Here is a 46,836-nt window from a genome sequence, read left to right as displayed (position 1 = left end):
GGTTTAACACAAGCTTTGGATTCTTATCGGCAAAATTTCTTTTCGCNTNAATGCCGTCCACATCCACCTCCTCCATCTGTTCGGCCAGATAGGTTTCGCCGGGCAGGGTCAACACCTGAGCCAACAGCGCCGGATCGGCCCCAGACTCCAGCGCTTGGCCAAAAGCGGCGCCGAACGATTCGGGCAACGTCCAGTTCCGCCCTTGGCGGCGATCCTCGACCAGGGCCAGGATGGTGCGCACCGCCAGCGTTTGGCCAGCATCCCAGCGGTTGAAATCATCGCTATCGCGGGCCAAGCGGAACCGCAGGTCCGCGTCGCTCTCGGCGCTGTTCAACCGGACCGGGGCGGAAAAACCGCGCAACAATGAGGGTACGGGCCGCGCCGGGACATTTTCGAACCGGAAGGTGTGCTCGGATTGGCGCAGTTCCAGCACTCGGGTCGTCCCGCGTGGCTCGTTCTCTCCCTCCAGTTGCAGCGGCAGATCGTGACCCGCCGCGTCCAGCAACCCCAGCGCCAGCGGAATGTGAAACGGTTCCTTGCTAGGTTGGCCCGGCGTCGGCGGGCAGGACTGGCGCACGGTCAGCGTATAAGTGCATGTCGTCGCGTCATGGCTATCGCTGACGGTCAGTTCCGGGGTACCGGCCTGATGGTACCAGCGCTTGAATTGGCTCAGATCGGCAGCGTTGGCATCGGCCATCGCCGCCACGAAATCGTCGCAGGTCACCGCCTGACCATCGTGGCGCTGGAAATAAAGATCCATGCCACGCCGGAACCCGTCCCGACCGAGCAAGGTCTCGATCATCCGAATCACCTCGGCACCCTTGTTGTAGATGGTGACGGTGTAGAAGTTGTTGATCTCGATATAGGAATCCGGTCGCACCGGATGCGCCATCGGCCCAGCGTCCTGTGGGAACTGGCTGGTGCGCAGCATCCGCACATCTTCGATGCGTTTGACCCCGCGCGAACCGAGATCGGAAGAAAACTCCTGATCGCGGAACACGGTCAGCCCTTCCTTGAGGCTGAGTTGGAACCAGTCGCGGCAGGTGACCCGATTACCGGTCCAGTTGTGGAAGTATTCGTGACCGATAACACCTAGGATGCCCTGATAGTCGGCGTCGGTGGCGATTTCCGGCTTGGCCAGCACATATTTGGTGTTGAAGATGTTGAGGCCCTTGTTCTCCATCGCCCCCATGTTGAAATCGCCGACCGCCACGATCTGATACAGATCCAGATCGTATTCCAGCCCGAAGCGCTGCTCGTCCCAAGCCATGGCGGCCTTGAGCGCATACATCGCATGCTCGCATTGATCGAGATTGTCCGGCTCGACGTAGATACGCAGCCTTACCTCGCGCCCGGAACGGGTGTTAAAGGTATCTTCGAGATGGCGGAGATGACCGGCAACCAGGGCAAACAGATAACAGGGCTTGGGAAAGGGATCATGCCAAGTGGCCCAGTGCCGGCCATCGTCCAACTCGCCTCCGTCCACCGGATTACCGTTGGACAGTAGCACCGGATAGCGCGTCTTGTCCGCCACCAGGGTGGTGGTAAAGACCGCCATTGCATCCGGCCGGTCGAGGAAGTAGGTGATCTTGCGGAACCCTTCCGCTTCGCACTGGGTACAGAAATTACCGCTGGATTGATACAAGCCTTCCAGCGAGATGTTGTCTTGCGGCCGGATGCGCGTCACCACCGTCAGCTCGAACGATGCCGGCGGGGCCAACAACGTCAGCCGCTCCTCCTCGACCCGATACCGGTCGGCCGCCAGTGGCACGCCGTCCAATTCCAGCGCGACCAGTTCCAACTGTTGACCGTCCAGCACCAATGGCGTGCCGGCCGAAGTGGCGTCGATGCGTTCGACCCGCAGGTGGGAACGTACCGTGGTGAAATCCTCGCCCAGTTCGAAACGCAGATCGATCATCGGCAGGCGATAGGCGGGTGGAGCGTAATCCTTGAGATAGGTAGTCTTGGGCGTCTTGGTCAGCATTGGCGAGCCGCTTCGTTAAGGTAGGAGGTTTAAGGTGGAAGCAGGAACCAAACCGTGCTCCCCCTTGGATGGGCTAGAACCGAACCGGCCGCTTGGCCAGCTTACGCTGCAAGGTGCGACGATGCATGCCCAACTGCCGGGCGGTGGCGGAGATGTTGCCATCATTATCGCGTAGAACTCGTTGAATGTGTTCCCATTCCAGACGATTTACGCTCAAGGGGCGCACGTTGACCGGTGTGCTGGGATCGCCCTCCGTGGTAACGAACGCCGCCAGCACCTGATCCGCGTCGGCGGGTTTGGCCAGATAATTTAACGCACCCAGTTTGATGGCCTCCACCGCCGTGGCGATGCTGGCATAGCCGGTCAGCACCACGATGCGCGTGTCGGGGTCGAGCGCCAGCAGGCTGGGGATCAGACCCAATCCCGAATCGCCGGCCAAGTTGAGATCCACGATGGCGTATTCCGGTGGTTCGATTCGTGCCTGTTGCAAGGCCGCCGCGCCGCTGTGTGCCATGGCCACGGCAAAACCGCGCCGGTTCAACGCAAGTCCCAGCACCCGACAGAACGTGGGATCGTCATCCACCAGCAGCAGGCTGGAGCGTTCGGCGGAAACCGTCATGCGGCCTCAAGCCGGTTAGGCAAATCGATACGGGTACGAGTTCCTCCTCGCGGATCGCGCGACAAGCTCACCCGCCCTCCCAATCGCTCCAAGGCGGCATTCGCGAGCAACAACCCGATGCCCATGCCGCCATCCTTGGTGGACAAGAACGCTTCACCAACACGATTCACCACCTCCGACGGGGGACCCGGTCCCCGATCGCAAATCTCGATTACGACCCGCCGCCGATCCCAGCGCCCCGCCAGTTCCACACCCTCGGGACAGGCGTCGGCCGCGTTGTTGAGCAGACTGATCAAGGTTTGGCCGATGGTTTGCGGCGAGACCACGGCCGGTGGTGGCAGCGGTCCCGCACAGTTGACCCGCAGTGGTACCCAGGGACGAAGCAGTTGCCAGCGGTCGCGCGTGCGCTCCAACAACACGTCCAGCGTTTGCGCGGCATCGCGGTCGGCCAATAGATCGGCGCCGCGCAGCAAATCGCCAAGAATGGATTTGCACGCCTCCACCTGTTGACGCAAGGTTCGCAAATCGGCGCCCAGCGCCGAATCTTCACCGTATTCGCGTTCCAGTTCCTTGGCCAATATGGCGATGGTGGACAGGGGTGTGCCTAGCTCGTGGGCCGCGCCGGCCCCGAACATGCCCAGAACCAGAATCTGCTCGTCGCGCAACGCTTTTTCCCGCAGGCGGGCCACCTCACGATCCCGATTGCGCAATGTCGCCGCCAACCGTGCCACGAAACCGGCGATGAGCAAGGCGCTGATCACGAACACCAGCCACATTCCCCACAGATGGGCGTGAAAGCCGGGACCGTGACCACTGAGCATGCCGGGCAAGGGCAGGTAACGAAACATCAGCGCCGTGTACACCGCCACCGTCACGCCCGCCATTGCCCAGACATAGCCGGCCGGCAACAGCGCCGCGCTCACGATCATGGGCAACAGCAGCATGGAAATGAATGGGTTACTAGCCCCACCACCGAAATACAACAGCATCGCCAAGGCCAGCACATCAAGCTGCAAACAGGCGAACAACTCCCAGGCCGCCACCGGCTTCAAAAGCCGGGACCGCAGACGCAAGGCAACGAAAGCCAATGCCATCAGCCCCAGAAACGACACGATGGACCACGGCGGCAACGGTTGCGGCGGCGTCAGCCCAAAATACAACCAGAGCAGCATGACGCCGGGTCCCAGGATCACCAGCAAGCGGAGTAACAACAGGCGTCGCAAATCGTCCATCTCAGAAGCTGTACAAAAACACCAAACCGTAAATCAACAGGTTATGCGTAAAAGTCCGTTTACGCATGATATTGGTCGAATACTACCGGAAGTTAATATCATATAATCAATATGTTAGTTTTTATACAGTCTCTCAAAACCGTGGAAATCATGATCAAGCGTGGAATCCGCATACTGCTGGTGTGCGACGCCGATGACAACATCATCGGCCTACTCACCAGTCGCGACATCGCCGGCGACAAACCTCACCGCATTCTGGCCAAGGCCGGCGGAGTCCGAGAAGATTTGCGAGTTTCCGACGTCATGACGCTCAGACCGAAACTGGAGCTGTTGTCGATGGAAGACATACAGCGCGCCCGGGTCGGCGACCTCATCGCGACCTTACGACAGGTCGATCGCCAACACGCGCTGGTGCCGGATCGTGATCCAGAAACTGGCAAGTCGGCGGTGCGCGGTATCTTCTCACCGTCGCAGATTAGCTTGCGGTTGGGGTTGAACATTGACCCATCGCGGCAAGCGACTCTATACGCCGACTTCGAAAACGCCGGAGGCACCTTATAGCCGTCGCCTTCTCGACTTCACGCCAACGGCGCTTTTCGTACCTTCCTGGACAGTGCCGTTTCCCATCGCTCGCCTTTGGCGTCACGACGATTTCATTGTAGCGGCTCCCCCACTCCTGAGAGATGCGACAATTTGTCGCATTCCCGTCCCGTTCTCCAAGGATTTAGCATGAATGGATCCCACGCAGCGACATTCCTTTCGTGATCCTATCCCAAACTTGCTCGATTCAGGAGAATTCGAATAGCCCCTCCCCGCCACCTTACAAGCGCAGGCTTTTCACGTCTCACCCATGGGCACTGGTAATGGTGGACTACCAGGAAGGATAGGGCTGGCGGACCAAGGTTCTGGGCAAGCATGGCCGAAAGGCAATGACGGCTTTCACCCCAATAGGCCAGCAGGGCACGGTCCAGGCGGTTTTTCCCGGCAAACATGGTGCCCCGCCCTTACCACCGGCTCCCGACGGCGGGCAACCAGATACCCAACAATCTGACCTTATTCGAGTATTTTATACCCGATGGGATGGATCACCTTGGTATAAGGTTGAGAGACATTTTCGACATGCCACTTGGCCCAGATGCGCCCGCTCTCGTCCGGTTCCAACGCTAGCCAGTTGCGGGTGCCGATGTAGTACGTGCGGGTACCGGGAAACGGCGTCATTTCGGAGGTGATGTCGCGATCATCAACATATTGCTTGCCCATCACGTTTTCCAAGAAAAACAGCATGACCCCTGGCGGTGCCGGGTGAACGATACCAGACGAAGTCAGTTGCGAGATGACTTGGGCCGAGCGATCACTCGCGCCATCGCGGCTACTAGTCACAATGCCGACCGCACCGACATGCACGTCGCCAGAAAGCAGCGTCACGCGGTACTTTCGCGCCTGGCTCAAGGCGAGCAGCCGATGGATGAAGCGCAAGCGCTCCTGCTTATGGGCCGGGCTGTTCCAGTGATCGCGAAGATCGTCTTCCAGCTCTTGCTGGCCAGGAAAAACGGACAGTGTCCGCTCGATGAGGGAAAAATCGGGATGCACCACGGGGATACTGGATAAGATCAGCAGATGGCGAGACCGATCATCGTTGGGCAAGGCATCGAGCCAGTCGTAGACCGCTTGCCAGTTCTCCGGGCCGATCACTTGGGAATCGTTGCGGTCGTTGCGCATGTCGAGCGCCAAGATCACCATCGCGTGATCGCGCTCCAGCTCGATCGTGCAGCCATGGGCGAATGATGTGCTGGCGGGTATCGCGAGAGGATGTCTTTCGTCTTTCGCCAATTGCAACTGGTAGAGGGCAAAGTAGTCGCGGGCTGCATTGAAGATGCCCTGATGCACCGCGCACCGCTGGAGTTCCGGGGAATAGGAGCCCCAGCCGTCGAAGATGTCGTGATCATCCCACATCATCAGAGTCGGGATACGCGCCAGCATGCTCGCCGGCTCCTTCTGGCCCCAGTTTTGAATATAGAGTTCGCTGTAGAACCGATCGACCTTTCGCGCCATATCGGCGGTGAATGAACGCTTGATGGCCTGCTCGACCGGCAACCCCGCCCACTCGCTCAACTCGGGGACCACCTCCCAAATCGAATCCGCGTAGACCTGATCACCGCCCATCATCAGCAGATGGTAGTGCCGCTCGGCATGCTTGGCGGCGAGATCCACCCACAACCGCTGGGGAACCTTGCAACTGTTTTTCACCTTCACGCTGGAGAAACCATTGCAGGAAGCGTAAGCGATATTAGGCATTGAACCTTGAGCCGGCACCCAGAATTCCGCAGAGGTCCCGAGGACCTCGTAGCGGATCTGCTGCTCCACATCCGTTTGCCGCACCGCGAAATCCCAGCGCCAAGCTCGCAGGCTCGGCTTGCCTTCCGGCATGGCCTTGAGCAGGGTCGCCGCGACGGATGTTTCAACCCCGCCAGCCGGCGTGAAAGTCAGCCGGTGCCTATCGGTTTGCGCATCGGTGACCAGCAACACCGACACCCACCACTCACCTTGTCGCTGCCCGCGAAATCCTAAAATCGGTCCCATCTTGATCGCCATCAGGGTTTCCTTAAGAGTGACTTATGGAGTTTTCGCCTATTTAGAAGCTGTCACAAAGAATATATCTAAAGAATATATCTTCTGAGCATGATGGAGTTGGAAGCGATGTAAACCATCGCTTCGGAGGACTTGGGGGGAATATGCGAAGTCCTTGGAAAGTCTTCGGTGCCATGCAAGCCATGCGAAGGTACGCTCGATGATCCAGCGTTTGGGCAGGACGACAAACTGGGGAACATCGGGTCGTTTGACGACTTCAAGGCAGTAGGCCGAATAGGGCCTTGACCCAGTCAATGACGCCCTGCTGGTAGCCACCATCCACGAAGCGTTTAAGCAGGTGGGGCAGGAGGATAAACAGGCGGATGAGCACGAGATGGCTGCCGCGTGTGTCGGAGATGCCACAGGAATGCGCAACGACCGTCAGGAGTTCGGCAACATCCGCCATGGGCAGCCGCTGCGCTCCACGTACCGGATCGTGTTATACAGGCTTCGCATCCGATGTTTGCGGGGCCGCCCGATGTGCTCGGGTTCGAAAAAAACGTTCGATGCCGCTTACCAAGCGTAGAGAGTACCCAAGCCGTAGATCCATTGGTTCTTCGACCCCTCCAGCGCGACCAGTGGGCTGTCCGCAGCGTCGCCGACCAGGCGCGAGTACATGACGCCAACACCCAAATGCCAGTGCAGACTCAACGAGAGCACGGCCGCGCCCCATCCGCGCACGTCGCGCGCGCCGCCCCCGGGGACATAGACTGGGAGGCCGCTCGCGAGCGAATCCGCCGGGGTCACCCCGAAATACTCCTTCATGTAATTGCCGCTGCCATAGGTGAAGGCGGCACCGCCGGCGAGGGTGACCATCCGGGCGACGGGTTGTGTCGCGTAGGCGTTGATCCCCGCCGTCCAGCCGTTGTCGACACCGCTGACATCCCCCAAGGCCCAGGCACCGACACCAGCCAACCTGCGGATCTCATCCGGGTCGTGCCAGACGTAGCCGCCGAAGAGGCCGAGGTTGATGGCATCGTCGATCTCGTGGACCTTGTTGACGACCGGATTCTCCACATCCTCGCGGCTGAGGCGCCATAGCGCGGCTGGGCCAAACTGCCAATTAGGGTTATCGAGCAGGTTGATGCGCGCCTCGTTGCCGAGCAGGCGCACGAAGCGCTCGCCTCCGAGTGAGAAGCGCCCGAACGGAGCGGCGCCGACATCGTAGTCGGCCGAGCCGAGGTAGTCGGGATAAGCACCCACCCCGACCCCAATGAAGTTGAGCTGCGGCACCTCCAGTGGAATCACGAGCTCCTCGGCTCGCACGCCCTGGCCAACGCCGCCGAACGCGCCGATCAACAGGGTCAGTACCCGCAAGGCTTGCTTCGATTTGATCGAGATTCGCATTTCATTGCTCCGCACGGAGAACAGGAACAAATATCACTTCTGGTGCCTTGATCTTAGCCGCGCCCCTAGTTGATCGTCCATCAGTCGACGTCGATGAGATCGCCCGGCAGCTCGAATGGCTTGGGGGAGGCAGCGTGCTGCTGCGGCGCCGTGCCCGGCAGGATCTCGAAGTCCGGCGTAAACGGCACCAGAATCGAGCGCAACTGGTCGAAGCCCGTGCGGTCGCCGTCGAACTTCGCCTTGCCGGCCTTGATCAGGTCGTCGAACGACGTCTGTCCCATCATCACTCCATTGAGGTCGGCACGGTTCACCGTGATGGTGAGGTCCGGGTTCTTCGCCTGGAAGCCCTTGATGGTGGTGAGCGTCGCGTTGCTCATCTCGACGGCGTACTGCTCGCCGTTGTCCGGCGTCACGAGGTTGATCGTGAACTTGAGCTCCTCGGCCTTCTTCGGGTCCATGCTGATGCCGATGAAGTCGAGCCACTGCTCGGTCGACATCGCGCGGACCACATCCGGGCCGGTGGAGCGGGGCGGGACGCCGCCCGGCAGGCCGTTGCGCAGCTCGTAGGCACCCTGCAGGAAGCTGTTGCGCACACTGGTGCTCTCCGCCTGGTAGCCGAGCTGCTCGAAGGTGTCGGCGAGAAGCCGCCTTGCAGCCTGGTTTTTCGGCTCGGCAAACACCAGCTTGTTGAGGATCTCGGTGGCGTAGAGATAGGCCCCCTCGTCATAGAGCTGCTGGGCGCGTGGGATGATCTTCTCGGCGCCGCCCATCATCTCCACATAGAGCGGGGCCGAGTCGGCGGGCGACAGCGGGATCAGGTTGGTCGGGTTGCCGTCGTAGTGCCCGAGAAAACGGTTGATCACGCCGCGCACGTTGTTCTGCACATCGCCGTGGTAGCTGCGCGCGGCCCACTGCTGCCGCAGGCTCTTCGGGACTTCGTAGACGTTCTGGATCTCGTTGATCGTCACGCCCAGGTTCGCGTAGTGGAGCGTCTGGTTGTTGAGATTGGCGTAGGCGTCGCGTTGTGCCCGCATCACCTCCTGGATGCGATCGTTGCCCCAGCGAGGCCAACTGTGCGAGGCGAACATCACCTCTGCTTCCTGGCCGAACTTGTAGAGCGCTTCGTTGATCTCCTTCGACCAGTTGAGCGCGTTGCGTACCGACGCGCCGCGGAGTGTGTAGATGTTGTGGATCGTTCCGGTAATGATCTCGGAGCCCCAGAACGCCTTGAACTGCGGGAAGTAGGTGTTCATCTCGACCGGTGCCTCGGTGTCCGGCGCGTTCTGGAACACCATCTTCACGCCGTCGACCGTCATCTCTTCGATGTCCTTGCCGATGATATGGTTCGGCGCGATGAGCCCAGTGTTGCCGTTGGCGATGTTCTTGCCAATCGCCTGGTCAACGTGGCCGAACGGATTGCGCTCCAGCAGCATGGAGTACTGCCATTGCAGGCGCCGCGACATCGCGTTGCCCGCGAAAACGTTCTCGGATATCGCCGCCTCAAGGAAGTGCTCGGGCGCGATCACCAACACCTTGCCGCTGGTGACGTCGGCCTCGTCGACCACGCCGCGCACGCCGCCGAAGTGATCGCCATGTGAGTGGGAGTACACGACCGCGACGACTGGCCGCTTGCCGAGCTTCTCGTTGATGAATTCGAGCGCCGCCCGCGCCGTCTCCTTGGCGGTCAGCGGATCGAAGACGATCCAGCCGGTGTCGCCCTTGATGAAGCTGATGTTGGCAAGATCGTAGCCACGCACCTGGTAGATATGCCCCGGCACGACTTCATACAGGCCGTAGGCCATGTTGAGAACGGCCTGGCGCTGCAGCGACGGGTTGATGGAGTCGAAGTCTTGGTCCTTCAGCAGCCACTGGTAGCTGCCCATGTCCCAGGCCACATGGCCGGCATCGGCCATGATCTTCGTGTATGGTGGCTCGGCGATGAAGCCTTTCTTCGCTTCCTCGAAGTCGCGCCGGTCCTCGAACGGCAGCGTGGCCTTGAGGCCCTTGCGCAACTCGATCGTGAATGTGGAAGGCACCTTGCCTTGCGGATCGAAATGCCCGCTGGGAGACGCGTTCGCGGCAGCCCGCGGTGGTTGGGCCTCCGGCGCGGGCTCGGTCGCCATTGGCTTGCCCGCCACCAGCCCCACCGGCATCACGTAGGGGATCTCCGACCAGAGGCGAACGGCGGAATCCAGATTCACGGACTGGAGGTCCTTCCACACATAGCCGAACCGTTGCGCGAACCAGTCCCTGTTGGCGAACAGGATCTGCCTGACGCAATCGGGGACCGTGACGTTGATCCCAGCCTGACGGATCTGGGCGCAGAGGCCGGAGAGGTGTTCCCCGCGCTGCAGGGTGAAGCTTTGCGCCTGGGTGGTGCTGGCAGGGGATTCGGCCCCGGACGCAACACCCGCCACGCCGGTGACGACGAGGAAGCCGAACATGATGACGGGTAGTCTGGCCTTCATTAAGCTTTTCCTCTCAAGGTGTATGGGAAGGATGCATCCGAGCCGGACGTAGAGGGCAGGAGCGGGTGAAGGTTCGTGCGGCCCGCGCATCAGAACCGTACCGTGAAGCCGAGCAGCGGGCCGTTCAAGTCGATCTCGACGTCGCGCCCGTCGATCGTCTTCTCGATGGCGACATAGCGCCACCCGCCCTGGACCGACCAGCGCTCGTTAAACTGATAGCCGAAGCTCCCGAATATCTGCCAGGTCAAGTCGGAGCCGGTCCGGAAACCGCCGATGTCGGCGAAGAACGTCGCGAACCACCGGTCGGTGATGTCGAAGCGCGCCCGCCCGCCGATCAGTGGATCGACCCAGGTCTCGCTCATCCCAAAGCGTTGACCCGTGAGCAGGCCCGGCGCGAGGGATAAGTCGAGGTTTACGGAGTTGACCCGGAAGCCGGCCATCAAGTCGACGGCGACCTGGCCGCTCTCGAAGACCCGATAGCCGGCGTATCCGCTCAGAAGCTTCGCTTCGGTTTCGATCTCCGCTCGCGAAAAGAGTATGCCGAGCGGGGTCGAGCGACTTTGCGAGAGGTCGGCGTAGAACAGGTCGGCGATCAGGCTCCAGCGACCGTTGCGCGCTTCGAACGCGCCCATGAAGGCAATATCGAGATCGGAGAGTACGTCTCCGATGCTTTTGTCGACTTCAACCGTTCCCCACGCCGTTTCGGCCGAACTCGTGAGGCCCGGCGTCCAGGCGTAGGGCGAGAGCGCGAAGCTCCAGCCGGCGTCCTGCGCCGCAACCGGCACGGACAACAGCGCGGTCATACTCAATGCGAAGAGCTTGATTCTTGGCGTCACGGGCGTTGGCTCGACGATTTTCGGGAGAGCGATCGCTGCTCAATCACTTGAAATCAGGGGCACCTTCACCGCAGTCAAGCTGGCCGATGTCCCGGCCCGATCGAGCGGTCGAATTTTAAGAGGTTACACAAGCCGCACGCCCGGTAAAATTGCACTTTGGTTCAATGCCCGGCGCAGCCGCCGGGGGCCTGGAGAGAGGATGGGTTGGATCACGATTCTCTATGTCATCATCGGGACACTGTCGGCAACGATCGCCGGCCTCTATCTCGGGGCCTGGCTCGTTCAGCGGGAGGCCTGGTCCTACCTGATGCTTGCGGTGCTGGAGGTCAGCATCGTCGGGGTCGCGGGGACGGAGCTGTGGATGATGCACGCCCAAACGCCAATGGACTATGCAACGGCGTTGCGTTGGTTCCAGGTCCCGATCTGGTCCGGCTTCGTCGCTCTGGTGGGCCTCGTGTATCTCCGCCTGCGGCCGCGCTTTCTGGTGCTGGGTTGGCTCGCCGTTGCCCTGCGCACCCTGGCCCTGGCGGCGGCCTTCGGCTCCGGGCCGAATCTGAACTACGCCGCGCTGACCGGAATCGAGCGCGTCAGTCTGCTGGGAGAGCCGGTCGCCATAGCCATCGGGGTCCCCAATCCCTGGATGGCGGTCGGTCAGGCGAGCTTGGTGTTGGCGATGCTGTTCATCATCGACTGCGGCATCAGTGCCTGGCGACGCGGAGAGGGCGCACGCTCGCTGGCGCTGGCGAGCGCCCTGCTGGTTATCGTCTTGATCGGCACCGTGCAGGTCGTCTCGGTGTTCTGGGGCTTCGTTCGAATGCCGATCCTGATCACGCCCTTGTTCCTGCTGCTCGCCTTGGTCATCGGCGCCGAGCTGAGCCTGGGGCTGCCGCGGGCCGCACGGGCAGAGCGCGACCTGCGCCTCAAGGACGCCGCCCTGGGCCTCAGCGAGCAACGCCTGAGCCTGGCGGCGGAGGCCGCCGATGTCGGGTTCTGGAGCCTCGACGCCCGATCGAAGGCCGTTTCGGCCACGCCCAAGACCCGGGAACTCTTCGGGCTGGCCCCCGACGGCGAGCTGGCCCTGGCCGACTTCCTGAAGCAGGTGCATCCTCGAGACCGGGCATGCCTGGAGCAACTGGTGGAAGCGGCGCTGGGCACCAACGAACGATACCGTGCCGAGTTTCGGGTTCTCGACGCTGATGGCGGCACCCGCTGGCTTGCCTCCCTGGGGCGCGGTGTCGGCGAGAGCGACGGGACTTCGAGAACCCTGATGGGGGTGAGCGTCGACATCACGGCACGCATGGACCAGTTCGACAACATTTGCCGTCAACGGACACGGCTTGAGCGCCTGTCCAGGGCGGAAACCGCAGCCGAGCTTTCCGCCGCCCTCGCCCACGAACTGAACCAACCGCTGGGCACGATCCTGGCCAACGCCGAGGCGGCCCAGGCTCTCTTGAATGGAGACTCGCCGGACCTGGACGAGCTGCGGGAGATCCTGGCGGACATCGCGAGCGCGGATCACCGCGCGGCCGAGGTGATTCGCCACCTGCGCGCACTCGTCGATCGCGGCGAACCCCAACGTGAGCCACTGCGGCTCGACGACGCGATCGTGCGGGTACTCGAATTGCTCGGCAACGAGATCGACGACCTGGGGGTGCGGGTGGATTTGAGCTTGAGCCCGGGTCTGCCTCCGGTGCAGGCGGACCGTATCCTGATCGAGCAGGTCCTGGTCAATCTCGTCGACAACGCCTGCGCCGCGGTGGCCGAGAACCCCGCCGGCCAGCGTCGGATCTCGGTGACCGCCCGGGCGGATGCGCAAGGCATCACCGTCGCGATCGCGGACAATGGCTGCGGACTACCGGATCCGCAGCGCATCTTCGACGCGCTCTACACCACCAAACCCGGAGGGCTCGGCCTGGGTCTGGCCATCGTGCGCTCCATTCTGAGCAGCCATGGGGGACGGGTCTGGGCCGAGCCGACACCCCCGCGTGGAGCCACGATCGCCTTTTCGCTGCCGAGCGGCGGGGCCGCGTCGTGAGCGACGAACCGGTAGTCTACCTGCTCGACGACGAGCCGGAGATGCGCAAAGCCCTGACCCGACTGCTGCGTGCCCAGGGACTTGCGGTGCAGTCCTTTGCCAGCGCGCGGGAGCTGCTCGCCCAAGCGCCCCCCAAAGGTCCTGCCTGTCTCGTCCTGGATGTGGCGATGCCCGAGATGGATGGCCTACAGGTTCAGGAGCGGCTGCGCGAGCGGGGCGTCGATCTGCCCATCGTGTTCCTCAGCGGTCGCGGCGACATTCCGATGAGCGTGCGCGCACTCAAGGCCGGGGCCGAGGACTTTCTGACCAAGCCGGTCGATGGGGCGGACCTGCTGCGGGCGATCCGCGCCGCGCTACAGCGCGGCGCGGACCGGCGAGCGAAGAGCGATGACCTGGCGGACCTGCGCAAGCGCCTGGCATTACTGACACCACGGGAGCGCGAGGTGCTCGGCCACGTCATCGCCGGGAAGCTGAACAAGCAGATCGCCGCAGCGCTGGGCACCGGCGAGCAGAACGTCAAGGTCCACCGGGGGCGCCTGATGCGCAAGCTAGGTCTCAAGTCGGTGGCGGATCTGGTGCGGGCCGCCGAGCGGCTGGGCCTACCGCCCGAAGGCTGAGGCCCTCGCCTTCCTACCGCCGATCGCCAGATCCATGGCGGAATGAAATGAATTTGATCGTTGACCGCTCACCGGGGCGTTCGAACTCGAAACCGCCCTGCCCGCCATTGCAGTTGGCGCACATCGGCCGGCGAGCCCGTCGGTCCATAGCGTAGGGCGGCGTAAAGCCGACCGATCTCCCGCACCGAAGCGGCTAGTTCCGGTCGGCTGGCGGCCACTCGCTCGGTGAAATCCAGCGGCCCCTCGTGTGGGCCGCGCGCCAAGCCGCGCCGGGCCAACCGGGCGCAGAATCGCTGCCAAGCCCGCGCCACCGGGTCGCGGGTGCCGCGCCGGCGCCAGCGCCAGCCGATGACCAGCAGGCCGAACCCACCCAGGGTCACGGTCATCGCCACCGTCATCTCGGCCCAATCCACCGGCCCAAAACCGAGTCCCGACAAAAACTCCTTTTGTCGGTCGGGACCGTAGGCCAGCACCCATTCGTTCCAACTGTTGTTCAACGCATCCCAGCTCAGCGCCAGTTGCCGCAGCCACTCGTACTCACCCCCGCCCCCGCGCCGCGCCAGAAACGGCAACAGCCCCGGATCGGCCACCGCGGCGTACAATCCGTCCCGCACCCGGCTGGGCGCCACCGCCGCCGTCGGATCGACCCGCGCCCAACCGCGCTCCGCCAGCCAGACTTCGGCCCAGGCATGCGCGTCGGACTGGCGTACGATGAAATACCCGCCCAGATCGTTCGCTTCCCCGCCCTGATAACCGGTCACCACCCGCGCCGGCACCCCGGTCGCCCGCATGAGAAAGACAAAGGCGCTGGCGTAATGCTCGCAAAAGCCTGGCGGGTCCGAAACAGGAAATCGTCCACGCTGTCGGCGCCCAGCAGCGGTGGCGTCAGGGTGTAGTAAAACGCCTGTTCCCGAAACAACGCCAGTGCCGCGCCGACCCGGTCCTCGGGGCGGGTCATGCGCTCGCGCCACTGTACCGCCAGCGCCCTGGCGCGGGGATTGCCGCGCTCCGGCAGTTGCAAGCCACGAAACCGTTCCGCCGCCGTCAGTTCGCCGGTACGATAGTTCGGATAAGACCGCATCTCGTAACGGTACACCTCGTTGATCGGCTGATCGCGCAACAGTTGAAACGAGGCAGTCATACCGGTGCGCGGCGGCAAGCGGGCGGGCAGGTCCAGCGCAAACAGCCAGCGCCGATTGCTCGGTTCCAGAATGACCGAATAATCCACCGCCGCCCCTTCCGCCACGAAGGAGGTGGGAGTATTCGCGGGCAACTCCTCGTGGCGGGTCCAGCGGCGGCCATCGAAACGCCACAAGACCGGCCCGCGCCAGTAGCGCTGGTTCGGTGGCGGCGTGGCACCGGCGAACCGTGCCCGAAACGCCACCGTATCGGATCGAACCAGCTCGCTGACCGTGCCGGGCATCATCTCGTCGGACAGACCGGTGCGCCCCTTGTAGGCATCCTTGGGCAGACCCCATAGCGGGCCGGGGATGCGGGGAAACAAGATGAACAGAACCAACATGACCGGAATGGCTTGCAGCACCATCATGCCAGCCAGTCGCAACGGGGCCACTCCCCGTAAACCGGCGTGTGGGCGATGAATCAGGGTCTGCGCCGCCAGCATGACGAGCACCGCCGCGAACAGATAGGCCACCATCGGGATTTCCTGGCTGTAGAGCAGATTGCTCATCACCAGCAGGTAACCCAGGAACACCAGCACCACACCGTCCCGCAGCACACGCGTTTCCAATAGCTTGCAGGCAGTCATCGCGACCATCAACGCCACCCCGGCATCCCGGCCGAATAGGGTCCGGTAGTCGATCAGTACCCCGGCACCGGCCAGCAGCGCCAGCAGCAGCAGCAACCAGCGCGGCGGCAGCGATTTGCCGCGCAGCGCGATGAATCCGCGCCAGCCAACCACCGTGGCGAACAGGACGCTCAGCCAAATCGGCAGTTCGGAAGCATGTGGTGCCGCCGCCAGCACCAATGCCGCCAACAGCCAAGCCAGCGCCGACCGGGTCAGCGGCTCTTCCGGCAGTTTGGCCGCTTTCGCTCGTTCCGGCCGGTTTTTCCGCCAGCTCCAGGGCATGATCGACCTCTCTCTACCCATCGCCACCGACGAACAGCGCCAGGGCTTCCAAACAGCGGCGGCGCTGGATCTCGCCGGACGCGGGCGGAATTTCCCGGCCAGGCAGGCGCAAGCCGTACTCGCACCCTTCCCCTTCCGCCTTCAATACCCACTGACACAATTGCTCCAGACGCGGCTCGATCGGCTCCATCCCCAACAGCCGCCAATCCAACCACAGCTCCGGCCGGGCCTGATCGGTGAAGCGCTTGACCAGCAGGCGATCGGTGCGGGCCGCAGCCCGCCAGGCGATCCGGCGCGGCGAGTCGCCGGGCGAGTAAGGTCGGAAACCGGCGTAATCCTCGCTGCCTGTCCCCTGCTCGCCCATACCGCTGCCGGTGCCGCCCGCCATCGCCGCCGGCAGCGACCGCCCACCGCGAGGTTGGGGATAAACCAAACAATCCTGTTCGAACTCCACCCAACTCCATGCTTGCAACAAGCCGAGGGGAAACCGGGTCAGCACGCGCAACCGGCCCGGCCGCAACCGACCACGACGTTCGGCGGGAACAGCCAGAATCACGGTCGTCGAACCCCGTGCCGGCACATCCGCATAACGGGGCGATCGATCCCGCCATTGCAATGCGACACCATGGCGCGGCCCGGTATCGGGATTGTCCAGTCGGTAGCCGAACTGGGCGTCCTGCCCCGCGAACACCGGCTCGGCGCCACTCGGCTGAATCACCAGATCCAACAAATTATTGTGCGCCCGCCACATGCTGTTCAGCGCCACCGCCGACAACAGAAAGGTGAAGGCGAAACCCATGCTGTTGCTGTAGTTGATCGACCACAGAAACAGCAGCAGCAACAGCAGGGCGAATGCATAACCCTGGCGGGTCGGCAGAATGTAGATGCGGCGGCGATCCAGTCGAACCGGCTGACGAGCTGGCCGCTGGCCGCGCGTTACCCAAGCTTCGAAGCGTTGCCGCAACGCCCTGAACATGGCGGCCGAACCTCAGGCCGGCACCGCCACGGCATCCAGCAACTGCCCGACCAGAGCGGCGGGCGACTGCTCCAGATGATCGTCGCTGGGATGCAGGCGATGGCCCACCACCGCCGGCAGCACCGCTTGCACGTCTTCCGGCAGCACATGGCCGCGACGGTGCAGCAATGCCCAGGCCCGCGCCGCTCGCAACAACCCCAATCCGGCGCGCGGTGATAGTCCGCTGCGGAAACGACTGCTCTGGCGGGAAAACGCCAGTAATGCCTGCACGTAATCCAACAGCGGCGCCGCGATATGCACACCGGCCAACCGCCCCTGCAACTCGTGCAATTGCGCCGGTGTCATGCAAACCGGCAGCCGGGCCAGAATCTCGCGACGGTCCTCGCCTTCCAGCAACGCCCGTTCCGCCTGCACATCGGGATAGCCTAGCGCGATCCGCATCAGGAACCGGTCGAGCTGGGATTCCGGCAAGGGGAAGGTACCGATCTGGTAGGCGGGATTCTGGGTGGCGATCACGAAAAACGGTTCCGGCAACTGGCGGGTCTCGCCCTCGATGGTAACCTGCCCCTCCTCCATCGCCTCCAACAGGGCGCTTTGCGTTTTGGGGGTGGCGCGGTTGATCTCGTCGGCCAGGATCAGTTGCGCGAAAATCGGCCCAGGATGGAACACGAAGGTCTCGCGCTGGCGTTCGTACACCGCCGCGCCGAGGATGTCCGCCGGCAACAGGTCGCTGGTGAACTGGATGCGCTGGTATTGCAAACCCAGACAGCGCGCCAGCGCATGGGCCAGGGTGGTCTTGCCCATGCCGGGCAAGTCTTCGATCAGCAGGTGGCCACGCGCCAGCAGGCAACTCAGCGCCAAGCGGATGGCGCGCTCCTTGCCGAGAATGGTGGAACCAACTTGCTGGATCGCCAGATCCAAGCGATCTTCCAGAACGGCACTCACCTTAGTCCTGCCGGCGCAGGTCGCGCTGAAAGCGTTTGAAATTTTCCACGTAGCGGGTGGCGGACAAGCGCATGCCTTCGATTTCCCGGTCCGTCAGCATGCGCACGACCTTGCCCGGCGCACCCTTCACCAGCGAGCCGTCCGGGATGGTCTGACCCTCGGTGATCAGGCTGTTGGCGCCGATCAGGCAATTCTTGCCGATGACCGCCCGGTTCATGATCAGGCTCTTGATGCCGATCAAGCTGTTGTCGCCGACGATACAACCGTGCAGCATCGCCAGATGGCCGACGGTGACGTCGCGGCCGATGGTCAGCAAAATACCGGGGTCGGTATGGAGGATCGAGCCGTCCTGAACATTGGAGTTTTCGCCGATGGTGATGACATCGTTGTCGCCGCGCACCACGGCGTTGAACCAGATGCTGGCGTTCTGCTTGAGCACCACCGAACCGATGACGGTCGCATTATCGGCGATGAACCAGTCCTCGCCGTGAAATTCGACCCTGCGGTCGCCGAGGGAATAGATCACCGGATCCTCCTGATATTGTGAGGGGGACTTGAGATAGCCGGAGCAGTATAAACGAGATCGGCTGGCAGGCGGCGATACCGGTGAGAAAACCGCCACGGGGGACTCAGAGACCCTATAAAATCAATCCATTAATTATGCAGGCAAAATCAGCCAAAATGGATCGTGGGTCGGATTGCAGGTCGGGACACTCGAAGCGAAATCAAAAATGCCGAACCCCGGATGGAGTTCGGCTTGGGCAGGATAATAACAAACTTTCAATCCGGCATTAGGGCTTGTAATAACCCACGGCGCAGATCTGATCGCCTATCTTGGCGACGTAAGCCACTTTTTCGGAAGGTTTTTCCTCACCTGGGCGCGGCCACATGTAGGCCACTTCGACAATTTCGCCCTCTTTCGCTCCCTTGTAAATCTCTTCACCCAGCGGCTTGTTGGTCTTGTCTTTTAGGTCCTTCAAACTCTTGCCGACCAGCTTGGGATGAGCGGTAAAATTACCATCGGGACCGCCACAGAAGACGTATAAATCTTTCTCCTTAAATCCGCCTTCACCCTTGTTGAACATCTCCAGAGCCTTGGCCTCGTCCGCCTGTACCGCGGCGACCGCTTTTTCCAGCATCATCTTGGCTTCTTCGGGAGTGCCGAAGTCAGTACCGGCGGCCCAAACAGTGCTGGAGAGCCCCATGGCACAGGACGCGGCTAAACCCATCAGTAATTTCTTGTTCATCAATACAACCTCCTTTGTGTTTATGCATTATCGCTGTGATTTTCAGGCTTACATCGCGGCGTTCGGGGAACGCAACGCCCCTAGAATGTAGACGCTGGTTCCGGGAGTCACAAGACCACGGGACACAAAGTAATCACATTCCTTGCTGTTTTTATCTTGCTGGCAGGTCGACATGGCTGCGCGAATGCTGACGGGGTCATCGCTCGGACCGGTTTAAATTTCCGCCAGGTTGCCTTTTTCCTCCAGCCAGTTCTTGCGATCCCCAGCGCGCTTCTTGGCCAGCAGCATATCCATCAGCGCCAGGGTTTCATCGCCGGTCTCCAGGGTCAGTCGCACCAACCGACGGGTGGTGGGATCCATGGTGGTTTCCCGCAGTTGCAGCGGGTTCATCTCGCCCAAGCCCTTGAAGCGGGTGACGCTGACCTTGCCCTTCTTCTTCTCGGCGGCGATACGGTCGAGAAAACCCTGCTTTTCCGCCTCGTCCAGAGCATAGAACACCTCCTTGCCGACATCGATCCGAAACAATGGCGGCATGGCGACATGGACGTGGCCGGCTTCCACCAGTGGGCGGAAATGTCGCACGAACAACGCGCACAGCAAGGTCGCGATGTGCAGACCGTCGGAATCGGCATCGGCGAGAATGCAGATCTTGCCGTAGCGCAAACCTTTCAGATCCCCGGAACCGGGGTCCACGCCGATCGCCACGGCGATGTCGTGCACCTCCTGCGACGCCATCACTTCGGCGGAGTCCACCTCCCAAGTATTGAGAATCTTGCCACGTAGCGGCATCACCGCCTGAAACTCGCGGCTACGAGCCTGTTTGGTGGAACCGCCGGCGGAGTCGCCCTCGACCAGAAACAGCTCGGTGCGCCCCAAATCCTGGGCGGTGCAATCGGCCAGCTTGCCGGGCAGCGCCGGACCGCTGGTGACCTGCTTGCGCACCACCTTGCGGCTGGCGCGCAAGCGTTTGTGCGCGTTGGCCAATGCCAGTTGGGCGATGCGTTCGCCGGTTTCGGGATGCTGGTTCAGCCACAAGCTCAGCGCATCCTTGACCACTCCGGCCACGAACACCGCGCATTCGCGCGAGGACAAGCGTTCCTTGGTCTGGCCGGAAAACTGCGGGTCCCGCAGCTTGACCGACAACACGTAACAGCAACCTTCCCAGATGTCTTCCGGGGCAATCCGCAGCCCGCGCGGCACCAGGTTGCGAAACTCGCAGAACTCGCGCATCGCATCGGTCAATCCGGCGCGCAAACCGTTGACGTGGGTACCGCCTTGCGCGGTCGGGATCAAGTTGACGTAGCTTTCCGCCACCGGCTCGCCGCCATCCGGCAGCCAGGTCAAGGCCCAGTCGGCGGCCTCGCGCTCGCTACCGACACGGCCGACGAACGGCGGATCGGGCAACGGTACCGCCGTCCCCAACGCCTCCCGGAGATAGTCGGTCAGACCGTCCTGATAGCACCAGACCAGTTGTTCGCCGGCGGCCTCGTCGGTAAAGCCCACCTTCAGACCGGAACACAGCACCGCCTTGGCGCGCAGTACGTGCTTGAGCCGAGGCACGGAGAATTTAGGTGAATCGAAATAGCGCGGGTCCGGCCAGAACCGCACGGTGGTGCCTGTATTTCGCCGAGGAACCGTGCCGACCTCCTCCAGCTCGGACATCTTGTCGCCGCCGGCGAAGGCCATGTTGTATTCCCGGCCGTTGCGTTTGACCCAGACTTCGAGATGACTGGACAACGCGTTCACCACTGAAACGCCGACGCCGTGTAACCCGCCGGAGAAATGGTAGTTACGGTCGGAAAATTTACCGCCAGCGTGCAGGCGAGTCAGAATCAGCTCGACGCCGGGAATGCCTTCCTCCGGATGAATGTCCACCGGCATACCGCGCCCGTCGTCTTCAATCGACAACGAACCGTCGGCATGTAGTGTCACCATTACCGTACTGGCATGGCCGGCGATAGCCTCGTCCACGCTGTTGTCGATGACTTCCTGCGCCAGATGGTTGGGCCGGGTGGTATCGGTGTACATGCCCGGCCGTTTGCGGACCGGATCCAAACCGCTGAGGACCTCTATCGCGGCGGCATCATAACTGGTTGCGTTCATTAGCAAAAAAACTTCCGGCTTGGCTTGATGGCTCTTTTGGGAATCTGGATTAATCCGCAAAAGCGGGTGACGCGCGGCAACCCGGCGGTGACCGGTTAAAGTAGCGGTAACGGAATCCACCGGTTTTGGGCATAAGGTAACATGGCAACCATGCCCCAAATAGCATGCGCCAACGCAAAATCGTGCTATCCGCCCACATGCGATACCTACCAGCCGATACCCGAAATAAAGCGATGGGCAATCGAGCGGGGAAAGTTGAGAATTGACTCAGCATAAGCCCCATGTAAAACTGCCAACTTGTACTTGGCATGTCTGATGTTTTGTCTGTTGTTTTTTGGTGAAACTTATTGAGGAGTCTTTCAATTGGGCAAGAAGTTATATGTTGGAAATTTGAGCTATAGCATCGGTAACAGTGAGCTGGAGCGCCTGTTCGAGGCACACGGCGCGGTGCGTTCGGCTCAAGTCATCACGGATCGCGATACCGGACGATCCAAGGGGTTCGGCTTTGTGGAGATGGGTAGCGACCAGGAAGCGCAAACGGCTATTGCCGCCCTCAATGGCAAGGAGGTCGAAGGCCGCGCTCTGACCGTCAACGAGGCACGCCCGCAACAAAGCAGTGGCGGTGGCGGTTACGGCGGTGGCGGCTACGGCGGCGGAAAACGTGGCGGTGGCGGTGGCGGCTACGGCGGTGGTGGCGGCGGTCGTCGGTACTAACGGTCGATCCCATACGTCCCAATTGGAAGCTTCCTCATCATGCGGGCCACCGCGACCAAATAGTGCATTCAACAGGACGCATCGGAACATCAGCGGCTTGCAAACCGTTTCCTAAGTTTTTGATTTGATAGTTCGCGCCGGTTTTTCCCCACCGGCGCTGCTTTGTAAGACCCATCATCAAGTTCCTCGCCGCAACGAAAAACGGGCGAATAAACAACCGCCCGTTTTCCTTAAAAAAACCTTCGAGCTTCAGTCGTTCGCCCGCGACTCCAACATGGCGACGGCGGGTAGCACCTTGCCTTCCAGGAATTCCAGGAACGCACCGCCAGCGGTGGAGATATAAGACACCTTGTCGTAGATGTCATACTTTTGGATCGCGGCGATGGTGTCGCCACCACCGGCCAGGGTGAAGGCCTTGGTGTTCGCAATCGCCATGGCGACCGTCTTGGTACCCTCGCCGAACTGGTCGAATTCGAACACGCCGACCGGGCCGTTCCACACCACCGTGCCGGCCTTCATGATGATGTCGGCCAATTCCTGGGCGCTCTTCGGACCGATATCAAAGATCATGTCGTCGTCGCTGACCGCACCCGCGTCTTTCAACACCGCCGGTTCGGCAGCATCGAACTTCTTGCCGCAGACAACATCCACCGCGATCGGAATATTCGCGCCGCGCGCTTTCATTTTCTCCAGCAGTGCCTGCGACGTCGACACCAAATCGTCCTCGCACAACGACTTGCCGACATTCTTGCCGACAGCTTTGAGGAAGGTGTTGGCGATGCCGCCGCCAACCACCAGCTGATCGACCTTCTCGGACAAGCTTTCCAACACGGTCAGCTTGGTCGAAACCTTGGAGCCACCGACGATGGCGACCAACGGCCGGGCGGGCTTGGCCAGCGCCTTAGTCAAGGCATCGAGTTCCTCGGTCAGCAGAATGCCGGCGCAGGCGACCGGCGCGAACTTGGCGACACCGTGAGTCGAGGCTTCGGCGCGATGGGCGGTGCCGAAAGCATCCATGACGAACACGTCGCAGAGCGCTGCGTACTTCTTCGCCGTTTCCTCGACGTTCTTCTTTTCGCCCTTGTTGACGCGGCAGTTCTCCAACAGCACCACTTCGCCGTCGGCGACTTCAAAGCCGCCATTGACCCAGTCGCGGATCACTCGTACTGGCTTACCCAGCTTGGCGGACATCACCTCGGCCACTGGATTGAGCGAATCTTCCTCCTTGAACTCGCCTTCGGTCGGACGCCCCAAGTGCGAGGTCACCATCACCTTGGCACCGGCCTTCATGGCAAATTCAATGGTGGGCATCGAAGCAGTGATGCGAGCGTCGGACGTCACTTTGCCACTTTTGACGGGAACATTCAGATCAGAACGGATGAATACCCGCTTGCCAGCGAGATCCAGATCGGTCATGCGTTTAAAATTCATATTCGCTTTCCTCTTCCTCTCCAAGAAAAACCCCCGTCCGCCCTGGCGCGGGGCGCAAGGCGGCGGGGGTGTACGATTTCAGCTTAAAAACGAACCGCCACGGCGTGGCGATCGCTTACTTGGCCATGACGCGGACCATTTCCAGAACCTTGCAGGAATAACCCCATTCGTTGTCGTACCAGGCCACAACCTTGACGAAGGTGTCGTCCAGGGCGATGCCGGCATCGGCGTCGAACGTGGAGGTGCAGCTCTCGCCACGGAAGTCGGTGGCAACCACTTTGTCGGTGGTATAACCCAGCACACCCTTCATCGGGCCTTCGGAGGCGGCCTTCATCGCAGCGCAGATATCCTTGTAGGACGCCGGCTTATCCAGTTCCACCGTCAGGTCGACCACGGATACATCAGAGGTGGGGACGCGGAAAGCCATGCCGGTGAGCTTCTTGTTCAGCTCGGGGATGACCACGCCCACGGCCTTGGCGGCACCGGTGGAGGACGGGATGATATTCTCCAGGATGCCGCGACCGCCGCGCCAATCCTTGTTGGAGGGACCATCCACGGTCTTCTGGGTGGCGGTGGCGGCATGCACGGTGGTCATCAGACCGCGCTTGATGCCCCAAGTGTCGTTCAGCACCTTGGCGACCGGCGCCAGGCAGTTGGTGGTGCAGGACGCATTGGAGATGATGGTCTGACCGGCGTAGGTCTTGTCATTGACGCCGTAGACGAACATCGGGGTGTCGTCCTTGCTGGGCGCGCTCTGAATGACTTTCTTGGCGCCGGCGGTGATGTGCTTCTGACAGGTTTCCTTGGTCAAGAACAGACCGGTGGACTCGACGACGATGTCGGCGCCCACTTCGTTCCACTTCAGCTCGGCGGGGTCCTTGACGGCGGTCAGGCGGATCTTCTTGCCGTTGACAATCAACGTATTGCCATCGACGGAGACTTCACCCTGGAAGCGACCATGCACCGAGTCGTAACTCAGCATGTAGGCCAGATAGTCGGGTTCCAGCAGGTCGTTGATACCCACGATCTCGATATCCGAGAAATTCTTAACCGCCGCGCGAAACACCATGCGACCAATGCGACCGAACCCATTGATACCAACTTTAATGGCCATGCTTTCCTCCAATCAGAGTGATTTCATCAAAAAGACGAGCGAACAGGTCGCCCACTTAACACGATCAAGTGTAGACCGGATTCGTTAAAAAAACAGCATTTGCTAGAACAGTGCCTGCACGGCGGCGGCCACCCGTTCGGCGGTAAAGCCGAAATGCTGGAAAATAATTTCTGGCGGACCGCACTCACCGAAGCGATCGATGCCGATCACCATGCCTTGCGGACCCGCGTACTTATACCAGGGTGCGGTGACGCCCGCCTCGACCACCACGCGCCGGGTTACCGCCGCCGGCAGCACCGACTCGCGCCAAGCTGCGTCCTGGGCGTCGAACACATCCACGGATGGCATGGAAACCACACGTACTCGCCGCCCCTGATTGTTCAGTTGCTGAGCCGCCTCGATCGCCAGTTGTACCTCGGAGCCGGTGGCGATGAGGATGGCTTCCGGCTCGTCCCCACAGTCCAGCAGCACATAGCCACCCCGGGCAACGGCCCGCACCTGTTCCGGCGTGCGATCCTGGTGGGGCAGCTTCTGGCGGGTGAAAATCAGGGCGGTCGGACCGTTGGTGCGCTCCAGCGCCGCTTTCCAGGCCACGGCGGTCTCCGTGGTATCGCAAGTCCGCCACACCGACAGATCGGGGATGACCCGCAAACTGGCCACATGTTCGATCGGCTGATGAGTCGGGCCGTCGCCGCCGACACCGATGGAGTCATGGGTCAAAACGAACACACAGCGCAACTTCATCAACGCCGACATGCGGATGGCGCTGCGGCCATAATCGGCGAACATCAGGAAGGTACCGCCAAAGGGCACATAGCCACCATGCAGCGCTAGGCCGTTCATAATGGCGTACATCGCGAATTCCCGCGCGCCGTAATAAATCAGGTTACCGTCGGGATGCTCGAAATCCACCGGTCGGCAGCCGATCCAGGGAATGCCGGTGGATTCGGTGAGATCGGCGGAGCCACCAACCAAGCTGGGAAAATGGGGGTTGTACGCTTCGAGCGCTCGCTGGGACGCGACCCGCGTGGCGATATCCTCACGCCGTTCCTGGGTGGCTTGAATAAAGCTCCAGGCCAGTTCCTGCCAGTCCGGGGGAAAGCCGCAGGCCAAACGTCGATCCAGTTCCGCCGCAGCGTCCGGGTACTCGGCCCGGTAGCGGGCGAACATATCATTCCACTCGCCTTCCCAGTCAGCGCCTTTAGTACGGGCGTCGAAGGCGCGATAGTATTCAGACGGAATGTCAAACGGCTCATGATGCCAGCCGATATTCTCGCGGGTTGCGGCGACTTCGGCGGCGCCCAATGGCGCGCCGTGCGATTTCTCGCTGCCCCCCTTGTTGGGTGATCCCCAAGCAATGGTGGTCTTGCAGCAGATCAGGGTAGGGCTACCGGTAAAGGCGCGGGCCTGCTTGACGGCCTGATGGACCGCGTCGGCGTCGTGGCCGTCCACGTTCGGAATGACATGCCAACCAAAACCTTCGAAACGTTTGGCCACGTTCTCGCTGAACCAGCCGCTGACCGGGCCATCGATGGAAATGTTGTTGCTGTCATAGAGACAAATCAGCTTGCCCAGTCCCCAAGTGCCCGCCAGCGAGCAGGCTTCGGAGGAGATACCTTCCATCAGGCAGCCGTCGCCGAGAATGACGTAAGTGTAATGATCGACGATGGGAAAACCGGGGCGGTTGAAGCGGGTGGCCAGCGCCCGTTCGGCCAGGGCCATGCCGACGCCATTGGCCAGACCTTGCCCCAGTGGCCCGGTGGTGGTTTCCACCCCTGGGGTGAGGCCGTATTCGGGATGGCCGGGAGTCCGCGAACCCAAGCGCCGGAAATTACGAAGATCCTCGATGGTCAGATCGTAGCCGCTCAGGTGCAACAGGGAATACAGCAGCATCGAACCGTGACCATTGGATAGGATTAGTCGGTCGCGATTTAGCCATTTGGGATTGGCTGGATTGTGGCGCAGAAAATCGTTCCACAGGACGGCGCCAAAGTCGGCCATGCCCATCGGGGCACCGGGGTGGCCGGATTCTGCCCGTTGCACCGCATCCATGCTCAGGGCGCGAATGGCGTTGGCCAGTTCCCGGCGCGAGGGGGCGGTGGCTGCCCGAACGGGGGCGCCGGAAGTGGCGAGCGGTGCGGTCATCGCATCCACCATGGGGCGAGCGGCCAATTCACTACGGGAGGGCATGAACTCTCTCTCCTAACAGTACTCAGCAACGAAAATGAAGGAACCGGGTATGCGTGGAACCCAAACCGTCAGGCTCCACGACCCCGCCGCGCGCGTCGCTCTTACTGGGACGTTCACCGGAGAGATCGCTAAGGATGCCCGGTCGCGCCAAAGCCCCTTTGGGTTCGGTTCGGCCGAAAAATGGCGGCGATTATAGGAAAAATCGGGATATTCGCCAATGATTATCTGTGGCAACGGAGTCCGGTCCATGCTCAGGCGGCCACGCCGCTCAATCCCGGCGCAGACTGTCGGAAATCGCCACCGGCGTCGGATAAGTCAGCACCAGATAATACGTGGAAGCGATGAAGGTCAACAGCGTGGTTGCCTGTACCAGATACGATGCCTCCCGGCCGATCAACTGATTCTGCTGGGCCAACACCGCGATCAGCAGGGCAAACTCGCTGACCTGACCCAGTCGCACACCCACTTCCATGGCGATGCGCGGCCGTTCGCCGGCCCATTGCAGGAAGCCGCGAAACACCCACGGCTTGACCACCAGGAGCAAGGCGCCCAGCAGCAAGGTGGGCAGAAACACCGTGCCCAGCATTCCCAGATCGAAACCGGCGCCCAGCGAGAAAAAAAAACAGCACCAGGAAGAAATCGCGCAAGGGCCGGAGACTGTCAGCGATGTACAGCGCGATCGGGCTGGTGGCCAACGCCACCCCGCCGATGAAGGCACCGATGGCATAGGACAACCCCAGCAGGGCCGCCACCTGTGAGATGCACAGACACCAGCCGATGGCGGTCAGGAAGATGTATTCGCGGATCTTGTCGAACTTGCGAATCAGCGGAATCAGCACGTAACGCGAGCTCAGATAGGCGAACCCCAGCAGCATCGGCAGGGTAATGATCAGCAAGCCCAACCCCTGCACGGAGGAACCGCGCCCACCCAGCCCCTCCAACAGCAGCAGCACGGCGATCGCCAGCAGATCTTGCAGCAGCAGGATGCTGATGATGATTTCGCCGGTGTGCTGGTGGTGCAAGGCGCGGGTCGGCAGCAACTTGAGGCCGATGATCGTGCTGGAGAACGTCATCGCTGTCCCGATCAACAAGCTTTCGCCGGGCGAAAAGCCGAACGACCAGGCAATTCCCCCGCCCAGCAACGCAAAGACCAGCGAGGTGCCGACCATGATCACGGTTGCCTTACGCAACATCTGCAGCAACCGCTGTGGCGACAGATCCAGGCCCAGCAGGAACAGTAGGAACATGATGCCGATTTGGGCCATCTCTTCGATGGCCGAAGCGTTGTCGATCAACTTGAAGCCATAGGGTCCGATGCAGATGCCTAGCACGATATAGGCGATCGGCAATGCTTGGCGCGCGTACAGTGCCAACGTGGCGAACAACGCCGCGCCGGTGAAAATCAGAAACAGGGAAAAAACGATGGGATTTTGAGCTTCGTGCATTTTTATCGATGTCCGGCCACACTTCGGTGCTATCGCTTGGATCCATCATCGATGCGCCGATACGTCGTCACTATAACAGCATTCGGCCGTGCCCCGAAGCCGCCACGACGCTGGCACCGCTCCGCCGGCCGACACTTTGGTTCATCTGGCGGGGACATCGCACCCGAGTCCGCTCAAGACGCGGCGGTTTCGGGAGATCGATCTGGCCTCGATTCGGCTGGCCCGATGGCCTTATCTACTTGCGCTCCCGAAGCCTTGCCGGCGACGCGGGAACGAGCACGCCGTCCGGGTCTGGTGACGCTGGATCGGATGGTCGCCGTATTGGCGGGGGCGCTCGAAAATCCCGCTCGGGGGTAGGGTTGTCAAGGTACCGAAGATCAGGGGTTACTGAAGCCACTGACATCTTCATCGCTGACCAGCACTGGCTGCCTTTGCTGCTTGCTGACGTTTGGCTTCTTCTTTCTTGGCCAACCTTTCCAATTCCGCCTTATATTCAGCGGACAAACCAGCCAAGCCAGGACAGGGTTCGCTTGCTTTCATCCGTGCGAGCAGAACTGTCGCTAATCCCTGGCGGGTTGAGTCGTTGTCATTTGAATATGATGATGGAATCTGTCCCAAGATGCCTTGTGCGGTGTAAGCATCTTCGCAAGCCAGCGCTGCCAGCACCTCGTGCAATCGCTTCTTAACTTCCCGTCGCTGGTCGAGATTGTTTACATCGTATACTTGCTGGCACTTCGGCTGGCTCTCTCGATCAGCAATACAGGAGTCGAACGTTGGCACGGCAGCGCCAGGTTGAATTGTCAGCTTCAAACGCCGCAGGCTATCTTGTTTATTGCTGAAAGGAATGGATTCAAGCATCACTTGAATTGCTGAGAATTTATCGTGCGAGAGCGGCTCGACGACCGTTCCACGTATATCCAAGAGATCGGATAGTGCAGGACCACCATTTCGATACAGCCCTGAACTCCGCAAGTCCGCGCCCTGAAGCTGCGCCATTCGCAAGTCCGCGCCCTGAAGCTGCGCCTGCGACAAGCTCGCGCTCTGAAGCTGCGTCCCCAACAAACTCGCGCCCTGAAGCTGCGCCCCCAACAAACTCGCGCCCTGAAGTTGGGCTCCGCGCAAATCAGCTCCGACCAGCAACGTAGACCTCATTTGTGTTCGCCGCAGACTGCGGTGTGCAAGGAATATACGCCCCAGCTTATCTATATTTTCCAGTCCCTTGCCTGCCCGTAGAGCGGCAAGGAGTTCGGGATTCGGTGGTTTGACGAACAACGCCTGCTCATTGAGATCGAGACGCCGCTGTTCGTCGAGGACGACACATGACAGCACGGTTTGACCGATGGACGCACAACGATCATTTTCAAATTGCTGGGCAAGTGTTCCTCTATGCTTATTTGTGTCTTGTCTATCCAGCATTTGCCAGTTAAGCAACGGTTTTTGCAATTTGGCCGTCACCGTTTCCCAGAACTCGCCATCGACCATCAGCCCCAGTGTTAGCAACGGCGCCAGAATCGACGCTGAGAGCAGCGCTAGACTGCCGCGTGGTGCCGTCGGATGCCAAAAGAACGTTAACGGTAACGCAGCTAGAAACAACGCAACTGGAATTACCGGCTGTATGGATGGCAATGAACTCTCGGAACCCCACATCAGTGCCCAAAGCACCGCCAGCAAACCCAAGAGCACGACGAGCAAAAAGATGGCGCGGCGCAATCGCTCGTCTGAAAAGCCACCAACGAGCACGATCAACAGTAGGGGCACCATCGCGCCGAGGATAAACCCGACAGCGAACAGGTCTGGCGTGGCCGCGAACAGGATAAGCACCACGCTGGCCACCAGCACGATCATCGCCAGCCAAGCCCGCTTTTTGGGCAGATACGCGGCTAGCGTTTCACGCCACCACGTTTTCCAATCATCGCTTCGGTGCAGGATCGCCGGCCACAGCACAACCAGAAATCCCACATCCAAAAATACCGCGACGCGCTGCGCCCAAGTGATGCCTTCCGCCTGATACGCAAGGAATTTGAGCTGTAACGCCAACAGAGTGGCGAGGGGCAGGACGACCAAGGTGACCGACACCACCAACCCGAGCAGACCGCCGACTACCGCACTGGGACGACCCACCAGATAATAGGTGTAGGGAAAGATGTGCAGCCGATCACGGAGCCCCCCCGACCTCTTCATCGGTTGGTGCCACGGCATCGAAAGCAAACAGCTTGCGCGACAACAGTTGCAGTTGCAGCAGCAGGTTGAGGTACATCAGCACCACAAGATAAGGCGCGGCGGCGTAAAAACCGACGATGGGCACCGCCACGTCGATCACCGGCAGCTTGACGTTGTTGCCGCCCATGAGCAGGTCAAGATCGGTGGTACCGAACACGATCACCAGCACATAGGCGCACACCGCCATGAACGCGACATGCAGCACGGCGACGGTCTGCGAAGCACTATTGGCAGCATCCAATAACGCCTTGACATCGGGCATCGCCTTGCTCGGGGCGGCAAGCCGGGCAAGCCGGCGCTGGCGTAGTTCCTGGGGGGTGAGAGGCATTCTCGAATGCTTACGGCGAAAGCGCCTGATTTCTGTTACGTGGCCAACAATAATGCCGAAATCCGTATTCAGACGCTATGCGGTTAATGGATCGCTATCCGACCGAAGCTGAGTGGTTCGCCGGATAAGGACTGAATCCAGCATGAACGAGCCTATTTCGGCAACCGTCACCCGTCGCCGACACCGGCAAAATACCGCGTATCGGATGGCGGTCACGATGGCACCGTCCGCCATTCCCCCGATAGCTGGCAACCATGCCATAATTGCCCACCTCGCCAAACCGAATAACTTTACTAACAACCATCTTGCACGCCGACCGCCGCACCCCATCCAACACCCCGCCGCGATGGTATCCTCGCTCGCGGCTATTCCCGCGCGATATACCCGCCGGCCTGTCCGTCTGGTTGCTCGATGCCGGATCGCTGACTCAGCGCTTGCGCCACATCTGCGCGGGCCGATTCGGCGTGCGTGTACTCAGCCAGCGCTGGACTCGCCCCGGCCGCGACGAAGCAGGCGCTCTGCGGCTGCGCTTGGACGCTTGGGCATGGACCCGAGAGGTCCAGTTGCTGTGCGACGAGCAACCTTGGGTGTTCGCCCGCACTCTGATTCCAGCACGGACCCTGAGAGGACGAGGCCGCCGGCTCACCCGCTTGGGCAGCCGGCCCCTGGGGCAGGTGCTGTTCGCCGATCCCAAGGTCCGCCGCGGGCCGGTGGAAATCGCTCGCATCGTCGCCGGTCAGCGCATGCACCAACGTGCCTTCGCCGGCTTTGCCGAACCACCGGGCGCGATTTGGGGACGCCGTTCGACATTCTGGATCGACGGTCGCTACCCACTGTTGGTGTGCGAGATTTTCCTACCCGCTTTACCGGTATCTCCGACTCTTGTCGACCGGATTGGATTCCTCCCATGAATATCGAACACCTTGAAGACCGCCTGCGCGAATACGGCATGCTGATGCGCCTGCACCGCCCCATCGGTATTTATTTGCTGCTGTGGCCAACCCTGTGGGCCCTGTGGCTGGCGGGCAACGGTCAACCGCCGCGCGGCACCGTGCTCGTTTTCGTGCTGGGCGTGGTGCTGATGCGCTCGGCCGGTTGCGTCATGAACGACCTCGCCGACCGCGATTTCGATCCGCATGTCGCCCGCACTCGCGACCGGCCGCTGGCCGCCGGCCGGGTCCAGCCGGGCGAGGCGCTGATCCTTGCCGCCGCGCTGAGCCTGCTGGCCTTCGCCCTGGTGCTCACCCAGAATGCGCTGACCATTAAACTGTCCTTCGTCGGTCTGGCGCTGACCGCCAGCTATCCATTCATGAAGCGGCTGCATCCCCTACCGCAGCTTCATCTCGGCGTGGCGTTCGGCTGGGGCATTCCGATGGCTTACGCGGCGGTGACCGACAGCCTGCCGCTAGCGGCCTGGTTGCTGCTCCTCGGCAATGTACTCTGGTCGACGATTTACGATACCCAGTACGCCATGGTGGACCGGGAAGACGATCTCAAGGTCGGCGTCAAATCCACCGCCATCCTATTCGGCGAGCGGGACAAACGGATCATTGGCTATCTGCAACTAGCGTTACTGATCGTGCTGCTAGTGGTGGGGCTGCTGGCCGGACGCGGTTGGATTTATTATCTGGGCTTGTTCACGGCGGCATGGTTCGCCCTGTACCAGCAATACCTGATCCGCAACCGCGAACCGGCCGAATGCTTCAAAGCGTTTCTCAACAACAACGGTTTCGGGCTGGCGATTTTCTGCGGCTTGTTGCTGGATTATCTGCCGACGAGCCTCGCCTGAAACGGGCGGGCGCGCACCCGGATATCCTCAACGCTGTTCCCCCTTCCGCCCCCGGCTGGGGAAATTCCCGTCAAAGCGAGGAAAACATCATGCTGATTGTCCATGTCTTCGTCCACGTCAAGCCGGATTGCGTCGAGGCCTTCAAGGAAGCTTCGCTGAACAACGCCCACCACAGCATCCAGGAAGCGGGGATCGCCCGTTTCGATGTGATTCAGCAGGCCGACGATCCGACCCGCTTCGTGCTGGTCGAGGTCTACCGCACGGTCGAGGCCACGGCCCAACACAAGGAAACCGCCCACTACGCGCGCTGGCGAGACACCGTGGCCGAGATGATGGCGGAACCGCGCGGCAGCGCGAAATACGCCAATCTGTTCCCGGCCGATCCGGGTTGGGATTACCCGCCCGGCGTTTGAGAGCCATCCGCCGATGTCGGAAGAACTGGAACTGCAAACGCCCTATCTACGGCTGGCGGCGCGCGCCTGGGGTCCGCCGAACGGTGTTCCGGTACTGGCGCTGCACGGTTGGCTCGACAATGCCGCCAGCTTCGACGCCTTGGCGCCGCTGCTGCCCAATACGCGACTGGTGGCGCTGGACCTGACCGGACACGGCCGCTCCGAACACCGGCCGCCGGGCATTCATTACCATTTCGTGGATTTCATTCCCGATGTGGTCGCCGCCGCCGACGCGCTGGGCTGGGACCGCTTCGCCCTGCTCGGCCACTCCCTGGGCGGTGGCATCGCTAGTTTCGTCGCGGCCACCCTGCCGGAACGGATCGACCGAGTGGCGATGATCGAAGGCCTGGGACCGCCGACCAGCGACCCCGCCGACGGCCCGGCCAACCTGCGCAAGACCATTCAGCAGATGGACGCCCTGCCACACAAGCGCCCGCCGGTCTATGCGAATCTGGAAGCCGCGATTCAGGCGCGCTGCGAGGCCAGTGGTTTGTCGTGGGTGGCGGCAACGATTCTGGTCGAGCGCGGCGTGCGGTTGGTCGACGGTGGCTTTGGCTGGCGCACCGATCCTCGCCTGCGCTTCGTCTCGCCGCTGTATCTGAGCGAACCGCAAATTCTGGCCTACATGGAACGTATCGTGGCGCCGGCGCTGCTGATCTGCGGCGCGGATGGCTATCTGGTCAAGCGGGCGTACATGCAAGAACGTTATGCCCGCATCGCCGATCTGACGGTAAAAATTCTGCCCGGTGGGCACCATCCTCACTTGGAAGATCCCGAACCCTGTGCCCATCTGCTCGCGCCGTTTTTCACGGCGGTTTGAGCGATTTCCCCTTCACGCCCGCTCACGGTGACCAATACCGTGCCTTATCTGGGAAAATCCAACGTATTCCGCCACGCGGGTCGGGCCGGTCACCCTGGTAGCGCGGAATCAGATGCACATGCAGGTGCGGAACCGTCTGGCCGGCGGCGACGCCCTCGTTGACCCCGACATTGAAACCGTCCGGTCGGAATTCAGCCTGCAATGCCGTGCGGCTCCGCGCCAACAACTGACCCAGTTCCACCCACTCCACCACGGTCAAATCGAACAGCGATCCCACATGCCGACGCGGCAGCAGCAGCGTATGTCCCGGCGATATCGGAAAGGCATCGCGAATCGCGCGCATGTGCTCGGAAACGGCGACAATACGTTCTTGCGATAGGTTGCAGAACGGACAACAGGCGGCCATGGGTAAACCCGATTGGGGTGAACGGCAATGTCGAACAAGAGCTTGCCTTCAAATATAGCCGACGATCCCTTATCGCTCGTCAACAATTCCCATCTCACTCCGCAAGACTCAGCATTTCAAAATCACCCACTCTCAATCCAAGATCAGACAACGCGCTTACTCTGATCGATCGTTGAACGGGGATTGACAGCACGATGGAGGATCAATATGATTTCCCTCCTTTCAATTCCCCAGTAGCTCAGTCGGTAGAGCAGGTGACTGTTAATCACCGGGTCCGTGGTTCGAGTCCGCGCTGGGGAGCCAATTTTTCTTGCTATGAACCGCCCCGCCATTCTGCGGGGCGTTTTCGTTTTTGGGTCTAAAACAACGTTGCCCTTCGCGCTTTCTCGACGTTACCCTATGAGTGGACGGAAGGCGCGCGGCCTCCGTGTCCATGCGCGCCTTCCATATCGCGGCGACAGTCCTGCAATTCCACCCGTAAGAGTCGAAACATGGCAAAACAGATTCCTCTCGACGAGCGCATCATCTTCGCGCTGGACGTGGATTCGAAAGATGAAGCCGAACGCTGGCTGGATCGTCTGGATGACCGGGTCCGGTTCTACAAAGTCGGCCTGCAACTGTTCCTGGCGGGCGGTTTCCCCACGATCGACATGATCTTGCAGCGCGGTCACAAGGTGATGGTCGACCTGAAGTTCTTCGACATCCCCGAGACCGTGGCCCTGGCGGTTCGGGAACTGAAGAACAAGGGCGCCACCTTCATCACCGTGCATGGTAACGACCCGATTCTGCGCGCGGCCGTGCAGGAACGGGGCAGCGCCCAAATCCTGGCCGTGACCGTGCTCACCAGCTTCGACGAATCCGACATGCGGGAGATGGGCATGACCGGCAGCATCGAGGATCTGGTTTACCACCGAGCCCGGAAAGCGCTCGCCCTGGGCTGCGACGGCGTGGTGTCCTCCGGCTTGGAAGTCCCCCGCCTGCGGGACGGGCTGGGCGACAAGTTTCTGATCGTGACGCCCGGCATCCGCCCGGGAACCAACGACGCGATTCAGGACGACGATCAGAAACGCGTCGCATCCGCTCATGCCGCTATCAAAAATGGAGCCGATTACGTGGTGGTGGGGCGTCCCATCCGTAATGCCAAGGACCCGATCAGCGTCGTCAAGGCCCTGCAAGACGAAATCGCCGCCGCGCTGTAGCAGCAACATCGTTCATCCTTCGCTTTCCCCTTCATCGTCCCGGCGCGATTTTTCGCGGCGACCGCCCGCCGTCACCAGCACCTCAAAACCGGCGACCACATCCAGCAGTTCGGCGGTAATCGCCTCCTGACGCTGCTGGCGATAGGTGGTGTTCAATTCCGCCAAACGATCCGCGATATTGCGCTCTGCGGCCTGCATCGCCAATAGACGGCTGGCGTGTTCGCTGGCCAATGACTCGGCGCAGGCGCGGAACAGTTCCACGAACAGCCATTCACGCAGCAGGGCGGCCAGCAGTTCGGCACGGCCGACCGCGTAACCGGGCAGGGAACGCGACGGCACGGATGGCTCGCGACACAGGGCATCTGGATCGAGCGGCAACAGTCGCGTGCTGGTGGGTTCATGACTTTCGCTGCCCCGATGGCGGTTGTGGAATAGCAATACCTGGGTCACACCCTCCGTGCGCCATTGCTCCAGTAGCGGTAGTATCCGCCGCACGGTCTGGTGGATGGCGCTGGCGGCCGCCGGCGTGTAGAACCGCTGTTCGGGATTCAGTCCCTGCTCTTCCAGCGCCGCCGCCTGACGCACCCCGACCGCCATCACCCGACAGGCCTCCGACGATTCGCGCCGCATTGCTCCCACATGCGCCGCCAGCGCCTCGTTAAACCGACCGCATAAACCATGATCGGAGCCGAACACGATGGCGCCGGTGACCGGCTTGCCGCCGAGCGGCGAGCCGTCCAGCGGGTCCATCAACCCGACGCCGCGCGCTCCGGCCTCCGCCGCCAGTTCCCCCAGCACCACCGCCAACCCCCGCCGTACCGCGCGATCGTAGTCGGTCAGCGCCGCGACCGCCCGCTCGTACTGATGGATGCTCACCGCCGCCAGCGCCTTCATGGTCCGCACGATGGATCGCAACTCCCCGACTGTGGCGAGGGTATGGCGTAGCGCTTCCAGAGCCGGCATGCAATCACTCGGACTGAGCGTCGGCGAGACCGCCGACCGCCAGCCGCGCCGCTGTCAGCAGCGCCTCCCGGTCGGCGTCGCTCAGCGGCGCCCCAGCGACGATCTGCTGGCCAATGTTGGAACAGCGGGCGGCGACCTGCTCCCGCACCACCCGTTCCGCCGCCGCCACTCGCTCCAGCGGCACTAGGTCGAACACCCCCTCGGTCACCGCCAGCAGCACCGCGATCTGGGCGGCGGCCGGCAATGGCTGGTATTGCGGCTGCTTCAGCACTTCCCGTACCCGATGGCCGCGTTCGATGGTTCGGCGGGTGGCCGCATCCAAGCGAGTACCGAAACGGGCGAAGCTTTCCAACTCTTCGAACTGGGAATAAGCCAACCGCAGTTCGGCGGCAATGGCGCGATAGGCCGGCAATTGGGTTTTGCCGCCCACCCGCGATACCGACTGACCGACATCGACCGCCGGCAGAATGCCCTTTCGGGCCAAGTCCGGGGACAGGACAATCTGGCCGTCGGTGATCGAAATCAGGTTGGTGGAAATGTAGGCGGCGACGTTTTGCGCCTCGGTCTCGACGATCGGCAGCGCCGACAGCGAACCGCCGCCATGCTCCGGGCGTAGCCGGGTGGCTCGCTCCAACAGTCGCGAGTGCAGATAGAACACGTCGCCGGGATAGGCTTCTCGCCCCGGCGGACGGCGCAGCAGCAACGACAGTTCCCGATATGCTTGGGCGTGCCGGGTCAGATCGTCATAAACGATCAATACGTCGCGACCCTGGGCCATGAACCATTCGGCCATGCTGGTGGCGGCGTAGGGCGTGAGCACTTGCAAGCCGGGCGGGTCCTCGCCGGCGGCCACCACCAGGAAAGTGTAACGCAAGGCATCGCGCCGCCGCAGATCGTCGAGCACCCGCGCCACCGCCGTGCCGCGCTGGCCGATGCCGCAGTAGACGCAGATCACGTTCTGATCGGCTTGGTTGAGGATGGCATCCACGGCAAGCGCGGTCTTGCCGGTCTGCCGGTCTCCCAGGATCAATTCCCGCTGGCCCCGGCCAACCGGGATGGCGGCATCGATCACCTTGATACCGGTAGCCAGGGGCACGCTGACCGGCGCCCGGTGCATGATCGCCGGCGCCGGCCGTTCCAGCGGCCAGCGTTCGGCCGTAATGACCGGTCCGGCTTCGTCCAGCGGTTCGCCCAAGGCATTGACCACCCGTCCCAGCAGGGCGGAACCGACCGGCGTATCCACCACTCGTCCGGTGCGCTCGACCGGATCGCCGGCCTTGAGGCCGCTGCTATCGTTGAGCAGCACCACGCCGACTTCATCGGGGTCCAGATTGAAGGCGATGCCGAGAATACCGTTGGGGAAACGCACCAGTTCCATGGCCTCGACGCCCGGCAAGCCGTTGACCTGGGCAATGCCATGGCCGAGCCGCTCCACCACCCCGGTTTCCACCACCTTGACCGCTGGTCGATAGGCGGCCAGCACCGTATCGAAGGGCGTGAACAGTTCAGGATCGGGCATGGTCGTTGGCCACGACGGCTGCTTGGGCATTCAACACTTGGGTGAGCGCTTCGCCGAAACCGTCGAGATAGCTGTCCAGGGTCCAAGCCAGACGGTGACCGGGCATTTCCAGCGTGATGCCGCAAGCAGCATTCGGATCATGATGGAAGCCGAACGGCGTTTCGGTGCCCAACAGCGAGTGCAGCACCGTCCGCCAGTATTGTTGTAGCGCCGTGTCCAGAGGAAAGGCGGTGGTGACGGTGCAGCCCCCCAATGCGGCCTGGGCCAGCGCCGTCCGTTCGCCCGTATCCAGGGCGCGCAGCCGCGTCAGCAGCGGTTCGAGCATCCGCCGCTCCAGATCGGCGTCCGCCAGTTCGCGTAAGGCGTGGCGGAGGGCTTCGATCAAGCGGTGGACAGCTTCCCGTTGCAGCGCACGCTGGCCTTCCGCCTGCTCCCGCCGCCAAGCCGCCAGCCAGTCAGCGCGTTGAACCTCCACCTCGCGCCAGGCCGCCGACAGCCACTCCTCACGCCGCGCCGCGACATCCTGGCGAGCCTCGGCTAGCCACGCCTCGCGTTGGGCTTCCAGCGCGGCCTGCCGCTCCCGACAGGCTTGCGCCGCGACTTCGGCTTGCTGGGTCTTAGCCTGAGCCTCTTCCAGCGCCGCCGCGATTTTCTGTCGGCGGGCGGCCATGGCATTGAGCACCGGACGATACAGAAACCGCTTCAGCAGCCACACCAGCAGCAGAAAATTGACGATCTGGGCGACGACGGTGAACCAGTCGATCTGCATGGCTAATGGCCAGCGGCGGCGACGAAGTGGTTCCAGAAGGGGTTGGCGAAAATCAAAATCATCGACACCACGAAGCAATAGATGGCGGTGGATTCGATCATCGCCAGACCGACGAACAGGCTGCGGCTCAAGGTCGCCGCTTCGTCGGGTTGCTGGGCAATGGCGGCCAGGGCTTGGGCCACCGCCCGGCCTTCCGCCAGGGCCGGACCGATGGTGCCGATAGCGATGGTGAGACCGGCGGTGACGATCGAGACAAGGCCAATGAGAAGTGCGGCATCCATGGAGAGAGGCCCTCCGTCAGGGTTCGTGAATTCGCCCCTCATCCTCCGAGGAAGAAGGCGAGGAGGCATGGGGTGAAAGGTCGTGCGCCGCCGTGGCCGCAGCGAGATAGACCGTGGCGAGCACCGCGAAAATATACGCCTGGATGATTCCGGTCAGCAGCTCCAGCGCGTGCATCAACACCGGGAAGAACAGCGGCGTAATGATCAGCAGAATCGCTCCCACCACGGCGCCGCTCATCACGTTGCCGTAAAGCCGCACCGCCAGCGCCAGGGTGCGGGCCAGCTCGCCGACCAGATTCAAGGGCAACATGATCGGGGTCGGCTCCAGGTAGTCCCGCAGATACGCGCGCCAACCTCGCCGTCGGATACCGAACAGCGGCACCGCGACCAAGACGCACAACGCCAGCGCGGTGGTGGTGGACAGCGAGCCGGTGGGCGGTTCGAAACCGGGGACGATGGCCAACAGGTTGCAGGTGGCGATGAAAACGAACAAGGTGCCCACGAACGGCAGATAGGGCACGGAGTCCCGCCGGGCGATATCGCGGATTTGTCCCTGAATGCCCTCGACCAGTACTTCCAGCAGATTTTGCCAGGGTGACAGCGTGGCGTCGGCGGCCAGCCGGTGGGTGATCCACCGGGCCAACAGTACCAGCAGTGCCATGACCAGCCAAGTGAACAGCAAGGTGGAACTGATGCGGATGAAGCCAAATTCGAACCAAACGGTTTGATCGGGGCTGATGGTCATGCTCATGACTCCGGCGTCGGTCGCAAATAGCGTGTCAGCACGACTCGCGCCGCAATGAAGGTCAGCAGCGCAATCCCCAGCCGGATCAGGTTACGATCCGGGCCGAGAATCAAATAGAATCCGGTCAGACTGACGGCCAGCCGCAAGACGAAACTACCGGCCACCCACAAGGCGGGATGAGGGTGGCCGGGCAATCGTCGCAGGGTGAACCACAGCCCGGCGAAATAGAACAGGCCCAGCAGCCATCCACCCAACGCGGCCAACAACCCCAGCCCATTCTCAATCATGGGGTTCCTGTTTTTTCAACCATTGCCAGGCGGCGGCGCAGCCAAGCACCAGACCCGCGACCAACAGAGTTAAGGTCCAGGAATGCCGGCCGGGCCAGTTTCGGTCGAGCCACAACCCTAGCAGCGCACCCAGGACGGCCGGCAGCGTCACCGTCCAGCCGACGATGCCGAACAGGCCGAGGCCGAACCAGACACTGGGTCGATCCGTCTCGCGCGCCCGCAGCTTACGCGCCGCCTTGCGTCCCACCTGTTCCGGCAGCGGATCGGGTAGCGGGGATGAAGCGGTCGACAGGCTCTTGACGTTGCCACTTTCCTCTTTTTTTCCCCCAGAAGGATCGGGGCCATGGGGTTGAGTCATCGCCTACCCTCCCCTAATTGCAGAAACCGCCGCATCATCCCCGCCTCCAGTCGGGCCAAGGCGCCACGGGCCGCTTTCTCCTGATCGTCGAGTTGCCGGAACTCGGTGTCCACCACCTGCCGTAACCGGCGAAGATCGCCCTCCCGCACCGCCCGTCGCACCGCGATCAGCACCTCGACGCCGCGCTTGCTCAGCACGCCCTGATCCACCGCCACGAACTGTTCCAGCCCGGCGGGCGTGGTGAAGCCCACGATGCCCGGCACCAGCGCCGCCACCCAATCGCGATGCCGCAGCAGTAAACAAAAGGCGCCTTCCAAGCCTTCGGCGCGGACTTGGGTCGCGGCTTCGTCCACCAAGGTTTGGGTCGGGGTCAGTACCTTCAACTGGATCATCGTCGCACCTCGTCCAGGGTACCGATCATGTACAGATCCGCCTCGGCCCAATCGGCGCAACCATCGTTCAGAATGCGCTCGCAGTCGTCCAGCACTTGTGGTAACGGCACGCTCTTACCGGACCGGCCAGTGAAGTGCTCGGTGGTGAAAAACGGCTGGGTCAGATAGCGCTCCAACCGCCGGGCGCGATTGACGGTGCGCCGATCGGCCAACGACAATTCCTCCAGACCGAGCATGGCAATCAGATCCTTCAATTCCTCGTACTCGGCCAGGGTCTTGCGCACCGCCTGGGCAATCCGATAATGACGCTCGCTGACCAACACCGGGGTCAGCAGCTTGGAGTCGGAAGTCAGCGGGTCCACCGCCGGGTAAAAACCCTGACTGGCGCGTTTGCGGGACAGCGCCACCGAAGCCGAAAGATGGGCGAAGGTGTGGGCGGCGGCGGGGTCGGTAAAATCGTCGGCGGGCACGTAGACCGCCTGCACCGAGGTGATGGAACCACCGGCGGCGTTGCAGATGCGCTCTTCCAACTCGGCCAGTTCGGTGCCCAAGGTCGGTTGATAGCCGACTCGCGATGGGATGCGGCCCATCAGACCGGAGACTTCGGCGCCGGCCTGAATGAAACGGAAGATGTTGTCGATCAGCAGCAGCACGTCGCGGCGGGCGCTGTCGCGGAAATACTCGGCGAGCGTCAGCGCGGCATGGCCGACCCGGAAGCGCGCGCCCGGCGGTTCGTCCATCTGCCCGAACACCAGCACCGCGTCCTTCAGCACGCCGGCCTCGCGCATCTCGCGATACAGTTCCTCCGCCTCGCGGCAGCGCTCACCGATACCGCAGAACAGGCTGACGCCCTGGTAGCGACCCACCATGTTGTGAATCAGCTCGGTGATGACCACGGTCTTGCCGACCCCGGCCCCGCCGAACAGCCCCGCCTTGCCGCCTCGTTCCAGCGGGCAGAGCAGATCGATGACCTTGATGCCGGTCTCGAACATCTCCAGACCGACCCGGCGTTGCGCCAGCGGAATCGGTGGTTGGTGAATCGAGCGTCGTTCGCCGTCCGCCAACGCCGGACCCTCGTCGATGGTCTGACCGAACACATTGATCATGCGCCCCAATAGTTCCGGCCCGACGGGCACGGTCAGCGAACCGCCGCAGTCTTGTACCGGATCGCCGCGCGCCAAACCCTGGGTGGGCGTCAGGGCGATGCCACGCACCGTATCCGCCGCCAAGTGGTCGCTGACCTCGATGACCACCGATCGATCCCGGCCAGCATGCAGTTGCTGGCGTAGAGCCGGTAGGTGGCGAGGAAAGCGCGCGTCCACCACGCTGCCGCGCACGGCGATCACCACCCCTCGCGGTTCGATGGCGGGCCTTGCCGGGGATGCGGCGGCGAGCGGGGACATGGATTCCTGGCTGCGCGCTAGGTCTGGCTCGTGGAACCCTCGCTGGTCAAGCGCACACTGGGCTTGATCGCGATGCCGCCCCGGGGCCAAAACTCTCCTCGCACCTCCAGCCATTTCGGTTGCAGAACTGGAACAGATCCCGGGCGATGCAGTTAACGCTGTCCTCGCTGAATTCGCCCTTGTTACGAAAACTGAACAGGTACAGTTTCAGCGATTTCGATTCCACCAAGAACTCGCGGGGGCTGTAGCGAATGCCGATGTGGGCGAAATCGGGTTGCCCGGTCAGCGGGCACAGGCAAGTAAACTCGGGACAGTCCAGTTCCACCACGTAATCCTGCTGGGGATAGCGGTTGTGGAACCGCTCCAACACGGTCGGGCTATAAGTTTGTGGGTATTCGGTCTTGGACTGACCCAGCAGCGTCAGGTTTTCAGTATCAGACATGGCAAGCTTCCGGCGGTAAAGGTGTGAGGGGATGGCCGGTTCGACCACTCCGCCGGACAGCATAACGCAATCCCAAAAAAAGCGGGGCGACCCGAAGGCCGCCCCGCCGGCTTGGGTGTAAACCCGATAAAGGTTAGCCGAGATCCTTGATGCCCTGGATCATCCCGGCCGCAACCTTCTGCGCGTCGCCGTAAACCATCCGGGTGTTATCGGCGAAGAACAACGCGTTCTCGATGCCGGCGAAGCCCACACCCTTGCCGCGTTTGATCACCTGCACGTTCTTGGCGTGATCGACGTTCAGGATCGGCATCCCATAGATCGGACTGGATTTATCGGTGCGCGCCGCCGGATTCACCACGTCGTTGGCGCCGATCACCAACGCCACGTCAGCGGTGGAGAACTCTTCGTTGATCTCGTCCATATCGAAGATCAGGTCGTAGGGCACGCCAGCTTCCGCCAGCAGCACGTTCATGTGGCCAGGCATCCGACCCGCAACCGGGTGAATGGCGAACTTGACGACGACATCACGTTCCATGAGCAGTTTGCACATTTCCCAGATCTTGTGCTGCGCCTGAGCCACCGCCATGCCATAACCGGGAACGATGATGACCTTGCTCGCATACGCCATCTGAATAGCCGCATCCGGTGGCTCCATCGGCTTGAGGCTACCCGTTACCGCCTGCGCCTCGCCACTAGCCAGCGCCGCCCAGTTGCTGAACAGTACGTTCGATACCGAGCGGTTCATGGCCTTGGCCATCATCAGGGTCAACAGCGTACCCGACGAGCCGACGATGATACCGGCAATGATCATCGCCGAGTTGCCCAGCACAAAGCCTTCCAGCGCCACCGCCAAGCCGGTGAAGGCGTTGAACAGCGAGATGACCACCGGCATATCCGCGCCACCGATCGGCAGGGCCATCATCGCGCCAAACGCCAACGCCAGCAGGAAGAACACCGAGATCAGGGCGCCGCTGGAGCTATGACTCAGCGCAATGACCAAGCCGAGCACGACCGCCGCGCCGAAGATTGTCGCATTGAGCTTCTGCTGCCCAGTGAAACGAAACTTAGCATCGTCCTTGAAAAACTTGAGTTCCTGCAGCTTACCGAAAGCCACTACTGAGCCGGAGAACGCCACCGTGCCGATCAAAGCACCAGCCACCGCCATGATGAAAACATGGGTTTCCGGCGCTGCGTCGCCATGATTCTTGAGCAATTCCACCGCGGCAATCGCCGCCGCCGCGCCGCCACCCATGCCATTGTAGATAGCGATCATCTGTGGCATGGCGGTCATCGCCACTTTCTTCGCGCCGTACCAGGCGATGGCGCCGCCGATGACAATGGCAGCGATCATCAGTACGTAATTGCCGGGACCGGCTTGAATCTGCGGATGAGTAAAGCTGACCACCGTCGCCAGCACCATGCCGTAGCCCGCCCAGACAATGCCGCTGCGGGCGGTCGTCGGATGTGACATCCGCTTGAGGCCGACGATGAACAATACGGCCGTCAGGAAATAAATCGTTTCAATCACATATCCCATGACTTACTTCTCCTGACCCTTGCTGCTCTTAAACATTTCCAGCATGCGCTCGGTGACGAAATAACCACCGACCGCATTACCGGCGCCCAACAGCACCGCGAGGAATCCGATAGCCTGTTCTAGCGGTGTCACCGCCTGACCCAATGCCACCATCGCGCCGACCAGCACGATACCGTGAACGAAGTTGGTGCCGGACATCAGTGGCGTATGCAGAATCACCGGTACCTTGCCGATGATTTCATAGCCCAGAAAACCAGCCAACATCAGGATGTAAATCGGGGAGAAGAACTCAACAACTTGCTTCATGACTTCCATCAATGCTTCTCCGGGTTATTGTTCGAGCAATTTGCGGGTGGGCTCATGAACGACCTGCCCATCACGGGTCAACGCGCTCTTGGCGATCACTTCGTCGTCCCAATCCAGATTCAAGGCACCGTCCTTGATCATCGGCGACAGGAAGTTGTACAGATTCTTGGCGTACATCTCGCTGGCTGGAACCGGGAAATTACTGGGGATATTGAGCGGACCGTCGATCACCACGCCGTTGTGCTCGTAGGTTTCGCCAGGGTGGGTCAATTCGCAGTTGCCGCCGGATTCCGCCGCCAAATCGACGATGACCGCCCCACGCTTCATGTTTTCCACCATCGCCGTGGTGACGATCTTCGGCGCGGGCCGACCAGGAATGGCGGCGGTGGTGATGACCGCGTTGGCGGCGGCGATGTGTTTGGCCAACACATCGGCCTGCTTCTGCTTTTCTTCCGCCGTCAATTCACGGGCGTAACCGCCCTCGGCGGCCGCGTTGACGCCGGTGTCGATCATCTTGGCGCCCAGCGATTCGATTTCCTGACGGGCCGCTGGGCGGATGTCGTAGGCTTCCACCATCGCACCCAGCCGCTTGGCGGTGGCGATGGCTTGCAAACCGGCCACGCCGGCGCCGACAATGACCACCTTGGACGGGCGGATGGTACCGGCGGCGGTGGTGAGCATCGGGAAAAACCCGCTGGCCAGGCTGGCGGCGCGCAGCGCCACGAAGTAGCCGGCCACGGCGGCCTGGGAGGACAGCACGTCCATCGACTGGGCGCGGGAGATGCGTGGAATCAGCTCCATGGCGAAGCTGGTGATCTTCTTGTCGCGCAAGCGCTTGACCACGTCCGGGTTGCGATGCGGCGACAGCACGGCCAGCAGAACCGAACCGTCCTTGAGCAACTCCACCTCTTCCAAAGTTGGCCCCTGTACCTTGAAGACCACATCGGCCTCAGCACACAGCGCCTGGACGCCGTCCACCAACCGGCTGCTTTTACCATAAGCTTCATCGGTGAAGAAAGCGCTGAGACCCGCGCCTTTTTCCACCAGGATCTCCACGCCGAGCTTGGTGAAACGCTCGGCCATCGTCGGGTCCAGCGCGACCCGCTGTTCGCCCGAAATGGTTTCCTTCGGGACGGCCATACGAACAGGCATGATGTTGTCCTCCTGATTGTGATTTTCACCGGACTCCCGCCCGCCCGGAAATTGACACGAAAAAAAAGGCTTTTTAAGCCTCTTGGAGTGCCGGGGTGTTAAGGTGGGCATGCGCGCCGTCAGCGGGTAACGCGCGATACTCGTAGAATAGTAGCCTAGACTTTCAACATCACAAATGGGCAAGGTTCGAAATATGCCCAATACCCCGAGCGTCATCCCTGCAACCCGACGCCGGGCTTCGTGTCCATGGCGTGTCGACCTGGGTTCAGATTGACTGACGACCATGGGGTGGAGACTAAGGAATAGGCACAGGTGAAGTATGTACGGATTGGAGCAGCAGGTTCTGCACACGGATGTGACAGGAATGCCGTTGGAATGGATCAATTACCAGCAAGCGGTGCGCTTATACCACGCCGAGCAGGTGGCCTATACCTGCGGCATGGTGCTCTACACGGTACACGGCGGCGTCAGCACCCTGAGCGGCCGACGCAGCGCCATCGCGGTCAACTCCATCATCGCCACACGGGGCGGCGCCTACGCCCGCTTGCGCGCCCGTCATGACTATGTGCCACCTCTTTCGAACACTTCGCTGTTTCGCCGCGACTGCAACACCTGCCTGTACTGCGGCGAGACTTTTGCGATTCGGGACCTGTCCCGCGACCATGTCAAGCCGCTCGTGCAAGGCGGCGCCGATCGCTGGAACAACGTGGTTACCGCCTGCAAGCCCTGCAACCACCGCAAGGGCGGCAAGACGCCGGAACAGGCCAGAATGCAGTTACTGGCGATTCCGTTCACCCCCAATCACCCGGAATACGTGTATTTGCAGGGCAAGCGGGTACTGGCCGATCAGATGGATTTTCTCCGCGCTCACTTTCCTCGCTCCAGCCCGCTGCACCAGCGATTGGCACGACTGTCCTGACCTGGCGCAAGATGCGCGATGACCGACGAACGGGGTTTTCTACACGAGGTTTACAGCGCCTTCAACGGCATCGCCGCCTTCGCCCAGCACCATTTGGCCGAACATCGTCTGCGCCAGGAGCGGCTGGCGTTGTTGCGGGATTCCATCGAGCAGGTGGTGGACACCAGCGAGCCGCGCATCCGACTGGTGGGGAACTATGCCGAAAAACTGCTGGATGCCGTGGAAATCGGACAGCACCATTGCGACGGCGTGCTGCGACATTTACCACCGGCGCTGACGCTCAGTGGCCAAGCCTGGGCCATGGACCCACGAGTCAATGCCTTTTTCGCCACGAGGGACAGCCTGCGCACGACCTTGGGCCTTGATCCGCGAGTACGAGCCTTCTTCAAGGAGAGCGGACAACCGGAGTGCTTCGCCTTGCTGTTGATGGTCAAGTGCGAAACCGAGACTTTCGGCGCGGCATTGGAAGGCGATCTGCTGGTCCGCGATGTCCGCCAAATCCAGGTCAGTTTCTCGAACCACCAATTAT

General features: G+C 61.8%; 45 protein-coding genes, 1 tRNA gene and 4 pseudogenes. 13 read left to right on the top strand and 37 right to left on the bottom strand.

Annotated features, from left to right (window positions below):
• From pepN to E4P82_RS02095, 3 genes are all read right to left on the bottom strand, one after another.
• Positions 1 to 1,984 (bottom strand): aminopeptidase N (pepN, locus tag E4P82_RS02105; RefSeq protein WP_169247347.1); only part of this gene is annotated, 1,984 nt, incomplete at its 3' end.
• 73 nt (positions 1,985 to 2,057) lie between these two features.
• Positions 2,058 to 2,603: a response regulator transcription factor gene (locus E4P82_RS02100; protein ID WP_169247346.1), complete on the bottom strand. Its 546-nt coding sequence runs from the start codon at positions 2,601 to 2,603 to the stop codon at positions 2,058 to 2,060.
• Positions 2,600 to 3,835, bottom strand: coding sequence for an ATP-binding protein (locus E4P82_RS02095; RefSeq protein ID WP_169247345.1), 1,236 nt, complete (start codon positions 3,833 to 3,835; stop codon positions 2,600 to 2,602). The genes E4P82_RS02100 and E4P82_RS02095 overlap by 4 nt, the downstream gene beginning before the upstream one ends.
• A 150-nt stretch (positions 3,836 to 3,985) precedes the next feature.
• Here E4P82_RS02095 and E4P82_RS02090 point away from each other — a divergent pair, with 150 nt between their 5' ends.
• The gene (locus tag E4P82_RS02090) at positions 3,986 to 4,396 is read left to right on the top strand and encodes a CBS domain-containing protein (protein ID WP_169247344.1); all 411 of its coding nucleotides are present in this window, start codon (positions 3,986 to 3,988) and stop codon (positions 4,394 to 4,396) included.
• Positions 4,397 to 4,888: 492 nt separating this feature from the next.
• Here the strand turns inward: E4P82_RS02090 and E4P82_RS02085 are convergent, their stop codons facing one another.
• From E4P82_RS02085 to E4P82_RS02060, 7 genes and pseudogenes are all read right to left on the bottom strand, one after another.
• Positions 4,889 to 6,427 carry an alkaline phosphatase D family protein gene (locus tag E4P82_RS02085; RefSeq protein ID WP_169247343.1) on the bottom strand — a complete coding sequence of 513 codons (1,539 nt, stop codon included), beginning with the start codon at positions 6,425 to 6,427 and terminating at the stop codon, positions 4,889 to 4,891.
• 65 nt (positions 6,428 to 6,492) lie between these two features.
• A pseudogene (locus E4P82_RS21685) lies at positions 6,493 to 6,652 on the bottom strand (IS5/IS1182 family transposase); the annotation flags it as partial.
• A 28-nt stretch (positions 6,653 to 6,680) separates the two neighbouring features.
• Entirely contained in the window at positions 6,681 to 6,869 is a 189-nt protein-coding gene (locus E4P82_RS02080; protein ID WP_169247342.1) for a hypothetical protein, read from the bottom strand.
• On the bottom strand, positions 6,845 to 6,919 hold the full coding sequence (locus E4P82_RS23475) for a hypothetical protein (protein WP_169247353.1): 75 nt from the start codon (positions 6,917 to 6,919) through the stop codon (positions 6,845 to 6,847). The genes E4P82_RS02080 and E4P82_RS23475 overlap by 25 nt, the downstream gene beginning before the upstream one ends.
• Before the next feature lie 57 nt (positions 6,920 to 6,976).
• Entirely contained in the window at positions 6,977 to 7,810 is an 834-nt protein-coding gene (locus E4P82_RS02070) for a MipA/OmpV family protein (RefSeq protein WP_169247341.1), read from the bottom strand.
• An 80-nt stretch (positions 7,811 to 7,890) separates the two neighbouring features.
• Positions 7,891 to 9,933, bottom strand: a complete 2,043-nt coding sequence (locus tag E4P82_RS02065; protein WP_420887054.1) for an alkyl/aryl-sulfatase — start codon at positions 9,931 to 9,933, stop codon at positions 7,891 to 7,893.
• A 434-nt stretch (positions 9,934 to 10,367) separates the two neighbouring features.
• On the bottom strand, positions 10,368 to 11,081 hold the full coding sequence (locus E4P82_RS02060) for an outer membrane protein (RefSeq protein WP_169247340.1): 714 nt from the start codon (positions 11,079 to 11,081) through the stop codon (positions 10,368 to 10,370).
• A gap of 232 nt (positions 11,082 to 11,313) precedes the next feature.
• On the opposite strand from E4P82_RS02060, the gene E4P82_RS02055 reads away from it, so the two are divergent.
• Entirely contained in the window at positions 11,314 to 13,149 is a 1,836-nt protein-coding gene (locus tag E4P82_RS02055) for a sensor histidine kinase (RefSeq protein ID WP_169247339.1), read from the top strand.
• The gene (locus E4P82_RS02050; RefSeq protein WP_169247338.1) at positions 13,146 to 13,766 is read left to right on the top strand and encodes a response regulator transcription factor; all 621 of its coding nucleotides are present in this window, start codon (positions 13,146 to 13,148) and stop codon (positions 13,764 to 13,766) included. The genes E4P82_RS02055 and E4P82_RS02050 overlap by 4 nt, the downstream gene beginning before the upstream one ends.
• Positions 13,767 to 13,834: 68 nt before the next feature.
• Here the strand turns inward: E4P82_RS02050 and E4P82_RS02045 are convergent, their stop codons facing one another.
• The 7 genes from E4P82_RS02045 to parE form a co-directional block, all read right to left on the bottom strand.
• Complete coding sequence (locus E4P82_RS02045) at positions 13,835 to 14,557, bottom strand: DUF4129 domain-containing transglutaminase family protein (protein ID WP_169247337.1); 723 nt, start codon at positions 14,555 to 14,557, stop codon at positions 13,835 to 13,837.
• Positions 14,524 to 15,855, bottom strand: coding sequence for a TgpA N-terminal domain-containing protein (locus tag E4P82_RS02040; RefSeq protein ID WP_169247336.1), 1,332 nt, complete (start codon positions 15,853 to 15,855; stop codon positions 14,524 to 14,526). Before E4P82_RS02040 ends, E4P82_RS02045 begins: the two co-directional genes overlap by 34 nt.
• A 13-nt stretch (positions 15,856 to 15,868) precedes the next feature.
• The gene (locus tag E4P82_RS02035) at positions 15,869 to 16,831 is read right to left on the bottom strand and encodes a DUF58 domain-containing protein (RefSeq protein ID WP_169247335.1); all 963 of its coding nucleotides are present in this window, start codon (positions 16,829 to 16,831) and stop codon (positions 15,869 to 15,871) included.
• Between the two features lie 12 nt (positions 16,832 to 16,843).
• The gene (locus tag E4P82_RS02030) at positions 16,844 to 17,776 is read right to left on the bottom strand and encodes an AAA family ATPase (protein WP_312913875.1); all 933 of its coding nucleotides are present in this window, start codon (positions 17,774 to 17,776) and stop codon (positions 16,844 to 16,846) included.
• Between the two features lies 1 nt (position 17,777).
• Positions 17,778 to 18,302, bottom strand: a complete 525-nt coding sequence (locus E4P82_RS02025) for a gamma carbonic anhydrase family protein (protein WP_169247334.1) — start codon at positions 18,300 to 18,302, stop codon at positions 17,778 to 17,780.
• A gap of 265 nt (positions 18,303 to 18,567) precedes the next feature.
• Complete coding sequence (locus tag E4P82_RS02020; protein ID WP_169247333.1) at positions 18,568 to 19,023, bottom strand: cache domain-containing protein; 456 nt, start codon at positions 19,021 to 19,023, stop codon at positions 18,568 to 18,570.
• Between the two features lie 213 nt (positions 19,024 to 19,236).
• A complete protein-coding gene (gene parE, locus E4P82_RS02015) occupies positions 19,237 to 21,126 on the bottom strand; it encodes a DNA topoisomerase IV subunit B (RefSeq protein WP_169247332.1) in 1,890 nt (629 codons plus the stop codon).
• A 363-nt stretch (positions 21,127 to 21,489) separates the two neighbouring features.
• Here parE and E4P82_RS02010 point away from each other — a divergent pair, with 363 nt between their 5' ends.
• The gene (locus E4P82_RS02010; protein WP_169247331.1) at positions 21,490 to 21,840 is read left to right on the top strand and encodes an RNA recognition motif domain-containing protein; all 351 of its coding nucleotides are present in this window, start codon (positions 21,490 to 21,492) and stop codon (positions 21,838 to 21,840) included.
• Positions 21,841 to 22,089: 249 nt separating this feature from the next.
• On the opposite strand, the gene E4P82_RS02005 is transcribed toward E4P82_RS02010, so the two are convergent.
• From E4P82_RS02005 to E4P82_RS01990, 4 genes and pseudogenes are all read right to left on the bottom strand, one after another.
• A complete protein-coding gene (locus E4P82_RS02005; protein WP_169247330.1) occupies positions 22,090 to 23,271 on the bottom strand; it encodes a phosphoglycerate kinase in 1,182 nt (393 codons plus the stop codon).
• A gap of 115 nt (positions 23,272 to 23,386) precedes the next feature.
• The gene (gap, locus tag E4P82_RS02000) at positions 23,387 to 24,385 is read right to left on the bottom strand and encodes a type I glyceraldehyde-3-phosphate dehydrogenase (RefSeq protein WP_169247329.1); all 999 of its coding nucleotides are present in this window, start codon (positions 24,383 to 24,385) and stop codon (positions 23,387 to 23,389) included.
• 102 nt (positions 24,386 to 24,487) lie between these two features.
• Complete coding sequence (gene tkt, locus E4P82_RS01995) at positions 24,488 to 26,530, bottom strand: transketolase (protein ID WP_169247350.1); 2,043 nt, start codon at positions 26,528 to 26,530, stop codon at positions 24,488 to 24,490.
• Between the two features lie 313 nt (positions 26,531 to 26,843).
• Positions 26,844 to 28,020: pseudogene (locus tag E4P82_RS01990) on the bottom strand (cation:proton antiporter domain-containing protein).
• A 225-nt stretch (positions 28,021 to 28,245) separates the two neighbouring features.
• Between E4P82_RS01990 and E4P82_RS22695 the strand changes: the two are divergent.
• A complete protein-coding gene (locus E4P82_RS22695; protein ID WP_281383632.1) occupies positions 28,246 to 28,377 on the top strand; it encodes a hypothetical protein in 132 nt (43 codons plus the stop codon).
• A gap of 48 nt (positions 28,378 to 28,425) precedes the next feature.
• Here the strand turns inward: E4P82_RS22695 and E4P82_RS21680 are convergent, their stop codons facing one another.
• Positions 28,426 to 30,084 (bottom strand): pentapeptide repeat-containing protein, encoded by a 1,659-nt coding sequence (locus E4P82_RS21680; protein WP_246327309.1) that lies wholly within the window; start codon positions 30,082 to 30,084, stop codon positions 28,426 to 28,428.
• A 91-nt stretch (positions 30,085 to 30,175) separates the two neighbouring features.
• Positions 30,176 to 30,568 (bottom strand): hypothetical protein, encoded by a 393-nt coding sequence (locus E4P82_RS01980; RefSeq protein ID WP_169247328.1) that lies wholly within the window; start codon positions 30,566 to 30,568, stop codon positions 30,176 to 30,178.
• Positions 30,569 to 30,873: 305 nt separating this feature from the next.
• Here E4P82_RS01980 and E4P82_RS01975 point away from each other — a divergent pair, with 305 nt between their 5' ends.
• From E4P82_RS01975 to E4P82_RS01960, 4 genes are all read left to right on the top strand, one after another.
• Entirely contained in the window at positions 30,874 to 31,479 is a 606-nt protein-coding gene (locus E4P82_RS01975) for a chorismate--pyruvate lyase family protein (protein WP_246327308.1), read from the top strand.
• Positions 31,476 to 32,357, top strand: coding sequence for a 4-hydroxybenzoate octaprenyltransferase (gene ubiA, locus E4P82_RS01970; RefSeq protein ID WP_169247327.1), 882 nt, complete (start codon positions 31,476 to 31,478; stop codon positions 32,355 to 32,357). Before E4P82_RS01975 ends, ubiA begins: the two co-directional genes overlap by 4 nt.
• Positions 32,358 to 32,446: 89 nt before the next feature.
• Positions 32,447 to 32,770, top strand: a complete 324-nt coding sequence (locus tag E4P82_RS01965) for a putative quinol monooxygenase (protein WP_169247326.1) — start codon at positions 32,447 to 32,449, stop codon at positions 32,768 to 32,770.
• A gap of 13 nt (positions 32,771 to 32,783) precedes the next feature.
• A complete protein-coding gene (locus E4P82_RS01960) occupies positions 32,784 to 33,629 on the top strand; it encodes an alpha/beta fold hydrolase (protein WP_169247325.1) in 846 nt (281 codons plus the stop codon).
• Between the two features lie 22 nt (positions 33,630 to 33,651).
• On the opposite strand, the gene E4P82_RS01955 is transcribed toward E4P82_RS01960, so the two are convergent.
• Complete coding sequence (locus E4P82_RS01955; protein ID WP_169247324.1) at positions 33,652 to 34,035, bottom strand: HIT family protein; 384 nt, start codon at positions 34,033 to 34,035, stop codon at positions 33,652 to 33,654.
• A 227-nt stretch (positions 34,036 to 34,262) separates the two neighbouring features.
• Here E4P82_RS01955 and E4P82_RS01950 point away from each other — a divergent pair.
• Positions 34,263 to 34,338: transfer RNA gene (locus E4P82_RS01950), tRNA-Asn, on the top strand.
• Between the two features lie 188 nt (positions 34,339 to 34,526).
• The gene (pyrF, locus tag E4P82_RS01945) at positions 34,527 to 35,234 is read left to right on the top strand and encodes an orotidine-5'-phosphate decarboxylase (RefSeq protein WP_169247323.1); all 708 of its coding nucleotides are present in this window, start codon (positions 34,527 to 34,529) and stop codon (positions 35,232 to 35,234) included.
• A 12-nt stretch (positions 35,235 to 35,246) separates the two neighbouring features.
• Here the strand turns inward: pyrF and E4P82_RS01940 are convergent, their stop codons facing one another.
• The 13 genes and pseudogenes from E4P82_RS01940 to E4P82_RS01880 form a co-directional block, all read right to left on the bottom strand.
• Positions 35,247 to 36,197 (bottom strand): F0F1 ATP synthase subunit gamma, encoded by a 951-nt coding sequence (locus E4P82_RS01940; RefSeq protein WP_169247322.1) that lies wholly within the window; start codon positions 36,195 to 36,197, stop codon positions 35,247 to 35,249.
• Positions 36,198 to 36,201: 4 nt separating this feature from the next.
• The gene (locus E4P82_RS01935) at positions 36,202 to 37,716 is read right to left on the bottom strand and encodes an alternate F1F0 ATPase, F1 subunit alpha (RefSeq protein WP_169247321.1); all 1,515 of its coding nucleotides are present in this window, start codon (positions 37,714 to 37,716) and stop codon (positions 36,202 to 36,204) included.
• Positions 37,703 to 38,485: a F0F1 ATP synthase subunit B family protein gene (locus tag E4P82_RS01930; protein ID WP_169247320.1), complete on the bottom strand. Its 783-nt coding sequence runs from the start codon at positions 38,483 to 38,485 to the stop codon at positions 37,703 to 37,705. Before E4P82_RS01930 ends, E4P82_RS01935 begins: the two co-directional genes overlap by 14 nt.
• A gap of 2 nt (positions 38,486 to 38,487) precedes the next feature.
• Positions 38,488 to 38,766, bottom strand: coding sequence for a F0F1 ATP synthase subunit C (locus E4P82_RS01925; protein ID WP_169247319.1), 279 nt, complete (start codon positions 38,764 to 38,766; stop codon positions 38,488 to 38,490).
• A gap of 16 nt (positions 38,767 to 38,782) precedes the next feature.
• Positions 38,783 to 39,511 carry a F0F1 ATP synthase subunit A gene (locus E4P82_RS01920; protein WP_169247318.1) on the bottom strand — a complete coding sequence of 243 codons (729 nt, stop codon included), beginning with the start codon at positions 39,509 to 39,511 and terminating at the stop codon, positions 38,783 to 38,785.
• 2 nt (positions 39,512 to 39,513) lie between these two features.
• Positions 39,514 to 39,798: an ATP synthase subunit I gene (locus E4P82_RS01915; RefSeq protein WP_169247317.1), complete on the bottom strand. Its 285-nt coding sequence runs from the start codon at positions 39,796 to 39,798 to the stop codon at positions 39,514 to 39,516.
• Entirely contained in the window at positions 39,791 to 40,156 is a 366-nt protein-coding gene (locus E4P82_RS01910; RefSeq protein ID WP_169247316.1) for an AtpZ/AtpI family protein, read from the bottom strand. The genes E4P82_RS01915 and E4P82_RS01910 overlap by 8 nt, the downstream gene beginning before the upstream one ends.
• A complete protein-coding gene (locus E4P82_RS01905; RefSeq protein ID WP_211202993.1) occupies positions 40,153 to 40,548 on the bottom strand; it encodes a F0F1 ATP synthase subunit epsilon in 396 nt (131 codons plus the stop codon). Before E4P82_RS01905 ends, E4P82_RS01910 begins: the two co-directional genes overlap by 4 nt.
• On the bottom strand, positions 40,545 to 41,951 hold the full coding sequence (gene atpD / locus E4P82_RS01900; RefSeq protein WP_169247315.1) for a F0F1 ATP synthase subunit beta: 1,407 nt from the start codon (positions 41,949 to 41,951) through the stop codon (positions 40,545 to 40,547). The genes E4P82_RS01905 and atpD overlap by 4 nt, the downstream gene beginning before the upstream one ends.
• A 17-nt stretch (positions 41,952 to 41,968) precedes the next feature.
• A pseudogene (gene queF / locus E4P82_RS01895) lies at positions 41,969 to 42,393 on the bottom strand (preQ(1) synthase).
• Between the two features lie 133 nt (positions 42,394 to 42,526).
• Positions 42,527 to 43,930, bottom strand: coding sequence for an NAD(P)(+) transhydrogenase (Re/Si-specific) subunit beta (locus E4P82_RS01890; protein ID WP_169247314.1), 1,404 nt, complete (start codon positions 43,928 to 43,930; stop codon positions 42,527 to 42,529).
• Positions 43,931 to 43,933: 3 nt separating this feature from the next.
• Positions 43,934 to 44,236 (bottom strand): NAD(P) transhydrogenase subunit alpha part 2, encoded by a 303-nt coding sequence (locus E4P82_RS01885; protein ID WP_169247313.1) that lies wholly within the window; start codon positions 44,234 to 44,236, stop codon positions 43,934 to 43,936.
• Between the two features lie 24 nt (positions 44,237 to 44,260).
• Complete coding sequence (locus E4P82_RS01880; RefSeq protein WP_169247312.1) at positions 44,261 to 45,388, bottom strand: NAD(P) transhydrogenase subunit alpha; 1,128 nt, start codon at positions 45,386 to 45,388, stop codon at positions 44,261 to 44,263.
• A gap of 319 nt (positions 45,389 to 45,707) precedes the next feature.
• Here E4P82_RS01880 and E4P82_RS01875 point away from each other — a divergent pair, with 319 nt between their 5' ends.
• The gene (locus E4P82_RS01875; RefSeq protein ID WP_169247311.1) at positions 45,708 to 46,307 is read left to right on the top strand and encodes an HNH endonuclease; all 600 of its coding nucleotides are present in this window, start codon (positions 45,708 to 45,710) and stop codon (positions 46,305 to 46,307) included.
• An 18-nt stretch (positions 46,308 to 46,325) separates the two neighbouring features.
• Positions 46,326 to 46,836: pseudogene (locus E4P82_RS01870) on the top strand (hypothetical protein); the annotation flags it as partial.

The sequence above is a fragment of the Candidatus Competibacter phosphatis genome (genome assembly GCF_012939995.1).
In the GTDB taxonomy this organism is placed as follows: domain Bacteria; phylum Pseudomonadota; class Gammaproteobacteria; order Competibacterales; family Competibacteraceae; genus Competibacter; species Competibacter phosphatis.
Note: the sequence above shows the minus strand (reverse complement) of the source record. Positions and strands in the feature narration are given on the sequence as shown.

Coding starts and splice junctions, on each gene's coding strand:
- E4P82_RS02035 (WP_169247335.1), bottom strand. CDS start 16,831: ATGTTCAGGGCGTTGCGGCAACGCTTCGAAGCTTGGGTAACGCGCGGC.
- E4P82_RS02095 (WP_169247345.1), bottom strand. CDS start 3,835: ATGGACGATTTGCGACGCCTGTTGTTACTCCGCTTGCTGGTGATCCTG.
- E4P82_RS01905 (WP_211202993.1), bottom strand. CDS start 40,548: ATGATCCAGTTGAAGGTACTGACCCCGACCCAAACCTTGGTGGACGAA.
- E4P82_RS01875 (WP_169247311.1), top strand. CDS start 45,708: ATGTACGGATTGGAGCAGCAGGTTCTGCACACGGATGTGACAGGAATG.
- E4P82_RS02100 (WP_169247346.1), bottom strand. CDS start 2,603: ATGACGGTTTCCGCCGAACGCTCCAGCCTGCTGCTGGTGGATGACGAT.
- E4P82_RS01940 (WP_169247322.1), bottom strand. CDS start 36,197: ATGCCGGCTCTGGAAGCGCTACGCCATACCCTCGCCACAGTCGGGGAG.
- E4P82_RS01920 (WP_169247318.1), bottom strand. CDS start 39,511: ATGACCATCAGCCCCGATCAAACCGTTTGGTTCGAATTTGGCTTCATC.
- E4P82_RS02020 (WP_169247333.1), bottom strand. CDS start 19,023: ATGAACAAGAAATTACTGATGGGTTTAGCCGCGTCCTGTGCCATGGGG.
- E4P82_RS02085 (WP_169247343.1), bottom strand. CDS start 6,427: ATGGCGATCAAGATGGGACCGATTTTAGGATTTCGCGGGCAGCGACAA.
- E4P82_RS01935 (WP_169247321.1), bottom strand. CDS start 37,716: ATGCCCGATCCTGAACTGTTCACGCCCTTCGATACGGTGCTGGCCGCC.
- tkt (WP_169247350.1), bottom strand. CDS start 26,530: ATGACCGCACCGCTCGCCACTTCCGGCGCCCCCGTTCGGGCAGCCACC.
- ubiA (WP_169247327.1), top strand. CDS start 31,476: ATGAATATCGAACACCTTGAAGACCGCCTGCGCGAATACGGCATGCTG.
- pyrF (WP_169247323.1), top strand. CDS start 34,527: ATGGCAAAACAGATTCCTCTCGACGAGCGCATCATCTTCGCGCTGGAC.
- E4P82_RS01910 (WP_169247316.1), bottom strand. CDS start 40,156: ATGACTCAACCCCATGGCCCCGATCCTTCTGGGGGAAAAAAAGAGGAA.
- gap (WP_169247329.1), bottom strand. CDS start 24,385: ATGGCCATTAAAGTTGGTATCAATGGGTTCGGTCGCATTGGTCGCATG.
- E4P82_RS01965 (WP_169247326.1), top strand. CDS start 32,447: ATGCTGATTGTCCATGTCTTCGTCCACGTCAAGCCGGATTGCGTCGAG.
- atpD (WP_169247315.1), bottom strand. CDS start 41,951: ATGTCCCCGCTCGCCGCCGCATCCCCGGCAAGGCCCGCCATCGAACCG.
- E4P82_RS02060 (WP_169247340.1), bottom strand. CDS start 11,081: ATGACCGCGCTGTTGTCCGTGCCGGTTGCGGCGCAGGACGCCGGCTGG.
- E4P82_RS02080 (WP_169247342.1), bottom strand. CDS start 6,869: ATGGCGGATGTTGCCGAACTCCTGACGGTCGTTGCGCATTCCTGTGGC.
- E4P82_RS01955 (WP_169247324.1), bottom strand. CDS start 34,035: ATGGCCGCCTGTTGTCCGTTCTGCAACCTATCGCAAGAACGTATTGTC.
- E4P82_RS02065 (WP_420887054.1), bottom strand. CDS start 9,933: ATGGCGACCGAGCCCGCGCCGGAGGCCCAACCACCGCGGGCTGCCGCG.
- E4P82_RS01930 (WP_169247320.1), bottom strand. CDS start 38,485: ATGCAGATCGACTGGTTCACCGTCGTCGCCCAGATCGTCAATTTTCTG.
- E4P82_RS01880 (WP_169247312.1), bottom strand. CDS start 45,388: ATGCCTGTTCGTATGGCCGTCCCGAAGGAAACCATTTCGGGCGAACAG.
- E4P82_RS02090 (WP_169247344.1), top strand. CDS start 3,986: ATGATCAAGCGTGGAATCCGCATACTGCTGGTGTGCGACGCCGATGAC.
- E4P82_RS02005 (WP_169247330.1), bottom strand. CDS start 23,271: ATGAATTTTAAACGCATGACCGATCTGGATCTCGCTGGCAAGCGGGTA.
- E4P82_RS02055 (WP_169247339.1), top strand. CDS start 11,314: ATGGGTTGGATCACGATTCTCTATGTCATCATCGGGACACTGTCGGCA.
- parE (WP_169247332.1), bottom strand. CDS start 21,126: ATGAACGCAACCAGTTATGATGCCGCCGCGATAGAGGTCCTCAGCGGT.
- E4P82_RS22695 (WP_281383632.1), top strand. CDS start 28,246: ATGGCCTTATCTACTTGCGCTCCCGAAGCCTTGCCGGCGACGCGGGAA.
- E4P82_RS01960 (WP_169247325.1), top strand. CDS start 32,784: ATGTCGGAAGAACTGGAACTGCAAACGCCCTATCTACGGCTGGCGGCG.
- E4P82_RS01885 (WP_169247313.1), bottom strand. CDS start 44,236: ATGAAGCAAGTTGTTGAGTTCTTCTCCCCGATTTACATCCTGATGTTG.
- E4P82_RS01980 (WP_169247328.1), bottom strand. CDS start 30,568: ATGCCTCTCACCCCCCAGGAACTACGCCAGCGCCGGCTTGCCCGGCTT.
- E4P82_RS01890 (WP_169247314.1), bottom strand. CDS start 43,930: ATGGGATATGTGATTGAAACGATTTATTTCCTGACGGCCGTATTGTTC.
- E4P82_RS02070 (WP_169247341.1), bottom strand. CDS start 7,810: ATGCGAATCTCGATCAAATCGAAGCAAGCCTTGCGGGTACTGACCCTG.
- E4P82_RS01925 (WP_169247319.1), bottom strand. CDS start 38,766: ATGGATGCCGCACTTCTCATTGGCCTTGTCTCGATCGTCACCGCCGGT.
- E4P82_RS02040 (WP_169247336.1), bottom strand. CDS start 15,855: ATGCCCTGGAGCTGGCGGAAAAACCGGCCGGAACGAGCGAAAGCGGCC.
- E4P82_RS01915 (WP_169247317.1), bottom strand. CDS start 39,798: ATGATTGAGAATGGGCTGGGGTTGTTGGCCGCGTTGGGTGGATGGCTG.
- E4P82_RS02045 (WP_169247337.1), bottom strand. CDS start 14,557: ATGCGGGCGACCGGGGTGCCGGCGCGGGTGGTGACCGGTTATCAGGGC.